This is a genomic window from Nocardiopsis sp. FR4, assembly GCF_009830945.1.
In the GTDB taxonomy this organism is placed as follows: domain Bacteria; phylum Actinomycetota; class Actinomycetes; order Streptosporangiales; family Streptosporangiaceae; genus Nocardiopsis.
The window spans coordinates 1-56,824 of sequence record NZ_VWVV01000010.1; the positions used below are offsets into that span (position 1 = coordinate 1).

Annotated in this window: 48 protein-coding genes and 1 pseudogene; 20 read left to right on the top strand and 29 right to left on the bottom strand. The window is 71.6% G+C overall.

Features of this window, described 5'->3' with window-relative positions; translation table 11 throughout:
• Positions 1 to 319: 319 nt before the first annotated feature.
• On the top strand, positions 320 to 790 hold the full coding sequence (locus FYW95_RS11440; RefSeq protein WP_160050330.1) for a hypothetical protein: 471 nt from the start codon (positions 320 to 322) through the stop codon (positions 788 to 790).
• A gap of 99 nt (positions 791 to 889) precedes the next feature.
• A complete protein-coding gene (locus FYW95_RS11445; RefSeq protein WP_159944159.1) occupies positions 890 to 1,597 on the top strand; it encodes a hypothetical protein in 708 nt (235 codons plus the stop codon).
• A gap of 6 nt (positions 1,598 to 1,603) precedes the next feature.
• Here FYW95_RS11445 and FYW95_RS11450 read toward each other — a convergent pair whose 3' ends face one another.
• The 5 genes from FYW95_RS11450 to FYW95_RS11470 form a co-directional block, all read right to left on the bottom strand.
• Complete coding sequence (locus tag FYW95_RS11450; RefSeq protein ID WP_236567942.1) at positions 1,604 to 2,794, bottom strand: sensor histidine kinase; 1,191 nt, start codon at positions 2,792 to 2,794, stop codon at positions 1,604 to 1,606.
• A 95-nt stretch (positions 2,795 to 2,889) separates the two neighbouring features.
• A complete protein-coding gene (locus tag FYW95_RS11455; RefSeq protein ID WP_159944158.1) occupies positions 2,890 to 3,729 on the bottom strand; it encodes an ABC transporter permease in 840 nt (279 codons plus the stop codon).
• Between the two features lie 28 nt (positions 3,730 to 3,757).
• Positions 3,758 to 4,753, bottom strand: a complete 996-nt coding sequence (locus FYW95_RS11460; RefSeq protein WP_160050331.1) for an ABC transporter ATP-binding protein — start codon at positions 4,751 to 4,753, stop codon at positions 3,758 to 3,760.
• A gap of 92 nt (positions 4,754 to 4,845) precedes the next feature.
• Positions 4,846 to 5,592, bottom strand: coding sequence for a DUF2470 domain-containing protein (locus tag FYW95_RS11465; protein ID WP_236567941.1), 747 nt, complete (start codon positions 5,590 to 5,592; stop codon positions 4,846 to 4,848).
• Between the two features lie 148 nt (positions 5,593 to 5,740).
• Entirely contained in the window at positions 5,741 to 7,951 is a 2,211-nt protein-coding gene (locus tag FYW95_RS11470; protein WP_160050332.1) for a (Fe-S)-binding protein, read from the bottom strand.
• Between the two features lie 630 nt (positions 7,952 to 8,581).
• Between FYW95_RS11470 and FYW95_RS11475 the strand changes: the two genes are divergently transcribed.
• On the top strand, positions 8,582 to 8,971 hold the full coding sequence (locus FYW95_RS11475) for a class I SAM-dependent methyltransferase (protein WP_370462982.1): 390 nt from the start codon (positions 8,582 to 8,584) through the stop codon (positions 8,969 to 8,971).
• Positions 8,972 to 8,997: 26 nt separating this feature from the next.
• Here FYW95_RS11475 and FYW95_RS11480 read toward each other — a convergent pair whose 3' ends face one another.
• From FYW95_RS11480 to FYW95_RS11490, 3 genes are all read right to left on the bottom strand, one after another.
• The gene (locus FYW95_RS11480) at positions 8,998 to 9,552 is read right to left on the bottom strand and encodes a pentapeptide repeat-containing protein (RefSeq protein ID WP_159945549.1); all 555 of its coding nucleotides are present in this window, start codon (positions 9,550 to 9,552) and stop codon (positions 8,998 to 9,000) included.
• A gap of 138 nt (positions 9,553 to 9,690) precedes the next feature.
• Entirely contained in the window at positions 9,691 to 10,233 is a 543-nt protein-coding gene (locus tag FYW95_RS11485) for a class IV adenylate cyclase (RefSeq protein ID WP_159945548.1), read from the bottom strand.
• A gap of 139 nt (positions 10,234 to 10,372) precedes the next feature.
• Positions 10,373 to 11,269 carry a hypothetical protein gene (locus tag FYW95_RS11490; RefSeq protein ID WP_159945547.1) on the bottom strand — a complete coding sequence of 299 codons (897 nt, stop codon included), beginning with the start codon at positions 11,267 to 11,269 and terminating at the stop codon, positions 10,373 to 10,375.
• A 585-nt stretch (positions 11,270 to 11,854) separates the two neighbouring features.
• Here FYW95_RS11490 and FYW95_RS11495 point away from each other — a divergent pair.
• Together FYW95_RS11495 and FYW95_RS11500 are read left to right on the top strand one after the other, a co-directional pair.
• A complete protein-coding gene (locus FYW95_RS11495; protein ID WP_159945546.1) occupies positions 11,855 to 12,310 on the top strand; it encodes a glycine-rich domain-containing protein in 456 nt (151 codons plus the stop codon).
• Between the two features lie 123 nt (positions 12,311 to 12,433).
• Complete coding sequence (locus FYW95_RS11500; RefSeq protein WP_159945545.1) at positions 12,434 to 13,093, top strand: class I SAM-dependent methyltransferase; 660 nt, start codon at positions 12,434 to 12,436, stop codon at positions 13,091 to 13,093.
• A gap of 34 nt (positions 13,094 to 13,127) precedes the next feature.
• Here the strand turns inward: FYW95_RS11500 and FYW95_RS11505 are convergent, their stop codons facing one another.
• From FYW95_RS11505 to FYW95_RS11515, 3 genes are read right to left on the bottom strand one after another with little or no spacing between them, the layout of a single operon-like run.
• Complete coding sequence (locus tag FYW95_RS11505; RefSeq protein WP_159945544.1) at positions 13,128 to 13,349, bottom strand: DUF397 domain-containing protein; 222 nt, start codon at positions 13,347 to 13,349, stop codon at positions 13,128 to 13,130.
• Between the two features lie 56 nt (positions 13,350 to 13,405).
• Positions 13,406 to 13,597 carry a DUF397 domain-containing protein gene (locus tag FYW95_RS11510; RefSeq protein WP_159945543.1) on the bottom strand — a complete coding sequence of 64 codons (192 nt, stop codon included), beginning with the start codon at positions 13,595 to 13,597 and terminating at the stop codon, positions 13,406 to 13,408.
• 27 nt (positions 13,598 to 13,624) lie between these two features.
• Positions 13,625 to 14,467, bottom strand: coding sequence for a helix-turn-helix domain-containing protein (locus FYW95_RS11515; protein WP_159945542.1), 843 nt, complete (start codon positions 14,465 to 14,467; stop codon positions 13,625 to 13,627).
• 342 nt (positions 14,468 to 14,809) lie between these two features.
• Between FYW95_RS11515 and FYW95_RS11520 the strand changes: the two genes are divergently transcribed.
• The 9 genes from FYW95_RS11520 (at position 14,810) to clpB (ending at position 23,880) form a co-directional block, all read left to right on the top strand.
• Positions 14,810 to 15,244 carry an ATP-binding protein gene (locus FYW95_RS11520; RefSeq protein WP_159945541.1) on the top strand — a complete coding sequence of 145 codons (435 nt, stop codon included), beginning with the start codon at positions 14,810 to 14,812 and terminating at the stop codon, positions 15,242 to 15,244.
• A gap of 16 nt (positions 15,245 to 15,260) precedes the next feature.
• Positions 15,261 to 15,512: a hypothetical protein gene (locus FYW95_RS11525; protein WP_159945540.1), complete on the top strand. Its 252-nt coding sequence runs from the start codon at positions 15,261 to 15,263 to the stop codon at positions 15,510 to 15,512.
• Positions 15,513 to 15,868: 356 nt separating this feature from the next.
• On the top strand, positions 15,869 to 16,021 hold the full coding sequence (locus tag FYW95_RS28150) for a hypothetical protein (protein ID WP_159945539.1): 153 nt from the start codon (positions 15,869 to 15,871) through the stop codon (positions 16,019 to 16,021).
• Positions 16,022 to 16,026: 5 nt separating this feature from the next.
• Positions 16,027 to 16,500 carry an ATP-binding protein gene (locus FYW95_RS11535; protein WP_159945538.1) on the top strand — a complete coding sequence of 158 codons (474 nt, stop codon included), beginning with the start codon at positions 16,027 to 16,029 and terminating at the stop codon, positions 16,498 to 16,500.
• Between the two features lie 208 nt (positions 16,501 to 16,708).
• Positions 16,709 to 18,553 (top strand): molecular chaperone DnaK, encoded by a 1,845-nt coding sequence (dnaK, locus tag FYW95_RS11540; RefSeq protein ID WP_159945537.1) that lies wholly within the window; start codon positions 16,709 to 16,711, stop codon positions 18,551 to 18,553.
• A 38-nt stretch (positions 18,554 to 18,591) separates the two neighbouring features.
• Positions 18,592 to 19,368 (top strand): nucleotide exchange factor GrpE, encoded by a 777-nt coding sequence (gene grpE, locus FYW95_RS11545; RefSeq protein WP_159945536.1) that lies wholly within the window; start codon positions 18,592 to 18,594, stop codon positions 19,366 to 19,368.
• A 138-nt stretch (positions 19,369 to 19,506) separates the two neighbouring features.
• A complete protein-coding gene (gene dnaJ / locus FYW95_RS11550) occupies positions 19,507 to 20,661 on the top strand; it encodes a molecular chaperone DnaJ (protein ID WP_160050333.1) in 1,155 nt (384 codons plus the stop codon).
• Positions 20,658 to 21,155 (top strand): heat shock protein transcriptional repressor HspR, encoded by a 498-nt coding sequence (locus tag FYW95_RS11555; RefSeq protein WP_160050334.1) that lies wholly within the window; start codon positions 20,658 to 20,660, stop codon positions 21,153 to 21,155. The genes dnaJ and FYW95_RS11555 overlap by 4 nt, the downstream gene beginning before the upstream one ends.
• Before the next feature lie 112 nt (positions 21,156 to 21,267).
• Positions 21,268 to 23,880: an ATP-dependent chaperone ClpB gene (gene clpB / locus FYW95_RS11560; RefSeq protein WP_160050335.1), complete on the top strand. Its 2,613-nt coding sequence runs from the start codon at positions 21,268 to 21,270 to the stop codon at positions 23,878 to 23,880.
• A gap of 78 nt (positions 23,881 to 23,958) precedes the next feature.
• Here the strand turns inward: clpB and FYW95_RS11565 are convergent, their stop codons facing one another.
• A complete protein-coding gene (locus FYW95_RS11565) occupies positions 23,959 to 24,216 on the bottom strand; it encodes a PIN domain-containing protein (RefSeq protein ID WP_236568126.1) in 258 nt (85 codons plus the stop codon).
• Positions 24,217 to 24,280: 64 nt separating this feature from the next.
• Positions 24,281 to 25,264, bottom strand: coding sequence for an NAD-dependent epimerase/dehydratase family protein (locus FYW95_RS11570; protein WP_159945532.1), 984 nt, complete (start codon positions 25,262 to 25,264; stop codon positions 24,281 to 24,283).
• A 214-nt stretch (positions 25,265 to 25,478) separates the two neighbouring features.
• On the opposite strand from FYW95_RS11570, the gene FYW95_RS28635 reads away from it, so the two are divergent.
• Positions 25,479 to 25,607, top strand: a complete 129-nt coding sequence (locus FYW95_RS28635; protein ID WP_255459352.1) for a hypothetical protein — start codon at positions 25,479 to 25,481, stop codon at positions 25,605 to 25,607.
• A gap of 27 nt (positions 25,608 to 25,634) precedes the next feature.
• Here the strand turns inward: FYW95_RS28635 and FYW95_RS11575 are convergent, their stop codons facing one another.
• Entirely contained in the window at positions 25,635 to 26,897 is a 1,263-nt protein-coding gene (locus FYW95_RS11575) for an RNA polymerase sigma factor (RefSeq protein ID WP_159945531.1), read from the bottom strand.
• A gap of 442 nt (positions 26,898 to 27,339) precedes the next feature.
• Between FYW95_RS11575 and FYW95_RS11580 the strand changes: the two genes are divergently transcribed.
• Entirely contained in the window at positions 27,340 to 29,208 is a 1,869-nt protein-coding gene (locus tag FYW95_RS11580; protein ID WP_201294818.1) for an FHA domain-containing protein, read from the top strand.
• A gap of 54 nt (positions 29,209 to 29,262) precedes the next feature.
• Here the strand turns inward: FYW95_RS11580 and FYW95_RS11585 are convergent, their stop codons facing one another.
• From FYW95_RS11585 to FYW95_RS11650, 14 genes are all read right to left on the bottom strand, one after another.
• Positions 29,263 to 29,697 (bottom strand): YciI family protein, encoded by a 435-nt coding sequence (locus FYW95_RS11585; RefSeq protein WP_159945529.1) that lies wholly within the window; start codon positions 29,695 to 29,697, stop codon positions 29,263 to 29,265.
• A gap of 146 nt (positions 29,698 to 29,843) precedes the next feature.
• Positions 29,844 to 31,127, bottom strand: a complete 1,284-nt coding sequence (locus tag FYW95_RS11590; RefSeq protein ID WP_236568125.1) for an MFS transporter — start codon at positions 31,125 to 31,127, stop codon at positions 29,844 to 29,846.
• Positions 31,124 to 31,657, bottom strand: a complete 534-nt coding sequence (rraA, locus tag FYW95_RS11595) for a ribonuclease E activity regulator RraA (RefSeq protein WP_159945528.1) — start codon at positions 31,655 to 31,657, stop codon at positions 31,124 to 31,126. The genes FYW95_RS11590 and rraA overlap by 4 nt, the downstream gene beginning before the upstream one ends.
• Positions 31,658 to 31,695: 38 nt before the next feature.
• Complete coding sequence (locus FYW95_RS11600; protein ID WP_159945527.1) at positions 31,696 to 32,730, bottom strand: PLP-dependent cysteine synthase family protein; 1,035 nt, start codon at positions 32,728 to 32,730, stop codon at positions 31,696 to 31,698.
• Positions 32,727 to 33,710 carry a GHMP family kinase ATP-binding protein gene (locus FYW95_RS11605; protein ID WP_201294819.1) on the bottom strand — a complete coding sequence of 328 codons (984 nt, stop codon included), beginning with the start codon at positions 33,708 to 33,710 and terminating at the stop codon, positions 32,727 to 32,729. Before FYW95_RS11605 ends, FYW95_RS11600 begins: the two co-directional genes overlap by 4 nt.
• Positions 33,711 to 34,072: 362 nt before the next feature.
• A complete protein-coding gene (locus FYW95_RS11610; RefSeq protein ID WP_159945526.1) occupies positions 34,073 to 34,270 on the bottom strand; it encodes an MbtH family protein in 198 nt (65 codons plus the stop codon).
• Positions 34,267 to 41,424, bottom strand: coding sequence for an amino acid adenylation domain-containing protein (locus tag FYW95_RS11615; RefSeq protein WP_160050337.1), 7,158 nt, complete (start codon positions 41,422 to 41,424; stop codon positions 34,267 to 34,269). Before FYW95_RS11615 ends, FYW95_RS11610 begins: the two co-directional genes overlap by 4 nt.
• 144 nt (positions 41,425 to 41,568) lie before the next feature.
• Positions 41,569 to 42,012, bottom strand: a complete 444-nt coding sequence (locus tag FYW95_RS11620) for a nuclear transport factor 2 family protein (protein WP_159944704.1) — start codon at positions 42,010 to 42,012, stop codon at positions 41,569 to 41,571.
• Positions 42,013 to 42,081: 69 nt separating this feature from the next.
• Positions 42,082 to 43,122: a branched-chain amino acid aminotransferase gene (locus tag FYW95_RS11625; RefSeq protein WP_159944705.1), complete on the bottom strand. Its 1,041-nt coding sequence runs from the start codon at positions 43,120 to 43,122 to the stop codon at positions 42,082 to 42,084.
• Between the two features lie 4 nt (positions 43,123 to 43,126).
• A complete protein-coding gene (locus FYW95_RS11630; protein ID WP_159944706.1) occupies positions 43,127 to 44,419 on the bottom strand; it encodes a methylaspartate mutase in 1,293 nt (430 codons plus the stop codon).
• Positions 44,416 to 44,823 carry a cobalamin B12-binding domain-containing protein gene (locus FYW95_RS11635; protein ID WP_236568013.1) on the bottom strand — a complete coding sequence of 136 codons (408 nt, stop codon included), beginning with the start codon at positions 44,821 to 44,823 and terminating at the stop codon, positions 44,416 to 44,418. Before FYW95_RS11635 ends, FYW95_RS11630 begins: the two co-directional genes overlap by 4 nt.
• 180 nt (positions 44,824 to 45,003) lie before the next feature.
• On the bottom strand, positions 45,004 to 46,239 hold the full coding sequence (locus tag FYW95_RS11640) for an ATP-grasp domain-containing protein (protein ID WP_159944708.1): 1,236 nt from the start codon (positions 46,237 to 46,239) through the stop codon (positions 45,004 to 45,006).
• Positions 46,240 to 46,312: 73 nt separating this feature from the next.
• Positions 46,313 to 47,767 carry an argininosuccinate lyase gene (gene argH, locus FYW95_RS11645; RefSeq protein WP_159944709.1) on the bottom strand — a complete coding sequence of 485 codons (1,455 nt, stop codon included), beginning with the start codon at positions 47,765 to 47,767 and terminating at the stop codon, positions 46,313 to 46,315.
• Entirely contained in the window at positions 47,764 to 49,056 is a 1,293-nt protein-coding gene (locus FYW95_RS11650) for a helix-turn-helix domain-containing protein (protein ID WP_159944710.1), read from the bottom strand. Before FYW95_RS11650 ends, argH begins: the two co-directional genes overlap by 4 nt.
• Positions 49,057 to 49,373: 317 nt before the next feature.
• On the opposite strand from FYW95_RS11650, the gene FYW95_RS11655 reads away from it, so the two are divergent.
• Positions 49,374 to 49,532 carry a hypothetical protein gene (locus tag FYW95_RS11655; RefSeq protein WP_159944711.1) on the top strand — a complete coding sequence of 53 codons (159 nt, stop codon included), beginning with the start codon at positions 49,374 to 49,376 and terminating at the stop codon, positions 49,530 to 49,532.
• A gap of 19 nt (positions 49,533 to 49,551) precedes the next feature.
• Here FYW95_RS11655 and FYW95_RS11660 read toward each other — a convergent pair whose 3' ends face one another.
• A complete protein-coding gene (locus tag FYW95_RS11660) occupies positions 49,552 to 52,410 on the bottom strand; it encodes an AfsR/SARP family transcriptional regulator (RefSeq protein WP_236568014.1) in 2,859 nt (952 codons plus the stop codon).
• A 248-nt stretch (positions 52,411 to 52,658) separates the two neighbouring features.
• Here FYW95_RS11660 and FYW95_RS11665 point away from each other — a divergent pair, with 248 nt between their 5' ends.
• From FYW95_RS11665 to FYW95_RS11675, 3 genes and pseudogenes are all read left to right on the top strand, one after another.
• A complete protein-coding gene (locus FYW95_RS11665) occupies positions 52,659 to 53,054 on the top strand; it encodes a nuclear transport factor 2 family protein (protein ID WP_159944712.1) in 396 nt (131 codons plus the stop codon).
• A 104-nt stretch (positions 53,055 to 53,158) separates the two neighbouring features.
• A pseudogene (locus tag FYW95_RS11670) lies at positions 53,159 to 56,368 on the top strand (AAA family ATPase); the annotation flags it as partial.
• 240 nt (positions 56,369 to 56,608) lie between these two features.
• Entirely contained in the window at positions 56,609 to 56,791 is a 183-nt protein-coding gene (locus FYW95_RS11675; RefSeq protein WP_159944713.1) for a thiazolylpeptide-type bacteriocin, read from the top strand.
• The last annotated feature ends 33 nt before the right edge of the window (positions 56,792 to 56,824 follow it).

Sequence of the window (56,824 nt, forward strand, 5' to 3'; positions counted from 1 at the left end):
CGGGGGGCCCCCCCCCCGGGGCGCGGCCACCCCGGGACGGCCGGACGACGACGCACCAGCCGGAGCCGGTCCGGTGGGCGGGGTCCGCGGCGGTGACCCGAAAGCACCGCACGGGATCGGGGGCGCTCCCGCCGTGGCTAACCCGGGTGACCCCTCCACTGGTCCGCACGGGCCATGTGCGCGCCGGAGGCGTCGGCGTAACCTGGAGTCCCCATGCCGCGTGGGGCCGGTCTCGTCGCGCCCGGACCCCGCAGCAGTCCTGCCCGGCAGGAGCGGCACGCCCTTCCGCGACACCGTTGTCTCCGGGAGGTGAGCGCACGTGGACCGCGACGCGGACCCGCACCAGCTCGACCATCCCCTCCTCCACGACCACGTCGCACTGGACGAGATCGAACTCTACGCCGAGGTGCTCATCGCCGTGGCCGACGCCGACCGGCCGCTCAGCCCCGCCGAGATCGACCGGGTGCTGGGCGTCTCGCCCCGACCGGCCCGGCAGGGCGCCCGCGGCCCCGAGACCGGCCGCCCCCCGGGTCCCGAGCGGCCGCCCGGTCCGCCGGGGCCGACCGGGCCTCCCCCGCGCACCCCGGAGCGCGGCCCCGACCCGCGTCCGCCGGAGCCGCGCGAGGAGGAGCCCGGGACCCGGACGCTGCCCGACACCGGCCCGCTGTCCCCCCAGGCGCGCATCCTGCCGGAGGCGCCGCCGTTGGGCGACGTGCTCCCGGTCCCGCTCAGCGGTCCCTTCGCGGCGTGGCACCAGTGCGTTCCGCCGCTCACCGGCTGGCCGTCCTGATTCGGCCACCCTCTCCTGATCCGCGCGCCCTCTGACGGGGTATCGCCCCAAAGGGGCGCCTTCCGCGCCCCCGTGCGCACCGCCGTCCAGGAGAGGCACATGCAGTCACAGGTTCCGGACCGCCCGAAGCCCCGGGGTGCACACCCGCGACGCCCGCAGGAGCTCGACTCCGCCCCCAGGGTGACCCTGGCCGTCGCGCTCACGGTGACCTTCGTGTTCCTGTTGGTCACCGCGGCCGGTCTGGGCTGGCTCCTGTCCGCCGACGGCCCGGGCTCCGGCGCGTCGGAGGAGGCGAGCGGGGAGGGCGGGAACTCCGCCGCCCCCGAGACCCCGGGCGGGGACTCCCCCGCCTCGGAGGGCACCGTCGAGGACCCGGCGGCGGGGCTGTCCTACCAGCTGCCCGGAGAGGGCTGGCGTCGGCTCGGTGACGACGAGGTTCCCGCCGAGTACTCCTCCTACGCCGTGTACGGGTCCCCGGACGACCCCGAGGCCTTCCTCGTGACCGGCAGCACTGACCTGGGGCCGGTGGAGCCGCTGCCCGTGGCCGGGGCGCGCCTGGCCCTGGACTCGCTGGGCGGCCTGCTGTCCGACCCCGGTTCGCTGCGGGTGGGGCCCTCCGGCGCCACCGAGGTGGATGGGGCGTCCGCCTTCGGCGCGGCCCTGGAGGGCGGGGGTTCCTACGGGCGGTTCCTGCTGGTGGAGACGGGCGACCGCAGGGGCGGTTTCGTCGTGGGGCTCAACACGGGCGGCGGCGAGGAGGTCTCGACCGCCATCGACGGGGCCTTCGACACCGTGGGGCTGCTCTGAGCGGTTTCACAGGGGGATGACGGCCCGGAGCAGGAAGCCGCCGTCCCGGGTGCGGGTCGCCGACAGGTTCCCCCCACCCATGGAGACGCGTTCGGACAGCCCCGCCAGCCCGTTGCCGGAGGACTCCTTTCCGGCGCCGTTCCCGCGCACCCCGTCGTTGGACACCTCCACCACCAGGGTCCGCTGCCCGGAGGCGTCCAGGGTCGGGGTGAAGGCGATCCGGCACTCGCCGGCCTCGCTGTGCCGCAGCACGTTGGTGCCGCCCTCGCGCACCACCCACGCGGCCAGGGCCGCCGGTGCGGGGGCCGGGGCCAGGCCGTCGAGGCCGCTGACGGACACCCTGGTGCCGTTGGCGGCCAGGACCGCCCGGACCGCGTCGACCTCCCCTGCGAGGTCGATCTCACGGTAGCCGCTCACCGCCGACCGCACCTGCTGGAGCGCCTTGCGGGCGAGTTCGTGCACCTCGGTCATCTCCGCGGCGGCGCGCTCGGGCGCGCGCTCGGCCAGCCTGCTCGCCAGTTCGGCCTTGACCGCCAGGGCGGACAGGCTGTGGCCGAGCAGGTCGTGCATGTCCCGGGCGAAGCGCAGGCGCTCCTCGGTGACCGCCAGCTGGGCGCGCGCCGCCTGGCCGCGCACCGCGTCGTTGGTGATGTCCCACAGCCACAGGGAGGCCATGGTTCCGGAGGCCATGAGCAGAGCCCAGGCGACCGAGAGGACCCACATCACGAGGTGGACGGCCACGGGGGCGTCGGTGGGGTCGAGCGGGAGGAGCAGCCAGGGCAGGACCGCCAGTCCCAGCGAGACCGGGATCCCGAGCCGCCGCTTCGCCGTGAAGACGCCGACCGCCCACCACAGGGCGATGAGGAACATGCTGTACAGGGGCGTGTGGAGGGCGGCGGCGCCGGCGACCGTGAGGGCGAGCGAGGCCCAGTAGACCCGCGGGTCCGGATCGCGCCGCCCGTCCAGCCTGCCCTGGATCAGGAGGACGAGCAGCACGGCGAGAGGGATCGCGGCGGCCTGGGCCGCGACGAAGCGCCACGGGGCGGTGTCGGTTGCCACGGCCACCGCGTCGAACACGGGCAGGCCGAGGACCATGAGGAGGACCACCGACATCGATCCGAGGATGACGAGCCGGGCGATCCGCAGCTTGCGGTCGTTCCTGGCCTCCTCCGGGGGCGGGGTCCCGTTCTGCGCCAAGGGGGTCTCCTCGTGGGGGTGCGGCCGGTGTCGGGGCGGACCCAGTGTGCCGTTCCGGGGAGGCCGTCCGTCCTCCGGCCTCCCCGGTAGCCGCCTCAGGGCTGGCGGGGGTCCCACCGGAAGTACCGGCGGACCAGCAGCCCCATGACGGCGGTCCAGGCGAGCACCGCCCCGAGCGAGGGCAGCGCGGCGGCCCACAGGCCCGGGTAGCTCCTCTCCTCGGCCCCCGCGAAACCGGTGAAGACGTCGTGGCCGGTGTAGGCGGCCTGCACCAGCGTGCTGACGGACGTCGACGGGACCAGGGTCATGGCCTGGCGGGCGGCCTCGGGGAGGAACTCCAGGGGGATCACACCGCCCCCGGCGAACAGCAGGATCATCATCGGCACCATCACCGCCATCTGCGCGGCCTCCGCGTTGCGAACCAGGGGCGTGACGAGCAGGCCCATCAGGGAGTACATGACGCCGCTCAGGAGTACGGCCACGAGCAGCATGAGGGGGTCCCGCGGCAGGGCGCCGGAGGCGGCGAAGACCAGGGCGGCGACCAGGGCCGCGAGGGCCAGGGAGAACAGGATCACGATCGCGGTGACCGCGCCGAAGATCACCGCCTGGGGGACGCCGCTGACCCGGAGGCGCTTGAGGACCAGGGACTCGCGCCGGGCCGTGAAGACGTTGGAGGGGTGGCCCATGCCCAGGATGAGGGTGATGGTGCCGATGGAGGCGACCATGGTCATGTCGGCCATGCCGAAGCCGGGCAGGACCTCGTCGTTGGGCATCTGGAGGGTCACGACGGCCAGGAAGACCGGCAGTCCGAGGAACATCCAGGCGGTCTTGTACCGGACGAAGAGGGTGAACTCCGTCCGGGTCAGCCGCAGGAGCTGCTTCAGGGGGCTGATCGCGGGCCTGGTGCCCGCGGGCGCGGTGGTGGTCGTGCTCATGAGGGCTCCTGAGGAGGTGTGGGGGAGGTCAGTCCGAGAGGAGGTCCGAGGCGCCGTCCGCGACCCGGAGGAAGACGTCCTCCAGGGAGGCGCCGCGCACCTGGAGGTGCCGGAGGGTGGTCCCGTGCTCGGCGGCCCAGGCGATCAGGGCGGCGACCGCGTGGTGGGCCCGCTCGGCCACGTCCTCGCCCGTGGCCGTGTAGGTGGCCCACAGGGCGTGGTCGCGCGTCTGGACGCTCAGTTCGGCGCCGGGCAGGTCGGGCAGGTCGCCGGTGGGCACGTCCTCGGGGAGCTGAAAGCCGATCCGGTCGCCCCAGCCCGCCAGGACACCGGTCAGGGTGCCCTCGACCCGCACCTCGCCGCGGTGCATGATCGCCAGCCGGTCGGCGAGCCGCTCGGCCTCCTCCAGGTAGTGCGTGGTGAGCAGGATCGCCACGCCCTGCTCCTTGAGCTCGGTGATGATCCGCCAGGTCTCGTGCCGCGCCTCGGGGTCCATGCCGGTGGTGGGCTCGTCCAGGTACAGCACCTCGGGCCGGGTCAGCAGGGCCAGGGCCAGGTCCAGGCGGCGCTTCTGCCCGCCGGAGAGCTGGCGGACCGCGACCGGCCCCTTGTCGGACAGGCCGACCAGGTCCAGGACCTCGGCCGTGTCGCGGGGGTCGGTGGCCAGGCCGTGGGCGAGGTCCACGGTCTCGTCGACGGTGAGGTCGTCCAGCAGGCCGCTGCCCTGAAGGACGGCGTTGGTGCGCTCGCGGACCCCGGCGGGCTGGCCGTAGGGGTCCAGGCCGAAGACCCGGACGGTGCCCGAGCTGGGGCGGCGGAAGCCCTCCAGGGTCTCGATGGTGGTGGTCTTGCCCGCACCGTTGGTGCCCAGGAGGGCGAAGAGCTCGCCGGGGCGGATGTCGAAGGAGACCCCCCTGACCGCCTCGAAGTCGCCGTAGTGCTGGCGCAGGTCGCGGACCACCACCGCCGGTTCGGCGGTGTCGCGGCGTCCGGTGGGGGCCGGGGTGCTGGCTGTCGTCGTCATGCCCCCAGGCTCCCGTGCGGGGGCGCCCGCCGGCAGAGGGCGTTGTCACCGACCGGTGCTGGGAAACCTCCCGGCGGGCGCACTGACAAATGTCATCCCGGGTGGTGGCCCTGCGGGACGGGGTGGCCCGCCAGCCAGTGCACCTGGAGGGCGACCTCGTAGGGGGTGCGCGCCGGACGGGCGAAGGGAAGCCGCACGTCGTGGTGGCCCCGCTCGGTCTCGACCCGCAGCCGCAGGCCGAGGCGGTCCACGCCCAGCGGACGGGGGCGTCCCTCCGGGGCCTCCGGGACGGCGGCCAGGAGGTCCTCCAACAGGTCCGGGTGGTCCTCGTCGAGGTGGCGCAGCCAGGGGCCCTCCCAGCGGCAGAAGGGGTCGGGGCGGGCGGCGGCGAGTTCGGCCGGGCCGAGCACCCGGGCTCCGTCGGGGTCGGAGTGCACGGCCAGGGCCGTGCGCAGAACCACCATGGTCATGCCGTGGCCGATCCGCAGCAGCCGGTCGTCGGGGTCGGTGTCCACCAGCCGGGCCGCGCGGGCGCGCGCGTCGGCGTGTTCCAGGACCTCCAGGGTGCCGCTCACCCACAGCACCGCCCGGGCGCGGTCGCGCAGGCGCACCGGCGACAGGTCGGCGAACTCCGCCATCACCACGGGGTGCTCGTCCCGGGAGGCGGTCAGGGCGTGGCCGTCGGGCAGCAGCAGGCTCACGGACCCGTCGGCGTGCACGTGGCGCGGGGAGTCCTCCAGGTGCGCGGTCCCCGCTCCGCCGGACGGAGCCGCCACCGTCACGGGACCTCCCCGGGCCAGCGTGGAGCGGGCGCGGTCGGCGGCACAGGGCACGTTCACGGGAACCACCTCAGATCACTTTCGTTTAGGCAAGCCTAACCTAAACCCCTCTTCTCCGGAACCCCCCAGCGACGTGAAGGGGGCCGGGCCCCGACCCCTCGGTCGGTGCCCGGCCCCGGAAGCGCGTCCGCTACCCCCGTGTCCTCCGCTAACCCTGTGCGTCGGCGGTCTCGGCGGTCTCCTTGGGAGTCTCACCGCGGACCGAGCGCAGCAGCAGCTGGGAGACGTCCACGACCTCCAGCGACTCCTTGGCCTCGCCCTGCGACTTCTTCTCGTTGATCGCGTCGCCGAGCATGACCTGGCAGAACGGGCACGCGGTGGAGACGGTGTCGGGGTTGGTGGTCAGCGCCTCGTCCACCCGCTCGGTGTTGATGCGCTTGCCGATCCGCTCCTCCATCCACATGCGGGCACCGCCGGCGCCGCAGCAGAAGCCCCGCTCCTTGTGGCGGTGCATCTCCTGGGTCTTGACCCCGGGCACCTGCGCCATGATGTCGCGCGGCGGCGTGTACACCTTGTTGTGGCGGCCCAGGAAGCAGGGGTCGTGGTAGGTGATGTTCTCGTCCACGGAGCTGACCGGCGTGAGCCTGCCCTCGTCCACGAGCTTGGCCAGCAGCTGGCTGTGGTGGACCACCTCGTAGGTGCCGCCGAGCTGCGGGTACTCGTTGGCCAGGGTGTTGAAGCAGTGCGGGCAGCTGGCCACGATCTTGGTGACCCCGGCCTCGTTGAGCGTCTCCACGTTCTGCTGCGCGAGCATCTGGAAGACGTACTCCATGCCCAGGCGGCGGGCCGGGTCACCGGTGCAGGCCTCCATGCCGCCCAGAACCGCGAACTTGACGCCCGCGATGTCCAGCAGCTCGGCGATGGCCTTGGTGGTCTTCTTGGCGCGGTCCTCCAGGGCGCCGGCGCAGCCGACCCAGAACAGGTACTCGGTGTCCTCGGGCAGCTTGTCGTCGACGACCTGCACCTCGACCGGGTTCTCCTGGGAGGCCAGCTCCTCGATCCAGTCCATGCGCCGGTCCTCGGCCATGCCCCACGGGTTGGCCTTGTTCTCCAGGTTCTTCAGGAGCGTGTTGGCCTCGGACGGGAAGTTGGACTCGACCATCACCTGGTAGCGGCGCATGTCGAGGATGTGGTCGATGTGCTCGATGTCCACCGGGCACTGCTCGACGCAGGCGCCGCAGTTGGTGCAGGCCCACAGCTCGTCGGGGTGGATGACGCCGTTCTCCTCCTCGGTGCCGACCAGCGGCCGGTTGAGGAGGGCCAGGACGTCCACGCCCGCGTGGCTGTCGTCGGGCTTCTCGGCGAGGGTCTCCTCGGTGATCCCCTGGAGCAGGTAGGGGGCCTTCTCGTAGGCGTGCGCCTGGAGGTCGAGGATGACCTTCTTGGGCGAGAGCGGCTTGCCGGTGTTCCAGGCCGGGCACTGGGACTGGCAGCGACCGCACTCGGTGCAGGTGGTGAAGTCCAGCAGGCCCTTCCAGGTGAAGTCCTCCAGCTTGCCCGCGCCGAAGGGGTCCTCGTCGGGGTCGGCCTCCTCGAAGTCGAGGGGCTTGGTGCCGGACTTGTCCATCATCTGCTTGGCGGCGCCCAGCGTCGGGGAGCCGTCGGCGTTGCGCTTGAAGTAGATGTTGACCGGGGCCAGGAAGCGGTGCCAGCCGATGCCCATGGTGAGCACGCGGGCGATGACGACGAAGAACAGGTAGCTGATGATCAGCTTGAACGCGGCCACCAGGGCGATCGCGGGCTCGGCGATCGCGGGGTCGCCGGGCAGGATCGCGCCGAGGCCGCTGGAGATCGGGGTGGCCCACGCGGGGAACGGGAAGTCGCCCATCGCGGACTTGAAGCCGCGGATCACGAAGATCGAGATCAGCAGGCCCCACAGGTAGGCCTCGACGTAGTAGGCGGTCCAGTGCCGGGAGTTGGTGAACCGGGACTGGCGGCCCTTGCGCCTGGGGCCGTTGAGCAGCCGGTAGACGGTCAGGCCGACGATGCCGGCGAGGCTGGCCGCGGCGATGAACTCGATGGCCAGGCCGTAGAGGGTCCAGTCGTAGATCAGCGGCAGCTTGAAGTGCGGGTCGAAGACCTCGCCCTGGGCCTCGATGACCGTGAAGACCAGCAGCGGGAACGAGACCATCACGAACCAGTGGGCCACACCGATCCAGGGCCGCTTGAGCATCCGCCCGTGCCCGATGATCTCGATGAGCGTCATGGTCAGCCGCTGTCCGAACGGCCCCTTGCGCTCCGGCTCCACCGCACGGCCCACACCCACGGTTCGCACGATCTGGCGGATCGCCAGCCCGAACATGGTGAACGCGACCACGGCGAAGACCGAGGTGATGATGCCCAGAGTCAGGTACAGCATCGTCCGTGGCCTCCCATCCTGCTTCGTCGACCGGTGCGCCACACACCGGCGGTCCAAGTCTATGTTACTTGCGGGTAATAGCGCGGCCGCCCCGGAGGCCCGGCCATGGGGCCCTGCCCGAAACACCCTCGCCTCCGCCGCCGCGCGCCCCCGGGCCGCGGAACCCGGTCTGCGCGCCCCCGGCACCGGCCGGGGCTGGTGCGGCGGAACCGCACGGATGCGCCCGAACGAGGTTCGGCCACACTCCACGTCCTATATGTAGCGGACGGCGGTCACGGCACGACGCGACGGGGGTATCGGTGACTTCACCGTTTTCCCCTCCATACCAGGGTGCGGTATGCGCGGGGGTGGAACAACCACAGCACCGAACCTGTGGACGAGCGAGGAAAGAAGCCGTTTCCCCGCGGCCAAGGAAGAGGCCCCACCACGTTGATCTTGTACTTGTACCGAGGTTGGGTGCCCCAGCCTCGCTACAAGTACAAGATCACTTCGCATGAGACCGGCCGTACCAGGCCCTCGCGGTCAGCCCCCAAGCGAAGTCGGAGCGCCCTGCGCGCCCGTACCCTCCTTCAGCTTCAGCGCCTTGGTGCTCACGCGGAAGGTGAGCCACCCGGTAGAGGAGAAGGCGGGATGGCCGAGGTCGCGGTGCCGGGCGTCGCGTACGGCGTGACGGAGTTCCTGACCGGCACGGACCGGAAGTGGGACGCGGTCTACTCGGTGTGGGGCGCGCTGTGGTTCACCGACCCGGAGATACTGCTGCCCCTGGTCCGCGAACGGCTGGAACCCGGCGGCAGGCTGGCGTTCTCCCACGCCCCCGCCGTCCCCGGGACATACGGGGTGCAGGGCGTGTACGGAGGCGGGTTCACCGGACGCCGGGTGTGGGTGTACCGGTGGGCCTACGAACCACGAACGTGGGGGGAGATCCTGACCGGCCACGGATTCCGCAACGTTCGGGTGTGGGAGGAACCAGCCCCGGAGGCCGACCACGTGGGAACACTGATCGGCGTGGCTACTCGTTGAGAGCTGACAACCGCGCCTTTGGGCTCCTACAGCGGCACCTCGGCCACGGTCAGGTCCAGGTCGCGGACCATGACCTCACTGAGCTGACGCAACTGCATCGCGGTCACCTTGGCCCCGCGCAACGAGGCAAGCCCTGACAGTCCGGACAGGTCGCTCTCCCGCAGGTCGGCACCGACCAGGGAGGAGCCCTGGAGATCAACGCCGAAGGCGCAGTCGTCGAAGACGGCCTCCCGCAGGTCGCACCCCTCGAACACGGCCTCCCTGAACGAGCAGCCCACGAACGCCACGTCACTCACGGCCCGGACCTGGACCCAGGTGGCGTAGTCGAACTGGCAGCCCTCGAAGACCACGTCCCGGAGGGACACCCGCACCAGCGACACACCCATCAGCCTCGACGCGCGGAACCGGCACCGGTCGACGGTGACGTCCACCAGGCGGTGCGAGGACAGGTCCACCGACCGGAAATCGGTGTTGGCGACCCTTTCCTCCTCCAACGGGTTCGGGTGCGGCCACGAGGCCACCGGGGCCTCGTCGTCGCTGGGCAGGAGCACCTTAGCGCCCCGGATCCGGGCTGTCTGCACGGAACCCTCCCCGTTCTACTTGCTCCAGTTGTCCCAGGTGGAACGGTTGTCAAAGCACCCGCCACGATTCCATTGCTGCGGGTCCGCTGGTCGCAGCCGATGATGGCGGGAATCGGCGGACACACCACAGCCGCGGGTTCACTCCGTGTCGAAGCGCAGATCAGGAATGGTGGTCAGGTCGATGCCGTAGCGGGCGTAGACCTTGGTGGTGTTCTCCCCGGTCAGGTCCACCTCGGTGTAGCCCAGCAGGGCCGCCACGCGCACCACCTCGGCGTGGCTGTCGGCCTCGATCTCCAGGTAGGCGGGGATGCGCGGCCAGGTGTCGATCTCCACTTGGGCGCCGTCCAGGGTGAAACTGCGGCGGCGGTTCTCCTGGTAGGCCTTGGGCGTATAGCCGAGCTTGCCCAACAGGGCGTTGGCGGTGGCGAAGTCACCCACGGTGGTCTCGGTCTCGCGGGTGCCGCCGATGGCGTCGGAGTCGATCTCCTTGACCGTGAGGGTCACCTGGTTGCCGGTGTCGCGCAGGCGCACCCACCGGGAGGCGTCACCGGGTGCGATGTCGTAGACGTAGCGGCGCTGGAGCACCTCGCCCAGCTCCGTGCCGCCCTTGTCGAGAATGCGCCGGGCCACCTGGTCGACGTCGATGTCCAGGACCTTGGCCTCGTATTCGATCGCGCTCATGGCGTGGGGTTTCCTTCCGCGCTGCGTGCCGTTGTGGGAGAGGAAGCGGAGGTGGAGTGTGGGTTCGCCGCCGGTGAGGTGAAGCTCGGTGAGATCCATGCTCTGGCGCAACTGCCGCAGGGCGCGGCTTCCCCCTGCCTTAGCCCCTGGCCTCAACCGCCTCACGCAACGCTGCGGCTTCCGGATATCCCTCCAGATCCGAAACCAGGAAGCGCAAGCGGATCCGTGTGGTCTCCCGAATCCTTTCGGTCGGTACCGCCTCCAACAGGTGCCAGCCCAATCCAGTCGCACTCTCACCGTCCCGAGACGCCGCATGGGAGCGCGCCAGCACCGCTGTGGCCGCTGCCCACCCTGGAGACCCCACCCGCTTCAACGCCGCCGAGTTTTCCGCATGGCGGGCAGCTCCCGCAGGGTCGCTTCCCAACACCGCTTCGGCCAGATGCAGCTCGAATTCGGCGCGATCGAACCCGAACCGCCCGGACTCCTCGATCGCGGTGTCCATGTGCCGCCGTGCGGAAGTGACAGCCTGGGCGAGCCTGTCCCTGTCCCCGAGTGCCGCAAACGGACGCAGGCGGCACCACGCGGTGATCTGGGCTCGGCGTAGCGGTGTGTCAGCGTAGGCCGCGGCTTGGTCAGCGAGTTCGAGTGCCTCGATCGCCCGGTCCTGTCCCATGGTGACCATGGACTGTGCTCCCAGCGCCCACCCGGAGAGGTGGATGTCGCCCGCCTGCTCACCGAGCCGGGCGGCGGTACCGAGGTGGATAAGAGCCCCAGCCGTGTCGCCTGTGTGGTGGGCGAGGTTGCCGAGCAGAGCGGACAACCACCCGAGCACTCGGCGGATGTCCCTGCTGTCATGAGCCATCAGCAGAGACCGGCATCGGGCCACCTCCGAAGCGAGCACCTTGGGTGGGTAGTCGCTGTACCGCAGGTTGTAGAACTCCAGGGCATGTTCCGCCAGGTCCCTGACTCCCGCGCCGGGGCCGTTCAGGGCGATGCTGTCGGCGACGGCGGAGAGTTCGGGGTGCTCGGCGGGCATGTGATGCTCCTGTCGCGGCTGTGGTATGGGGTGACCGTACCAAGCAGGTGCACAGGCGGGGAGAGGAACACCCAGGCGCTCCGGAGACGCGCCGTACACCCGGGCCAAGGCGTGAACGTAGTCCAGTCCGGGCCGGGTGTGGCCGTGCTCCCAGCGGCACAGCATCGCCGTGGTCAATCCCGGGGGCGCGAGTCCGTCAGCCTGGTACACCTCCCGGACCGCGTCCACGACGTGGGGACGGGACCACCCGTAGGCGAGTCGCCATGCCTCCAGAGAGGTAACCGGCAAGGCACGCGTGATCTCAGCGACGATCGCGGGAACGGGTGCGCCGTGGCGTTGCCGGTCGGCGCGGATACGTGCGGCTTCACGGGCGAGTTGGGCGCGTGTGGCTCGGCTGACCTTCACGTCCATCTCCCAGAGGGGGTTGGGACAGGAGAACGTACCCGGCCGCGAGGGCGCGCAACATTGCCTGATGGGGTCAATAAGTGCTCACCACGCTGGCATTGATGCGCCCACCTGCTGGGACGTCTCCTGGAGTTACACCCCCGTGGGCGGATCCACAGGGGAGAGAGAGGAGAGCAGACCATGACGAGAGTCCTCGACACCCCGGCTGCCCCCACCGCGAACCGGAACCCGCGCGGGTTCGTGGAGCCGCAGGTGTGGGACCGGCAGATCACCCTGCTCACTCGCGACCACCCGTGGGACATGGTGATGGCGAACCGGTGCTTCGGTCAGGCGATCGCCTACCTGATCACCGCGATGGAGAAGTGGGAGCAGGGTCTGGAGATGGGGTGCGGACCGCTGGTGGACATCGCCGTGCACGGGTTCATCCTGGACACGGTGAACTACCGCGCCTTCTGCGCCAAGTGGTTCGACGGGAAGTTCCTGGAGCACGTCCCCGAGGTCACGTTCAAGTACGACGGCACGGTAGAGCGCACCGCCCGGATCATCGAGGCCAACGGCTTCGCGGTGGACTGGCCGCTGTGGGACCGTGACGCGATGCGGTGCAGCCCCTGCCACCCCGGAAGCAACTGTCACTGACCAGTGGCAGGGAGGGTCGGCGCCTACGGGCTGTCGGCCCTTTTCCGTGGTTTGCCTGTGGCTTCCGGGGATCCGAGGTTAGCGTGGGACGGGTCCTGTCCCTCACGTCACAAGGACCACGTCATGGCCAACCCCACCACGGACGTCCCGAGCTACTGGGACCACTACGCGCGGGGCGTCGCCCCGCAGGAAGCGGAACAGGCGTTGGCCACCGCGCTGGAGTGGACCCAGTACCCGGGCCACGGGCCGGGGTTCGAACTCCTGGGAGAGCCCGCATCCACGCTGGAACTGGGCTCCGGACGGGGTGACGCCGTCGCGGCGCTGGCCTTCCAAGGTGTGAAAGCGGTCGGGGTGGACCTCTCCCCGGTGCAGATCGACCAGGCCCGCCAGCGCTGGGGGCACCTGGGGGCTGAGTTCCACCAAGCGGGCGTGACGGAGTTCCTGACCGGCACGGACCGGAAGTGGGACGCGGTCTACTCGGTGTGGGGCGCGCTGTGGTTCACCGACCCGGAGATACTGCTGCCCCTGGTCCGCGAACGGCTGGAACCCGGCGGCAGGCTGGCGTTCTCCCACGCCCCCGCCGTCCCCGGGACATACGGGGTGCAGGGCGTGTACGGAGGCGGGTTCACCGGACGCCGGGTGTGGGTGTACCGGTGGGCCTACGAACCACGAACGTGGGGGGAGATCCTGACCGGCCACGGATTCCGCAACGTTCGGGTGTGGGAGGAACCAGCCCCGGAGGCCGACCACGTGGGAACACTGATCGGCGTGGCCACCCGGTGATGGAAGGCGGCTAAAGCTGCCTCTCCACGCGTGGTTAACCGGCCCGGATGCCCGCGCGGAAGGCAAGCCACTCGGGAGAGGTGAAGGCGAGATGGCCGAGGTGGCGGTGCTGGGTGTCGCGCACCAGGACGTTCCGGCCTTTCGCCACCTCCACACACTCACCACCGTTGGTGCTGTAGCTGCTCTTGTGCCAGTCGGAAACCTCGACGCAGTTGCCCCCGCTACCACCGGAGTAACTGGATTTACGCCACCTCATGTGCTGCTCCCTCAGGCGATCTGGGTACCCCGGCAACTCCGAGGTACCCAGTGCAGCTACGGCTGACGCGCCTTGAGGGTGTTCAGCAGACCAGCCCACTCGTCTCTGGTGAAGGAGAGATAGCCGAGTTCACGGTTTTGGGTGTCACGCACAGCCGCTCCATCAAGCAGGTCTGCGACCTCGACACACTGGGGACCGTCAGGGCTGCTGTAGCTGGACTTGCGCCATCGAGCGACGTTCACGTCCACGGGAGGGCCTCGTTTCCACTCTGCACTTTATGAGATCAGGCCTTCCAGGAAAGCAGCCGAGTCCTGCACGGACAGCGCGCTCCCTTGGGTTCGGCTGAAAACCAGCCTATGGCGGTTGATCTCGTGTTCAGCCTCCAGGTAGAAGCCCTCACCCCGTGACTCCAGGAACACAACACTGTCGGAGCTGTGACCGTCACCGAAGCCAAGGATGGTGAACGGAAGCCCGATAGCAGCGTGAGCACCTGACTTGAAGGGCAGAATCTGGATCTCAACGTTGGGACGCTGGCCAACCTCCAGCAAGTGAAGCACCTGTTCACGCATCACCTGCGGGCCTCCGACCTCGCGTCTCACGGCAGCCTCGTCGATTACAGCGAAGATGAGCGCAGGTTCTTCCCGCTCCAGCACGTTCCGCTGCCGTTTCAGCCTTCCCTCAAGCCGCTGTGCTGCTTGCTCGCGCGTGCTGCCCACTGCGGCGTCAAGCAGAGCGGAAATGTATCGCTCCGTTTGAAGCAAACCAGGGACAAGGCCCACGTTGAACTCCTGGATCATCGTGGCTTCTGCTTCCAAGCCGACGAAGGCTCCAGGGAGAACGTCCTCGTACTGGAGCCACCACGGCTTGTGGGTGCGTGAGTCTCGGGCGATCTGGATGAGCTCCTGCGCGACATCGCTGGGCGCGCTGTAGAGCTGGCACAGCGCCATGATGTCTCCCGCCTTCAGACGCTGGAAGCTGCCAGCCTCAAGCCGTTGGATCTTGGCACGGCTCCATCCCAGGTCTTTCCAGACCTCGTCCTGCGTCAACTTCGCGGCGCTGCGCAGGCGCCTGAGCTGAATGGCCAGATAGCGCCGCCGAACAGGCATTCCAGTTGCCACGGACTTCTCCTCTGCTGTGACTGCTGCCACCTGGCTGACAGTCTCCCAGGTCTGAAACGAACTATTGCGACTTTGATGCAGATACTAGACGACGCTCTTGCTAACTGAGGCGGCCTCATTTAGCTTGAGTTGCGTTGAGCCTACACATCGCTGGTAGGGCAACGTAGGGGTGTTCCCCTGCGGAACTTGCTGCGCCCTCTCATCAGCGCCTCTCTTCGCTCATCCCATGTACTTCTGACACGCGGAGGAATCACGATGGACGGCTTTGGCGTACCGCGACCGAGGCGGGAGACGAACGGGAGTGGGTTGCCGCGCCGGGGCAGGCCCAGTCCCGGGACCGGGGTGCGCAGGGCCTACTTCGGCTCCGAACCCGCCCAGGTGGCGCAGATCCGCAGTTGGTGCCAGCGCGGAGCCCGGGTGCCCGCGAACCGCGCCTTCGCGCTGGTGGTCGTGGTCAGCGAGCTGACCACCAACGCCCTGACCCACTCGGCGTCCGGGCTGGCGGGCGGACACATCCGCGTGGAGATGGAGCAGTTGACCACCCGGCTCGTCCGTATCGCGGTCACCGACGACGGTCCCCGACCCGGCCAACCCATCCATTTCCCCGAGCTGCGCTCGGAGGGCGACGTGTTGGCCGCGTGCGGGCGCGGCCTGCGCTTGGTGGAACTGCTCTCCACCAACTGGGGATGGGAGGGCGAACCCGGCAGGCCGCTCACCGTGTGGGCGCACATCGACCCCTACGCCCCCGTCCCCGAACCCGCCCACGTCCAGGTCTGAAGGAAAGGGATCCGGGGTGGGGTGGAAACGTAGCCACGACGCCGCGCAGTACGAGGCCGCCCGCCTGCTCGATGACTTCCACACCCTCTGGTGGGTGCTCTGGGGCCCCGGCTCCCGGCGCTTCTTCGCCTTCTACCTCGGCCCGCACCACGTCACACCGCTCAGAGCCACCACCCCGCAGCTCCTGCATGACCTGATCGGTGCCACCGAACGCGAACTCGACTCCGACCACCGAAGGCGGGAAGCGCGGCCCCACCCGGGCCAATGACACCCGCCCAAGCAGCAACACCGAAAACAACAGCGCCCCGCGCCGGTGCGTAGGACCACCGGAACGGGGCTCGATCACCACCTGAACCAACCAGGAGGAGACCGTGGAACACCACCCTAACGGCCGACACCGCAAGCCCCACCAGAGCCTGACCGGGCGCCTGTGGGCCCTGACCGCCACCCTGCTCGCCGCAGCACTGGCCTACGTCTTCGTCCCCCCGACCCCGCCCCGGGAACGAGCCGCACTCACCCCGCCGCCCCGAACTCCCGCCCGTTCCCGTACAGCGCCACCCGGCGGCCCAGTGGGAGGACCTGGGCGATCCCGACCAGATCGCGGGCGCACTGGTGCGCCCCTACATGACCACCACGCCGCGACGCCCCGCCGTCCCGATGGTTCCCAGCCCCCGAATTCCTGAGGGAGACCTACTGGCACCGACCGCTCCGGCAGCGGCCGACGACCTCGGCGACCTGGCCGCCGTCATCCGCGTCTACCTGCACCGGGTCGGGTGAGCGCGATGACCACGAACACCACTCTTTCCCCGCCCCGACGCGCGGCCACCTGGTGGGAACACCGCACCTACCCCTCCCACCTGTCCCAGATCGGGCAGGTCCGCGCCGACCTGCGCTGTGACCTGGCCGGATTCGACCCCGACCTGGTCGACACCGTCCTGCTCTGCGCGGCCGAACTGGCCGCCAACGCCGTCAAGTACGCCCCCGGCGGGAAAGAGTTCCTACGCGCCCTGGCCCTGGTCGACCCCCACACCCTGTGGCTCGCCATCGCCGACGAGGGCGGCGGCACCAGTCTTCCGCGTATCCCGGCACAGCGGTCGGACGAGGAGTGGGCGACGGCTGAAGGCCAGCGGGGGCTGATGCTCATCGACGCCCTGGCCCGGGCATGGGGCCACTACCCCCTCGGCCCCTGGCCGGGACTGGGCCTGGGCGTGTGGGCCGCCTTCCCGGTTACCCCGAGGACCCCTGAGGCCCCCTGATCTTCGGGTCAAGGATCCCCCTGACTTGTCCCCGGGTTCCGCCATAGGCCCGCTGAAAGCTGGCCTGGTCGGGAACATCCCGGCCCGACCGACCGTTGTCAGGGCGTAGGAACTAACTTGAGTCTAGTCCGCTCAACTGATTTGACAGCAGCGATCGGGCGAAGCAAACTTACGTCCGAAAGACTCAACCCTGACGGAGGAAGCAACCATGGCACGTGCGGTCGGAATCGACCTCGGTACGACGAACTCGTGTGTCGCGGTCCTGGAGGGCGGCGAGCCCACGGTCATCGCCAACGCCGAGGGCTCCCGCACCACCCCGTCCGTCGTCGCCTTCGCCAAGAACGGCGAGGTGCTGGTCGGCGAGGTGGCCAAGCGGCAGGCCGTCACCAACGTCGACCGCACCATCCGCTCGGTCAAGCGCCACATCGGCACCGACTGGACGGTGAAGATCGACGACAAGACCTTCAACCCCCAGCAGATCAGCGCCTTCGTGCTCCAGAAGCTCAAGCGCGACGCCGAGGCCTACCTGGGCGAGGACGTCACCGACGCGGTCATCACCGTTCCGGCGTACTTCAGCGACTCGCAGCGCCAGGCCACCAAGGAGGCCGGGACGATCGCGGGCCTGAACGTCCTGCGCATCATCAACGAGCCGACCTCGGCCGCGCTCGCCTACCACCTGGAGAAGGAGGACGAGGCCACCATCCTCGTCTACGACCTCGGTGGCGGTACCTTCGACGTCTCCCTCCTGGAGGTCGGCGACGGCGTCGTGGAGGTCAAGGCGACCAACGGCGACAACCACCTGGGCGGCGACGACTGGGACCAGGCCATCGTCGACTGGCTGGTCGAGCGCTTCAAGAACTCCAACGGCGTGGACCTGTCCAAGGACAAGATGGCCCTCCAGCGCCTGCGCGAGGCCGCGGAGAAGACCAAGATCGAGCTGTCCAGCTCCAGCGAGTCGGCGATCAACCTGCCCTACATCACGGCCTCGGCCGAGGGCCCGCTGCACATGGACGAGAAGCTCACCCGCGCCGAGTTCCAGCGCCTGACCGCCGACCTGGTCGAGCGGACCAAGACCCCGTTCCAGCAGGTCATCAAGGACGCGGGTATCCAGCTCAGCGACATCGACCACGTGGTCCTGGTGGGCGGCTCCACCCGTATGCCCGCCATCGTGGAGCTGGTCAAGGAGATGACCGGCGGCAAGGAGCCCAACAAGGGCGTCAACCCGGACGAGGTCGTGGCCATCGGCGCCTCGCTCCAGGCCGGTGTGCTCAAGGGCGAGGTCAAGGACGTCCTGCTGCTGGACGTCACCCCGCTGTCGCTGGGCATCGAGACCAAGGGCGGCGTGTTCACCAAGCTCATCGAGCGCAACACGACCATCCCGACCAAGCGCTCGGAGATCTTCACGACGGCCGACGACAACCAGCCGTCCGTGCAGATCCAGGTGTACCAGGGTGAGCGCGACATCGCCCAGTACAACAAGAAGCTGGGCGTCTTCGACCTGACCGGTCTGCCCCCGGCCCCGCGCGGCGTCCCGCAGATCGAGGTCACCTTCGACATCGACGCCAACGGCATCGTCAGCGTCACCGCGAAGGACCTGGGCACCGGCAAGGAGCAGTCCGTCACCATCTCCGGCGGCTCGGCGATGTCCAAGGAGGACATCGACAAGATGGTCCGCGAGGCCGAGCAGTACGCGGAGGAGGACCGCAAGCGCCGCGAGGAGGCCGAGGTCCGCAACAACGCCGAGTCCCTCGTCTACCAGACCGAGAAGGTCATCAAGGACAACGAGGACAAGATCCCGGCGGACGTGCGCTCCGAGACCGAGTCGGCCGTGGCCGAGCTCAAGACGGCGCTGGAGGGCTCCGACGTGGAGGCCATCCGCTCCGCCAGCGAGAAGGTCGCGCTCGCCAGCCAGAAGATCGGTTCGGCGATCTACAGCCAGGGCCAGCAGGGCGGCGCCGAGGGCGACGCGGGCCAGAGCGCCTCTGCCGACGACGCCGACGTCGTGGACGCCGAGATCGTCGACGAGGACAACGGCAAGGGCAACCAGTCCTGACCCGAGGTCGAGCCGAGGAAGGAGGGGGTGCGTCGCATATGGCGCCGTCGGAGAACAGCAGCAGCAGCGGCGACGGTGAGGAGCGCCGGGGACCGGTGATCCGCGACAACCGTCGGATCGACCCGGAGACGGGCCAGGTCAGGGACCCCGAGTCCGAGGGCGACGCCACCGAGGAGATCCCCGAGGTCGCCGAGGAGGACGTCGTCGAGACGGACCTGGAGGACGAGGTCCCCGAGGTCCCGGACACGCCGGAGTCGGTGGTGACGGAGGCGATCAACGCCGACGAGCGGGTCGTCGAGCTCACCAACGACATCAAGCGGGTGCAGGCGGAGTACGCCAACTACCGCAAGCGTGTCGACCGCGACCGCGTGGCCGTCCGCGAGATGGCCACCGCCCAGGTCGTCAGCGAACTGCTGCCGATCCTGGACGACGTCGGACGCGCCCGGGAGCACGACGAGCTCACCGGCGGGTTCAAGGCGGTGGGCGAGGCCCTGGAGGCCCTGGTCGCCAAGCTGGGCCTGGAGCGCTACGCGGAGAAGGGCGAGGAGTTCGACCCCACCCTCCACGAGGCGCTCACCCTGGTCCCGGTTCCGGGCATCTCCGCCCAGACCGTGATCGAGGTGTTCCAGCCCGGCTACCGCATGGGTGAGCGCATCCTGCGGCCGGCCCGCGTGGTCGTCGGGGAACCCGTCGAGGGCGGCGAGGAGCCCGACTCCGGAACCGCCGCCGACGGGGGCGGGGCGGACACCGGCGGCGAGGGGTCCTCCGAGCCGACCGGTGGCGCCGACGCCAACGGCGGGGAGAACGACAAGTAACGGGTCCGCCCGTGATCCTCCGGCCGCGGCCCCGCACCACGCGGGGGCGCGGCCGGAGACGGACCCCGGGCCGGCGCGGCCCGGGGTCACGTGGAAGCATCGGACGCAACCGGCACCAGCGGGAGAAGGCACCAGTCGATGAGCACCAAGGACTACCTGGAGAAGGACTACTACAAGGTCCTCGGAGTCTCAAAGACCGCCTCGAAGGACGAGATCAAGCAGTCCTACCGCAAGCTGGCCCGGGAGAACCACCCCGACGCGAACACGAGTGACCCGGGCGCGGCGGAGCGGTTCAAGGAGATCTCCGAGGCGTACAACGTCCTGTCGGACGACAAGCGCCGCAAGGAGTACGACGAGGCCCGGTCGCTCTTCGGCGGTGCCTACCGGCCCGGCGGCGGTGCCGGCCCCGGCGGCTTCGACATGGGCGACCTGTTCGGCCAGGGCGCCGGCGCGCCCGGCGGCGAGCGGCTGAGCGATCTGTTCGGGGGGCTGTTCGGCGGGCGCGGACGCGGCGGCGGGGGCACCCGCAGCAGGCGCGGCGCCGACGTGGAGACCGAGACGACACTGACCTTCCGCGAGGCGGCCGAGGGGGTCACCCGCTCCTTCCAGCTGGCGACCGAGGCGGCCTGCCCCACCTGTAGGGGCACCGGCGCCAGAACGGGGACCGCCCCGCGGATGTGCCCGAAGTGCTCCGGCACCGGGCACGAGAACACCAACCTGGGCGGCTTCTCGCTGTCCGAGCCGTGCAGCGAGTGCAAGGGCCGCGGCCTGGTCGTGGACGACCCCTGCCCCACCTGCAACGGCAGCGGGCGCGGCAAGAGCGCCCGCACCGTCCAGACCCGCATCCCGGGCGGCGTGTCCGACGGGCAGCGGATCCGGATCAAGGGCAAGGGCGCGCCCGGGGAGAACGGCGGCCCGGCGGGCGACCTCTACGTGGTCGTCCGCGTGAAGGAGCACCCGGTGTTCGGCAGGAGCGGAGACAACGTGACGATCACCGTCCCGGTGACCTTCCCCGAGGCCGCGCTGGGCGCCGAGGTGCGCATCCCGACCCTCAACGGCTTCCCGGTGACCGTGAAGGTCCCGCCGGGTACGCAGAACGGCCACAAGCTCCGGGTGCGCGGCAAGGGGGCGACCCGCAGGGACGGTACCAAGGGGGACATGCTCGTCACGATCGAGGTGGCGGTGCCGAAGACGCTCAGCGGGGAGGCACGGGAGGCCCTGGAGAAGTTCCGCGCCGCGACCTCCGACTACGACCCGCGTGAGGGACTCGAGGCGCGGGCGAAGGGTGTGTGAACGACGTGAACGACTCCTTCGGCGCTGACGCTCCGGTCTACGTGATCTCGGTGGCCGCGGAGCTGGCGGGGATGCACCCCCAGACCCTGCGGCAGTACGACCGGTTGGGCATCGTCTCGCCCGGGCGCGCGTCCGGGCGGGGGCGCCGCTACTCCATGCGCGACGTGCAGACGCTGCGCGAGGTACAGCGGTTGTCGCAGGAGGAGGGCATCAACCTGGCCGGGATCAAGCGGATCCTGGAGCTGGAGCACGAGGTGGAGCAGCTGCGCGAGCAGGTGTTCCACCTGGCCAACGAGTTGGAGGCGGCGCGGCGGGCCGTGTCCAGGCGGGGTCGGCCCGCGCCCCCGGACGGCGGTGCGCAGGCGCGCGGCGAGCTGGTGCGCCGCACCCGCGTGACGATCTTCAACACCGCTGAGCAGAGGAACGACGACGATTCCCGGGACGGGGGCCCCGGGAAGGGCGGCTCCGGCCGTACCGGGGACGGACAGGGCTGACCGGCCCGGCCCGGTACGGATGGGCCGACGGGCTCCGCCACAGTGAGACGGGGCGCGGTCGACCGTCGTACATCACCCCCCGTGACACGACATGTGAAAGGAGTCACCGCGCATGAACTACAAGCTCACCCAGAAGAGCCAGGAGGCCCTGTCGGTGGCCATCCGCCGGGCCACCACGGACGGGAGCCCGCAGACGGAGCCCGTGCACCTGCTCGCGGCGCTGCTGGACCAGGCCGAGGGCGTCACCCGGCCGCTGCTCAAGGAGGTCGGGGCCAACCCCGACACGCTCAAGGACAAGGTCGAGGCGGCCGTCGGCGCGCTGCCCAAGGCGGCCGGGTCCACGGTCAGCTCGCCGAGCTCCTCGCGCCAGCTGATCGTCTCGATCAACACCGCGGCGCAGCGCGCCCAGCAGATGGAGGACGAGTACGTCTCCACCGAGCACCTGCTGGTGGGCCTGGCAGCGGACGGCGGTGAGGCGGCCCGGCTGCTCACCGAGGCCGGGGCGACCCCGGACGCGCTCCTGGAGGCGTTCGAGCGGGTGCGCGGTTCGGGGCGGGTCACCTCCGAGAACCCCGAGGACACCTACCGCGCGCTGGAGAAGTTCGGCGTCGACCTCACCGAGCGGGCCCGCGAGGGCAAGGTGGACCCCGTGATCGGCCGCGACAGCGAGATCCGGCGGGTCATCCAGGTGCTCAGCCGCCGCACCAAGAACAACCCGGTGCTCATCGGCGAGCCGGGCGTGGGCAAGACCGCGGTCGTGGAGGGCCTGGCCCAGCGGATCGTGGCGGGGGACGTGCCGCAGTCGCTGCTGGGCAAGCGCCTGGTGAGCCTGGACCTGTCCGCGATGGTGGCGGGCGCCAAGTACCGGGGCGAGTTCGAGGAGCGGCTCAAGGCGGTCCTGCAGGAGATCAAGGAGTCCGAGGGCCAGGTCATCACGTTCATCGACGAGCTGCACACCATGGTGGGCGCCGGTGCGGCCGAGGGCGCGATGGACGCGGGCAACATGCTCAAGCCCATGCTGGCCCGCGGTGAGCTGCGCATGGTGGGCGCGACCACGCTGGACGAGTACCGCGAGCGGATCGAGAAGGACGCCGCCCTGGAGCGTCGCTTCCAGCAGGTGATGGTGGGCGAGCCCTCGGCCGCGGACACGATCGCGATCCTGCGCGGGCTCAAGGGCCGCTACGAGGCGCACCACAAGGTGCAGATCGCCGACTCGGCGCTGGTGGCCGCGGCGACCCTGTCCGACCGCTACATCACCGCGCGCTTCCTGCCGGACAAGGCGATCGACCTCATCGACGAGGCGGCCTCGCGGCTGCGCATGGAGATCGACTCCAGCCCGGTGGAGATCGACGAGCTCCAGCGCACCGTCGACCGCCTGAAGATGGAGGAGATGGCGCTGGCCCAGGAGTCGGACCCGGCCAGCGTCCAGCGGCTGGAGCGCCTGCGCGCCGACCTGGCCGACCGCCAGGAGCAGCTCAACGCGCTCGTGGCCCGGTGGGAGCAGGAGAAGGCCGGGCTCAACCGGGTGGGTGAGCTCAAGGGGCAGTTGGACGACCTGCGCACGCGGGCGGAGCTGGCCCAGCGCGAGGGCGACTTCGCCGAGGCCTCCCGGCTGATGTACGGGGACATCCCGCAGCTGGAGAAGCAGATCGAGGAGGCGTCCAAGGCCGAGGAGAGCGCCGCCAGCGGGGGCGCCGACACCATGGTCAAGGACGAGGTGGGCGCCGACGAGATCGCCGACGTGGTCTCCTCGTGGACCGGTATCCCGGTGGGGCGGCTGATGGAGGGCGAGACCTCCAAGCTGCTGCGTATGGAGGAGGAGCTGGGCAGGCGGCTCATCGGGCAGAAGGACGCCGTGGCGGCGGTCTCGGACGCGGTGCGCCGGGCCCGGGCGGGCATCTCCGACCCGGACCGGCCCGCGGGCTCGTTCCTGTTCCTGGGCCCCACGGGCGTGGGCAAGACCGAGCTGGCCAAGGCGCTGGCGGAGTTCCTGTTCGACGACGAGCGCGCGATCGTGCGCATCGACATGAGCGAGTACTCCGAGAAGCACTCGGTGTCGCGGCTGGTGGGCGCGCCCCCCGGGTACGTGGGCTACGAGGAGGGCGGCCAGCTGACCGAGGCGGTGCGCCGCCGCCCGTACACGGTGGTGCTGCTGGACGAGGTGGAGAAGGCGCACCTGGAGGTGTTCGACACCCTGCTCCAGGTGCTGGACGACGGTCGGCTGACCGACGGCCAGGGCCGCCAGGTGGACTTCCGTAACACCATCCTCATCCTCACCTCCAACCTGGGATCGACCTTCCTGGTGGACCCGACGCTGGAGGAATCGGTGCGCCGCGACCGCGTGATGGACGTGGTGCGCGCGACGTTCAAGCCGGAGTTCCTCAACCGCCTGGACGACGTGATCATGTTCGACGCGCTGTCCACCGAGGACCTCACCCGGATCGTGGACCTGCAGGTCGACAGGCTGGCCCGGAGGCTGGCGGACCGGCGGCTGGAGCTGGACGTGACCCCGGGCGCCCGCGAGTGGCTGGCGCTGACGGGCTACGACCCCAACTACGGCGCCCGGCCGCTGCGCCGCCTGGTGCAGTCGGCGATCGGCGACCCGCTGGCGCGCGAACTGCTGTCGGGCCAGCTCGCCGAGGGCGACACCGTGGTGGTGGACGTGGAGGAGGGCAGGGACCGGCTCCGGGTCGAGGCCCGCAAGACCGGGGTGCCCTCGGTCTGACCGGGACCGCCGGGACACGTGTGGGGCCGCTCCGCGAGGGGCGGCCCCTCGCCGTGGGAAGGTGCGGTCTCCGCCCTCTCAGACGGCGACAACCCGCACCGCGCTGTCGAGCCCGGCGAAGTCGTCGGCGTTGCGCGTGTAGAGGGGCAGCCCGTGCACTGAGGCCACAGCCGCGATCATCAGGTCCATGCGCCGCGGCTTGGGGCTGCGGTTCGCCGCGAGGGTGAGGGCGAGGAGCGTTCCATAGCGGGCGGCCGCCGCACCGTCGAAGGGCAGTGGGGCGAAGTCGACCGCCGCGAACTGGAGTTTCTCGGTGCGCTGGGTGATGGTCTTCATGGCACAAGTGCAGCTCTTCGTGTCTCACCGTGCTACGCCTCTGCTCCGGGAACGCGGACGCGGGTCAGGTTCCGAGCAGGCGGGCCTCGACCTCGGGGTCCAGGCCGAGCCGGGGGCGGTCCGGGCGCTGGGGCGCGCCCTCGGGCAGGGTGCCGAGCCACGACCAGGTGTCCGCGACGGTCTCGGCCGCCGGGCGGCAGCGCAGGCCCGTGGCGAGCGTCCGGGACACGTCGCCCTGGTGCAGGGTGTCGTAGAGCTCGCCGGGCGGCACCCAGACGGGCAGGTCGGTCCACGGCTGGATCCCCGCGTCGAGGACGGCCTGGGGCTCGGTCCAGCGCAGCTCGGCGCCGGAGCCGGTGACCTCCGCGCACGCCTCCAGGAGTTGCCCGGTGGTGGTGTGCCCGGGCGGGCTCACCAGGTTGTAGGGGCCGCCCAGGCTCCGCTCGGCCGCGTCGAGGGTCCAGGCTGCCAGGTCGCGGGCGTCCACGTACTGCAGCGGCAGGTCGCGCGGGCCGGGGGCCAGGACGGGCCCGCCGCGGGCGATCCGCCCCAGCCACCAGGGCAGGCGGCCGACGTTCTCGTACGGGCCGAGGATGAGACCGGCCCGGACGAACAGCGCGCGGTCGCCGAAGACCGCCTCGGCGGCGAGTTCGCCGCCGCGCTTGGCCCGCGCGTAGTCGGTTCCGTCGTCCTCGGGCGAGGAGTCCACGACCGGCCCGTCCTCGTCCAGGCCCGCCCTGGCCGGGAAGGCGTAGACGGACCGGCTGGAGACGTAGGCGTAGTGCCCGACGCGGTCGGCGAGCAGGCGCGCGGCCGCGGTCACGGCTGCCGGGGCGCCCGACCAGGTGTCGACGACCGCGTCCCAGCGGCCCGTCTCCAGGGCGGCGAGCCCGCCCGGCCCGGTGCGGTCCCCGTGCAGGGCCGAGGCCCCGGGCGGGGCCGCGTGCCTGCCCCGGTGGAAGACGGTGACCTCCCACCCCCTGGCGAGCGCGTCCTCCACGACGGCCCGTCCCACGAACTCGGTGCCACCCAGAACCAGAAGTCTCATGCGGGGCAGTCTGGCCGCTCCCCCGGGCGACGCGCCAGGGCTTCCTGCCACGGGCAGAAACGGGGGACCCGGCCCTTCAGCACGTTTCGATGGTGGAGACCGTCAACAGAGCCCTCCGTGAGGTGGCCGCCCGCAGACGGTCCCACCAGTTCCTGGACCTCGTCGAGGAACTGGACCTGGACCTGGACGAACAGACCATGCGGAAGGTCCGGCGTTGCCCCTCTGCCTCGCGGACAAGTCCGCCTACGGGATGGTGCGGCGCTGCCAGCGGGCACGCGACGCGCCGCACTCCCTGATCGCCGCCAGCGGCTCGATGTGGGTCGTCCCGGCCGGAACACGGTGACCTCCGCGGCGTACGCGGGGCGGTGCGTCAACCGTCGCACCCGCGGGCGCGGGCGAGCAGGAGCGCGCGCTCGCGCTCGTTGCGGGTGAGTCCGGCCGCCCGCTCGAACTCCTCGCGGGCCTCCGCCGCGCGTTCCAGCCGCGCGAGCAGGTCGCCGCGCACGGCGGGCAGCAGGTGGTAGTCCGCCATCCCCGGCTGGTCGCGGAGTGCGTCGACGATCTCCAGGGCCTCGCCGGGGCCGGAGGCCATCGAGACCGCCACGGCCCGGTTCAGTTCCACCACCGGTGACCCGGTGATCCGGGCCAGCGCCAGGTACAGCCCGGCGATGCCCGCCCAGTCGGTGTCCTCGGCGGTGTGCGCCTGGGCGTGCTTGGCAGCGATGGCCGCCTGCAGGGTGTAGGGGCCCCGGGGCCGGCCGGGGTCGGCGGACAGCGCCCGGACCAGGGCCTCAAGTCCCCGGGTGACGAGCATGCGGTCCCAGCGGGAGCGGTCCTGTTCGGTGAGGGGGACGGGTTCGCCGTCGGGACCGACCCGGGCCCGGAACCGGGAGGCCTGCAGTTCCATCAGCGCCAGGAGTCCGCGCACCTCGGGTTCCCCGGGCAGCAGCCCGGCGAGCACCCGGCCCAGGCGCATGGCCTCCTCGCACAGTTCCGGGCGCATCCAGTCGGGGCCGGAGGTGGCCGTGTAGCCCTCGTTGAACACGAGGTAGACGACCTCCAGGACGGAGGCCAGACGGGCGTCGCGGTCCCGGCCGACGGGTACCTCGAAGGGCACCCTCCTCCTGGCCAGGGTGCGCTTGGCCCGGACGATGCGCTGGGCGACGGTCGGCTCGGGCACCAGGAAGGCCCGGGCGATCTCGTCGGTGGAGAGCCCGCCGAGCAGGCGCAGGGTGAGGGCCACGCGGGCCTCGGTGGACAGCACCGGGTGGCAGCACACGAACATCAGCCGGAGCAGGTCGTCGCCGTAGTCCTCCTCCAGGACGGCGTCGAACGCGGACTGCCCGTCGTGCGCGGACATCTCGCGCCCGAGGTCGGCCATGCGCTGCCGGAAGCGCTCGTCGCGGCGCCAGCGGTCGAGCAGGCGGCGTTTGGCCACCGTGGTCAGCCAGGCCCCGGGCCGGTCGGGCACGCCCTCGTCCGGCCACTTCTCCAGGGCGCTGACCAGGGCGTCCTGGGCGAACTCCTCGGCCAGGCCGACGTCGCCGACCATGCGCGCGAGTGTGGCGACGAGCTGGGCCGACTCGATGCGCCAGACCGCCTCGACCGCGCGGGTGGTGTCGGTGGAACTCACGGGGTCATCAGAGCACCGCGGGGCGGATCACCGCAAGCTGCCCGAGGAAAGACCAGAATCCGATTCGGCGAAGCCGTGCAATTCCCCACCTGCGAAATCAGCCCCGGAGAGGGCAGGGAGAAGGCCGTAACCCTGGTTACGGACTAGGGCACAGAACGGTTCATTTCGTGAGGCATCGATTCCGCAGAGAATCGCCGGAGTTCCTCGGGTGACACGAGTCCACAGGTGGGGCGCGGATTCCTCCGATCATCGACTGGAAGTAACCGTACCTGCGGGGTCACACCGGCACGGCGCACGGCGACCGGGACTTCCGGTGGTGCGCCGAGGGCGCGGATTCCGTAGAGTTCAGATCCGAATGCCCGAAAGCCGCGTCCCACAGGGGGAGCGGCCTTCCCCAGGCAGCCGAAAACCGTGTTCTCCCCCTCACAGAAAGAAGCGGCCTGTGTCATTCGAAATCGTCGGGCGCGAAGGGCCCTTCGCCGGGCAGAGGTTCCCCGTCGGCGACGCGCCGGTCACGTTCGGCCGCCACAGGGACAACAGCGTGGTGGTCGCCAGCAGGGCCGCCTCGCGCTTCCACGCCGAGATCGTCCGCGACGGCGGCGGCTACGTCCTGCGCGACCGGGAGAGCAGCAACGGAACGGTGGTCAACGGGGAGGAGGTGGCCTCGTACCGCCTCCGTCCCGGCGACCTCATCACGATCGGCGAGGAGGTCTTCCGCTGGGAGCCCTCCGGCACCCCGGCGGCGCCCGACGAACCCCCGGTGACGCAGATGTTCGTCCGGTCCGCGGTGCCCTCGGGCCCGGTCCTGAACGTCCTCGTCTCGGGCGGCGGCCCCGTGGGCCTGGCCTTCGCCCTGCTGCTCGAACACCTCATCGGCTCCCAGGTGTCCGTCACCGTCTACGACGCGCGCTGGACCCGGGAGGGATCCCGCGTGGTGTGGAAGGACGAGAAGCAGGGCAACGTCCGGCGCCAGCAGGTCGTGACCGTCCAGAGCCGCCAGTACCTCAACCTCACCGAGCCGATGCAGGAGCGGTTGTTCCAGCCCGGTGCCTACACCGAGATGTGGCCCTCGGGCCCCGACTCGATCCGCGGCCAGGGCCCGCGCAACATCCGCATCTCGCGGATCGAGGACGTCCTGCTGGAGATGGCCAACGAGCGGCCGGGCCGCATCCGGCTCGTGCCCGAGCGCTTCGACCCGGTCGAGAACGCGGAGGAGCTGGCCCGCAGCCACGTGCTCGCCGTGTGCGAGGGGTCCCGGTCGCGCACCCGCGAGCACTTCACCGACAAGTTCGGCCAGGCCGACAAGACGATCTACTCGCTGGACGGCGAGCACCTCCAGGACGTCGTGCTGGGCCTGCGCGTGCGGTCCGACCTGTCGGACCCCATGACCGTCCTGCTGACCGTGGCCCAGAACCGCTTCCTGCTGAACTCGCTGCGCGGCGAGGGCTTCCTCAACATGCGCCTGACCGACGCCGAGGCCCGGGAGGTCATCGGCATCGACCCCGTGCGGCAGGTGTTCGAGGAGTGCATCGCCTCGCGCCCGTGCGTGATGGCGCGGGACGAGTACGGCGACTTCACCTGCTCGACCCACAGCACCCTGTTCCTGCCCGCGCTGGTCAAGGGTTCAGCCCTGTGGAAGCGGGTCCGGCAGGGGCTGGAGTTCTTCGGGGTGGCCGAGGGCAACCTCAGCGCCGTCACCGCCTTCCGACTGAACATGGTGCAGCGGCCTCGGTTCACCGCCCAGCTGCGCCCGGCCACGGCGACCGGTCCGGGCACCTACGGGTTCCTGCTCGGGGACGCCGCCAACGCGATCCACTTCTGGCCCGGACGCGGGCTCAACAGCGGCCTGGCCTCGGCCATCTCGCTGGCCCGTTCGCTCAGCAGCGCGTGGAACGGTAGGCCCTTCCGCGACGCGGACTTCATCCGCCACGAGGCGGCGATGTCGATGCTGCAGTACCGGCACAAGAGCCGTGCGTGGAACGCGATGGTGACCGCCGGCGAGGACGGGGCGACGGTCGCGATCAAGGAGCTGATCGCCCGGAGCGTGGAGGAGGAGGGCGGCGACCGGGAGGCCGACCTGGAGACGCTGATGGAGCGACTGACCGCGATCCGCGAGCGCCTGTCCTCGCGGATCTCCGGAATGCCCGACGACGCGGCCCTGCGCGAGCACCTGCGGACCCTGACCGACGAGACGCTGCGGTCCCTGGTCGCGGGCGGCCCGTGGGACACGCTGACGGTCGGCGGCGAGGAGGTCGACATCGACATCTTCTACCGGGACGAGGTCACCGCCGAACCCGCCGCGAAGGTCTGACCCCGGGGCCGCCTGGGGCGTGGCGGCCCGCCTGGGGCGGGCCGCCCGCCGCGATCAGCCGTTGCCGATCCCCTCGGCGCGCCACCGGGCCTCCTGCTCCCGGACGTGCTCGGGCACCGCGTCGCCGAACTCCTCGGTCTCGGCGATCCGCCGCAGCTGGAGGTTGAGCACGGCGCCGCTGCCCTCCGGCGGGTGCGGGCAGCGCCGGGCCCACTCCAGGGCCTCCTCCCGCGAGGAGACCTGGATCACCCAGTACCCGGCGATGACCTCCTTGGCCTCGGCGAAGGGGCCGTCGGTGACGGTGACCCTGCCGTCGCTGAAGGTGACCCGGGCCCCCTCCGAGCCGGGTGCCAGACCCTCCCCGGCCAGCAGCACCCCGGCCTTCACCATCGCCTCGTTGTACCTGTTCATGGCCTCGAAGACCTCCGGCCCGGGCAACTGCCCGGCCTCGGTCTGCTCGTCGGACATGATCATCATCAGGTAGCGCATGGCGTCCGCCCTCCGTGTGGCGCGGGGTCCCTTCCCCCGCTCTCGCCCACACGACGAACGGGCCGGGCCCGGATCGACACACGGGTGGGAACGCCTTCGCCTTTTCTTCCGCCCGGCCCCGGGACCGGGCCTCCGGTCCAGCCCCGTCAGGCGGCCGCGGCGGCCTCCGCCTCGTCGGCGCGAGCGGTCAGCCCGCGCAGTCCACGAAGCGCCAGGGCCAGGGCGAGGAGCACCGCGGCGCCCGCCGCGACCGGCACGTAGGACAGCTCCACCCGGCCCAGGAGACCGCCGAGGAGGGCGCCCACCGGAGCGAGGCCGAAACCGAGCACCTGGATCACCGACATCACCCGGCCCAGGTGGGTTCCGGGGACGATCAGCTGGGCCGAGCCGAGCATCACGACGTTGGAGACCGTCATGGCGGCGCCCAGCAGCATCCAGGCCAGGGCCGCCAGGTAGGCGTTGGGCACCAGTCCGAAGGCCACGCAGCACAGGCCCATGAGGCCGAAGGAGACCACCTCGGTGCGGAACCTCCCCAGCCTCACCGTGACCGCGCCGACCACGGCTGAGCCGAGGAGGGCGCCAGCGGCCGAGGAGGCGAGGAACACGCCGTAGAGCGCCTCGGGCACGGAGAAGTGCTCTTGGACCAGGAGGACCAGGACTCCGGCCTGGGCCATGAACGCCATGTTGACGACGACGCCGAACAGGACGGTCGGGCGCAGGGCACGGTCGGCGAGGACGAAGGCCAGTCCGGCGCGCATCTCCGCCAGGACAGCGCGCACCGCGCCGCGGGGGGCGCCCTCCGGAGCCGCCGCCGTCCGCTCTTCCGCGCCCGCGGGGCGGCGCACCGCCAGCGGGAGGCCGAGCAGCACCAGCGCGCCCAGGACGTAGGCGCCCGCGTTCACCGCCAGGGGCAGGGCGGCGGCCACCACGAACAGGAAGCCCGCCAGGGGCGCTCCGCCGAAGTCCTCGGTGACGGTCTTGCCGCCCACCAGGCGCCCGTTGGCCCGCTCCAGGCCTCCGGCCGGGACCAGGTCGGGCAGCATGGCCCGCCCCGACAGGTCGTAGAACACCTCGCACAGCATCACGACGAACATCACCGCGTACAGCGCCCAGACCGTCGCGTACCCGGCGGCCACCAGGACCGCCAGGACCGCGATAGCACCGCCCCGTACGGCGTTGGCCGCGACCATGAGCCTGACCCGGTCCAGGCGGTCCACGACGACCCCGGCGAACAGGCCGAAGAGCAGCCAGGGCAGGAAGCGGGCCACCATCAGCCCCGACACCAGGACCGGATCGTTGGTCAGCATCGCCGCCGCCATCGGCAGCGCCGTCAGCATGATCCCGTCGGCGAGGTTGCTCAGGAGGCTGCCGGCCCAGAACCTGCGGAAGTCACGGTTCAGGGCGGGCGGCGCCTCGTTGGAAGTGGTCACGACTGCTCCTTGGGGGGGTCGGAGGGGAGGAGGGGGAGTGTGTCCGGGGGGCCCGTCACGACGCCGTCCCCGTCGGCGAACAGCGGGTTCCCGGGAAGGAACACGACTCCTCCGCACGCGACGGGGACGCCGGCGCTGCCGGCGCCCGTGCGGGAGGGCCTGCGCGGGTTGGTGCCCAACGCGCACACGCCGATGTCGACGCGGGCCAGTCCGAGGACGTCGCGGACGGCGCCGTTGACCACGATCCCGGCCCACCCGTTGTCGGCCGCGAGGCGGGCGACGTTGTCCCCCACGAGCGCCGTACGCAGGGATCCGCCTCCGTCCACGACCAGGACACGGCCCCGGCCGGGTTCGGCGACCGCGGCCCTGACCAGCCCGTTGTCCTCGTGGCAGCGGACGGTGGCGACGGCCCCGTGGAAGGACACCCGTCCGCCGTAGTGCCGGAACTGGGCCTGGCAGCTCGCCAGCGCTCCGTACTCGTCCATGAGGTCCGCCGTGGCGAACGGGGGGAGGACGGTCGTGCTCCTCATGATCGTGTCTCCGTTGTCTCTGGGATCGGCCGGGCGGATCAGGGCGTCAGTGCGCGCTCGGGGGCGGGGCGCCGGTTCCACTCCATCCGCGTCCAGTGCGGGTGCAGGTTCCGGGGCTCGTGCACGAGGAGGGGCTCACGCGGCAGGTCGGGCGCCCAGTGGCCCCGCTCCCGCAGCCACCGCTCGCAGTAGACGGTGTCCTGGTACCGGTAGCCGTCGTCGGGGAAGACGGCCACGGTGGTCTCCTCCGGGTTCCGCCGGGCGTACCAGTCGGCGGCCAGGTAGGCGGCGCCGCTGGTGGGACCGACGAACATGCCGAGGTCCGAGAAGAGGCGGCGGGTGGTGCCGAAGGCGGCGGCGGCGCTCACCCAGTGGACCTCATCGTAGGACTCGTGGACGACGTTGCCGGGGTGGATGCTGCTACCGAGTCCCCGCAGCGGTCGGGGACCGTTGTCCAGCCCGAAGATGACACTGCCAGGAGTGTCCACCCCGACCAGGTCCGTGTCCATCCCGAACAGCCGCAGGGCACTGGAGAGGCCGCCGCTGGAGCCCCCCGAGCCGACCGGTCCGACCAGGCGGTCCACACGGCCCACGGCGCCGGCGACGAGTTCGGCCACCGGGAGGTAGGACCCGGGGTTGCCGGGGTTGTCGTACTGTCCGGGCACGAACACGCCCGGCTGCTCGCGGCGCAGCTCCTCCAGCCGGGCGAGCCGGGCGCCCTGGATGCCGCCGGGGGCGTCGAAGTCGTCGACGATCTCGACCCGGGTGCCCAACAGTTCGAGCCGTGTGCGCAGCGCGGGGTCGATCGCGGGGTCGCCGACGATGGTGAGGGGGTGGCCCCACCGGCGGCAGACCATGGCCAGGCCGAGGGCGAAGGTTCCGGAGGAGGTCTCCAGGACCGGGGTGCCGGGTCCCAGGAGGCCGTTGGACCGCGCCTGCTCGATGATGTGCTTGGCCGGCAGGATCTTCATCAGGCTGAACACGACCGCGTAGAGGTTGGGGCGCAGACGTACCACGCGGGGCATCGCCATCGCCTCGACCATCGAGTCGAAGGCGGTGGTCGGCTGGTTCATGGGGAGTCCTTCTTCCGTCCGTCGGCGGAGAACCGCCAGGTGTCCTTGACGCCGAGGTCGCGGAGTCCGCGCTCCGCCCGGCCCCGGGCCCTGTCGACGTCGGGGTCGCGGCCGTCGAAGAGCAGGCCCGCGATGTCCCCGCTGTGCGCCACCTGGAGTCCGAGCGCACCGCACCGCGCGGCCAGGGCCTCCAGGTCCGCGAAGCCGGGCACCGGCAGGTGGCGCTGGTTGATCCTTCCGCTGGCCGAGGCGACCTCCGCGATCCCGGCCGGATCGCCCGCGGCCACGGCCTCGCGCAGGCGCGCCCGCAGGTCGGCGAACTCGGCGACCTCGGCCCTGTCGTAGACGGCGGGCCGCATGTCCAGGGTCGAGACCCCCGCGCCGTCGCGGCTGGTCCCGAAGCCGAGCGCCGCCAGGGGCGGCAGCGGGGCGGCGAACTCCTCGATGAGGACACCGTCGCGCTGCGCGAACAGGACCGACCGCTCACCGAACATCAACGAGTCCGACGCCTGTTCGGCCCGGACCGCCAGCCTGGCCGTCACGGCGCTGTCCGGGCTCTGCCCGCAGGCGTCCTGGACGGCCAGGATGGTCGCGATGACGTCGGTGGTGGAGGATCCGAAGCCCCGGGAGAGGGGGACGTCGGACTCCAGGTAGAGGTTTCCGCCGGTGTGGGACCTGCCCAGCGCGGACAGGGTCTCGGCGGCCGCCCGGAAGGCCTTGGCCCGGTCGGGAGGGGTCACCGTGAGCACGGGCGTCCGGGAGGGTTCGAAGACCACGTAGGAGCGGTAGAGGTCGCAGGGCATCGTCACCAGGCCGCGGAGGAGCCTGCCCTGGTGCTCGAACACCCCCTGGAGGATCTCGCCGTGGTGGGCCCGGGACGAACCGAAGCCCATACCGGCCGTACGCGACGCCGACCGCAAGGCCCGGAACGCCTTGGGGGAGGCGGTGCCGCTGGTTGTCTCGTCTTCCGATATCCGCATTCCACTACCCATTTCGTGGCGCACTCACCGACGCTCGGTCACGCTCGGTTCCCGTCGTCCGGGGGAGGCCGCGCCGAAGGCGTCACCGGCTCCGGACGGCTCGCCCGGCTCCGGACGGGAAGAAGACTACGAAGGGTTCCGGCCCGCCCCAGGCAGGGCGCCGCGGCAGCCGACCGGCAGTATCGCCGGGCACACGGGAGCCCCGGACGCGGAGGTTCCTCTCCGTGTCCGGGGCTCCGGGGCGTGCTCCTCGGGCGGCTCGTGTCCGCGCCGTCTCCGTTCACCGGCCCCGCTCGTGTCGGGGCCGGGTCGCCGTCAGCGGGTGCGCTCGTGGCGGACCCGCTCGCCGTCGTCCGGACCGGTCAGCCGACCGGGCTCAGGGGACGGATGTCGGTCCAGTTCTCCTCGATGTAGGACAGGCAGGCCTGGCGGGTGTCCTCCTCCTTGGCCACGGTCCAGCCCGCCGGGGCGTCCGCGAAGGACGGCCACAGCGAGTGCTGGCCCTCGGTGTTGACCAGGACGCGGAAACGGCCCTCGTTGTCCTCGAAGGGGTTGGTCATGTCAGCATCTCCTTCACCGCACCGCGTTCGGCGGTGCTCCTGGCGGCGTTCATCCGCGCGGTCAGAACGCCGCCGACCTGTTCGATCGGCGCCGGTTCGGCCATCTGCGCGTGTGTGGCCCCGACACGGTGTACATCGATGTCACCTCCCACGTACTCCCTCCAGGCACCGGTGTCGGGTGCTCCGTCGATCCGTCCCAGCTCCGCACGGAAGAAGACGACGTCTCCTTCGAAGACACGCGGGACGAAGTTCTGTGCGATCTCCATGTGGTTGACCGCCGCGGTGGCCAGGGCGGTCACCTCGGCCTCCTCGAAACCGGCCATGACCGGATCCCGGCGGCGCAGTTCGCGCACGGCGCGGTCGAGGTCGAGGGGCTCCTCCCGCCGCGGGCCGGATCCGGGGTCCTCCGGGGGCCGACCCAGCAGCATGCCCAGGAACTGCTCGTGGCCGGGCGCCGGAGCGCCCTTGGTCCCGTGCGCGGGGTAGGAGTCCATCAGGGCGAGCAGCTCCACCTCCTCGCCCTCCCCCTGGAGGCTGGTGGCCATGGCGTGGGCGACCAGCCCCCCGAAGGAGTAGCCCAGGAGCCGGTAGGGCCCCGCGGGCTGTACCTCCCTGATGAGGCGGAGGTAGTCCTCGGCGACCTCCTCCACGCTCGCGGGCAGGGTGTCCGGCTCGGTCAGCACCCGGCTCTGCAACCCGTAGACGGGCTGCCGTCCGCCGAGCCAGCGGGTCAGGCCGGCGAAGCACCAGCTCATCCCCGCGGCGGGGTGGACGCAGAAGAGCGGGCGCTCGTCGCCCTCCCGTTGGAGGGGCAGCAGGACGTCCAGGGCGCCGGTGCGGTCCTCGCCGCCCAGGAGTCCGGCGACCGTGGGGGTCTGGAACAGGTCCCGCACCCCCAGGTCGAGTCCGGTGGCCTCGTTGATCCTGGTGACCAGGCGCGTGGCCAGCAGCGAGTGCCCGCCCAGGTCGAAGAAGGAGTCGTCGACACCGACCCGCTCCAGCCCCAGGACCTCGGCGAAGATCCGGCACGCGACCTCCTCTCGGGGAGTGCGGGGGCCGCGCCCCCGGGCGAACGCCCCGTAGTCGGGGACGGGCAGGGCGCGGCGGTCCAGCTTTCCGTTACCGGTGAGCGGCAGTCGGTCCAGCGTGACGAACAGCGAGGGGACCATGTAGTCCGGCAGGTCCTCGCCCATGCTCTGGCGCAGCGCCTCGCGGTCCAGGTCACGGCCCGCTTCGAGGACCACGTAGGCGACGAGCCGCTTGTCGCCCGGGCGGTCCTCCCGGACCACGACCGCGCACTGGGACACCCCCGGCCAGGCGCCGAGGGCGGCCTCGACCTCGGCGGGTTCGATACGGAACCCCCGGATCTTGATCTGGCCGTCGACGCGGCCGATGAAGCGGATCCGCCCCTGGCGCGTCCAGCGCACCAGGTCGCCGGTGCGGTACATGCGCCGCCCCGGCCCGCCCAGCGGATCGGCGACGAAGCGCTCGGCGGTCAGGTCCGGCCGACCCACGTACCCCCGGGCCACGTGGTCGCCTCCCACGTACAGCTCGCCGGTGGCCCCGGGCGGCACGGGACGCAGCCGATCGTCCAGGACGTACATGGTGGTGTTGTCCATGGGCGTCCCCAGGGTGAGCTCACCGAGGGTGCGCCGGGAGGTGTCGAAGGTCTGGTAACTGGACCAGACGGTGGTCTCGGTGGGCCCGTAGCCGTGCACCACCACGGTGTCGGGGCAGTGGTCCAGGACCCGTTGGACCGCGGCGGGGGAGGCCACGTCCCCGCTGGTCCACACCTCGCGCAGCAGGGACAGGCTCTCCACGCACTCGTCGGCCATGACGTTGAACAGGCCGGTCGTGAAGTAGGCCGCCGTCACACCGTGGTCGCGGATGGTGTCGGCCAGGACCCGCGCGTCCCCGTCCGTGCGCGGTGCCAGCACCAGGGTCGATCCGCGCAGGAGCGGCACCCACATCTCGTAGGTGGAGGCGTCGAACCCGTAGGCGGAGTGCACCATGACGCGCCGGTGGTTCTCACCGTCCCAGCAGTGGTCGAGGACCAGTTCGACGACGTTGTGGTGGCTGACCGCCACCCCCTTCGGGCGGCCGGTGGAACCCGACGTGAACATGACGTACAGGAGGGCCTGGCCGTCGACGCGCACCCCTGGGGCGTGTACGGGCCCGTCCTCGGCGAGGTCATCGGCCACGGTGACCGACGTGCCCAGTTCCGCCTCCGCCGTGACGACCGCGTGGTCCCGCCCCGCACTGTCGGTGACCAGGACCCGCGCCCCGGTCTCGGACATGATGGTCCTGACCCGGGAGGGCGGGAAGGAGGCCGCCAGGGGCACGTAGGCGGCCCCGCACTTGACGATCGCCAGGGTGGCGACCATCTGCTGGACGGAGCGGTCCATGAGCACCGCCACCGCGGACTCGGGTTCCGCCCCCAGGGCGGCCAGGCGGTGGGCGAGCCGGTTGGCCCGCGCGTCCAGCTCGGCGTAGGTGAGGCTCTCGTCCCCGCTGACCAGCGCGACGGCGTCGGGAGTCTCAGCGGCCCTGTCCTCGAACAACTCGTGGACCAGTGCGCGGGGACGTCCGGGGACGGCGGTACCGTTGTACTCCTCCACCGCGTGCCGGTACTCGTCGGGGGTCAGCAGCGGCAGGTCGCGCACACCGCGCCGGGGGTCGGCGGAGGCGGTGTCGAGCAGACGGCACAGCCGGGCGGCCAGCAGTTCGGCGCTCTCGGGGTCGAACAGGTCGGTGGCGTACTCCAGTCCTCCCTGGATTCCGGCCGGGGCGCCGTCCGGTCCGCGGCGCTCCCGCAGGACGAAGGTGAGGTCGAACTTGGCCATGCCGGTCCGGAAGGGCTCCTCGGCCACGCACAGCCCGGGCAGCTCCAGGGAGACCTCGGCGTTGTTCTGGAGAACCAGCATCACCTGGAAGAGGGGGTGGTGGGCGGTGGAACGGGCGGGGTTGACCGCCTCGACCAGGCGGTCGAAGGGCAGGTCCTGGTGGGCGAAGGCCGCCAGGTCGCTCTCCCTGACCCGGGACAGGAGCTCACCGAAGCCCGGGTCGCCGGAGGTGTCGGTGCGCAGGACCAGCGTGTTGACGAAGAAACCGACCAGGTCCTCCAACCCCTCGTCGTCGCGCCCGGCCACCGGGGTACCGATCGGGACGTCCGACCCGGCACCCATCCGGTCCAACAGGACCGCCAGAGCGGCCTGGAGCACCATGAACAAGGTGACGTCGTGCTCCGCGGCGACCCGGACCAGGCGCTGGTGCACGTCAGCGGGGACCTCGAAGGACAGCACGTCTCCCGTGTAGGAGGCGACGGCGGGCCGCGAGCAGTCGGCGGGCAGGTCCAGCACCTCGGGCACCCCGCTCAGCGCGTCCCTCCAGAAGTCCGTCTGGACCTCCAGAGGGCTGTCGGTTCCCCCGGATCCGCTCAGCAGACCGTGCTGCCAGAGGGCGTAGTCGGCGTACTGGACCTCCAGCGGCTCCCAGTCCGGAGCCCTGCCGCCCACCCTGTCCCGGTAGGCCCGGCCCAGATCCCGCAGCAGCGGGGCCATCGACCAGCCGTCCCCCGCGATGTGGTGCACCACCAGCACCAACACATGCTCCTCGGGCCCCTCCCGCAACAGCCACGCCCGCACCGGCACCTCACGCTCCAGATCGAACGCGTACCGGACAGCGGTGTCGAACGCCTCGTCCCACGCGTCCGCCTCGGGGTTGAGCCTCGTCAGGGCGGGGCGGGCGTGCTCGGGGTCCAGGACGTGCTGGTACGGCTCGCCCTCGTGGGAGGGGAACACCGTGCGCAGCGCCTCGTGCCGCTCCACCACGTCCCCCAGCGCCGCCTCCAGCGCCGCAGCGTCCAACCCGCCCGACAGCCTCAGCACCACCGGGATGTTGTAGGTCGCACTCGGCCCCTCAAGACGGTCCAGGAACCACAGCCTGCGCTGAGCGAAGGACAACGGCACCCGCCCCGGACGCTCCATCCGCCGGGGCACCGGACGATCCGCGACAACGGTGACATCCGCGGACTCGGACAGGAACGCGGCGAGCGCGGCCACCGTGGAGTGGGAGAAGACCTCCCGTAGGGTCACCTCCGTACCGAACACCGCCCGGATCCGGCTGATCAAACGCGCCGCGAGCAGGGAGTGGCCGCCCAGGTCGAAGAAGGAGTCGTCGATCGTCACCGACCCCAGCCCCAGGAGTTCGGCGAACAATCCGCAGAGCGCATCCTCGCGGGCGTCGCGCGGCGCCCGGCCCGACGACAGCTCACCGAAGTCCGGCTCGGGCAGCGCACGCCGGTCCACCTTGCCGTTGGGCGTCAGCGGCAGCCGGTCCAGCACCACCACCGCCGACGGCACCATGTACTCGGGCAGGACCGCGGCCAGGGCGGAGCGCAGCTCCACGCCAGCGGTCTCACCGGTGTCCTCGGCGGCACCCGCTCTGGCGTCCTCGGTGAGCACGGCGTACCCCACCAGGCGCTTCTCGCCCGGCCGGTCCTCCCGCACCACCACAACACACTGGGAAACCCCCCGCTGAGCGGCCAGATGACTCTCCACCTCACCCGGCTCAACACGGAAACCCCGGATCTTGACCTGGGCATCAACCCGACCGACCACCACCAGCTCACCGCCACCGGTCCACCGGCCCAGATCACCCGTCCGGTACATCCGCCCACCCGACCCACCGAACGGATCAGGCAGGAACCGCTCAGCCGTCACCCCCGGCTGACCCAGATAACCCCCGGCCACACCAACCCCGGCCGCATACACCTCACCCACCACACCCACCGGCACCGGCCGCAACCGACCGTCCAACACATAGGTGCGCTTGTTCACCAGCGGCCCACCCACCGGAACCCGACCCTCAGGCACCTCACCAACCGTCACAGCGTTGGTGAAGATCACCGACTCCACCGGACCGTACCCGTGCACCAGACGAACGTGCGGGAAGGCCTCACGGAACCGGCGCAGATGCTCCACCGACGGCGCCTCACCACCCGTCATCACCTGCCGCACCCCGGCGAACGCCCCCGGATACTCGTCCACCATCAGGTTGAACAACCCCGCCGACAACCACAGCGTCGTCACACCGTGCTCACGGGCCAACGACTCGATCAGCTCAGGCTCCGGCCTCTGCCCCGGCTGGAGGACGCAGGAGGCACCGGACAGCAGAGCACCCCAGAACTCCAGCACGAACACGTCCCACGACAACAACGCGCACTGCAACCACACCTGGTCCGACCCGAAGTCCACGAAGTCCTGGCCCCAGAACGTGCCCACCACCGCACGATGCGACGTCAGCACACCCTTCGGACGCCCCGACGACCCCGACGTGAACATCACACACACCCCGTCATCGGGATCCGCTCCGACGTCGGGAGCCTGGTCGGGACACCCGGCGATCGCCCCGGAATCGGCGTCCACCAGAACGGCGGGGACCGCCGTTCCCATCCTTCCGGCGAGCCCGTCCCGACTGACCAGGTACCTCGCGTCCGCGTCCTCGACCAGGGTGCACAGCCGGTCGTCCGGGAAGTCCGGATCCAGCAGCAGGTAGGGGGTCCCGGCCTTGGCCGCGGCCAGCACCGCCACCGCCAACTCCACACCCCGCTCCAACAGCACACCCACCACGTCACCCCGACCGGCACCACGGGCCAGAAGGTGGTGCGCGAGCCGGTTCGCACGCGCGTCCAGCTCCCCGTAGGTGACACGCTCCCCCCCGAACACCACCGCCACCGCATCCGGCGCCCGGCGCACGTGCCCCTCGAACACCCCCGCCACCGTCAACTCAGGCAGCACCACACCCGTGTCGTTGAACTCCGTGATCTGGCGGGCGCGGTCAGCCGGGTCGTGGGCGTCCGCGGCGCCCACGGCCTGGTCGGGGTCCTCGCACAGCGCCGCGAGCAGGATCTCGAAACTCCGCCGGTGCCGTTCCAGCTCCTCCGCGGACAGGACCTCGGGGTTGGCGTCGAAGTCGATGTACAGGGCGCCCCCGCGGCTCCGCTGCAGAATGTCGATCCGCAGTTCCTCGATGGGCCCCTGGAAGACGTTGTGCGGCGTGGCGGGCACCCCGGCGAAGGCCAGGTCGTAGTCGAACGCCATGATGTTGACGAGGGGCCCGCACTCGTGCCGGGCGTCTGAGGTCTGGCCGAGGAGCCGCAGCGCGGAGGCCACGGGATAGCGCTGGTGCGGAAGGCAGGAGCGCAGCTCGTCCGCGACCGTCCGCGCGAGTTCGGCGAAGGGGGTGGCCGCCTCCGCGGGGCAGCGCAGCGCCACGACGTTGGACTGCATGGCGGGGACCCGCCTGCTCAGCGCGGTGGTCCGCGCAGCCACGGGGATGGCGAGCAGGACGTCCTCCTCGCCCGACCAGTGGCGCGTGTACACCGCGGCCACCGCCATCAGCACCTGCTTCCACCCGGTACCGATACGCTCGGCGGCCGCCTCGATCCGCGCGACCCCCTCCTCGTCGATGACGGCGGTCGAGCGCAGGTGGCGGTGCTGCGGGGGTGCCAGCCCGTCGGTGAGCGAGGTGTAGGAGGGGGCTCCCTCCAGGCGGCTCTCCCAGTAGCGGTGATCGGCCTCGCCCTCGGGGCCGTTCCCGTACTCCTCGTTCTCCTTCAGCAGCTCGCGGAGGGAGCCGAAGGGCTCGCCGGGGTCCGTACCCGCGGCCAGCGCGGTGTGGACGCGGGCGATCCTGCGGGCGAGCAGCATGAAGCTGTAGCCGTCGACGATGAGGTGGTGCGCCCTCTGGTACCAGAGGTAGTGCTCGTCCGCGATCCGGAACAGGGCGAAGGCGCACAGTTCGTCCGCGAGCGGGTCGAGCGCCCGGCCCACGTCCTCGCGCATCCACGCCAGGGCCTCGGCCCGGGGGGCGTTCCCGCCCCGCAGGTCGAACACGCGCAGCGGGCGCCGGGCACCTGGATCGGGGTACTGCCTGGGGCCGTCGTCCGTCTCGACGAAGCGCAGACGCAGCGTCTCCGCCTCGGCGACGACCGTGTCCACGGCCCGGCCCAGCACCTCCGCGTCGACCGGGCCGTTGATCTCGTAGTACTCGGCGTTGGTGAACATCGGCGTGGTCGGATCGGACTGCTGCGCGAACCAGATACCGCTCTGGGATTCGCTGAGCGACCAGAAATCGTCATTGGTGGGGGACATCGCACATTTCCTCGTCGTCCAGGTGATCAAAGGGATCCCTCGGTTACGGCACGAGGAAAAGCTAGTTCCGGGACAATTGTTTTCCCGGCATGCGGGCGGGGCAGCTCACCGGCAGTTGTCCGCCGCCCCGCCGCCGGCCGGGAATCACACCATGGGTGCGAAGAAATAGGTGTCGCGGCGCCGGAAGCGGCCGTCGGGGGCGGCGCGGAAGAAGTCCGCGTAGCGCAGGTCTACGGTCCTCCCGTCCTTGAGCACCCCCCTGAAGCTGCCCTGGACCGCGACCCCGCCGTCCCCGTCCGCCACGATGGCGTCGGGGGTGTGGACGCCCTCGCGGATCACCCGGATCCCGCGGTAGAAGCGCTCCAGGGCCGGGCTGCCGACGATGGGGGGATAGCCCGGGCGGTCGTAGACGACGTCCTCACTGAAGAGTTCGAGGAGGCCGGCGATGTCCCCGGAGTCCACCCGGGCGTACACCTGGCGGACCCGTTCGCGCAGGTCGGGAGCGGTCTCCCGGAGCTCGGGCCCCGCGTCCCGGTGCTCGGAGGAATCTGCGGTACGGGGGACGCTGAGGTCGTGGGCGACGGTCATGGGGGTTCTCCTTCGGGGATTCGGATCGTGTGCGCGGGTGGTGTCTGCGGACGCGGCTCGGGGGCCGGGTCAGCCGAGGGCGACCGGACGCATCCAGCCGCGGGTGTCGGGGGTTCGCCCCCGTTGAAGGTCCAGGAGTGCCGAGCGCAGGGCGCGCGTGACGGGGCCCGGAGCGCCGTCCCCGACCACCCAGTCGCCTCCCCGGTCGCGAACCCGGGCGATGGGGGTGACCACCGCGGCGGTGCCGCAGGAGAACGCCTCGGTCATCTCGCCCGACTCGCACTCCTTGCGCCACTGCTCCAGTGAGACCCGCTCCACCACCGGGGGGTGTCCGAGGTCGGCGGCGAGTTCGAGGAGGCTGGCCCGGGTGACGGAGGGCAGGACGGTCCCGGTGAGTTCGGGGGTGACCACCCGCGCGTCGCCGGGGCCGCCCCGGACGAAGAACAGGCTCATGGCGCCGGCCTCCTCCACCCAGCGGCGCTCCACCGAGTCGAGCCAGACCACCTGTTGGCAGCCGTGCTCCGCGGCCTGGTTCTGGGCGAGGTAGGTGGGGGCGTAGTTGCCCGCGCACTTGACGTCCCCGGTCCCTCCGGGCATGGCGCGGCTCTGGTCGTGGCAGACCCAGACCGAGATGGCGTCGGCGTCGCCGAAGAGGCCGCCGGTGACGAAGGCGATGAGCAGGAACGTGTACTCGCGGGCCGGGCGGAGCATGAGGTCGGGCTCGCTGGCGAACATGAGGGGACGCAGGTAGAGGCTGTGCGAGCCGTCGTCGCCGAGGACGTGGCCGTCCCGGGCCACGAGGTCGTCCACCGCCCTGAGGAAGAGCTCGTCGGGGAGTTCGGGCATCGCCAGGCGGCGGGCCGAGGCCCGGAAGCGGCGGGCGTTCTCCTCGGGCCGGAAGAGCGCGAGCGCGCCGTCCTCGCCGCGGAAGGCCTTGAGCCCCTCGAAGACGACCTGCCCGTAGTGCAGTCCCACCATGGCCGGGTGCATGGGGATCTCCCCCATCGGGGTCAGTCGCGGTTCGCCCCACCCGTCCTGCTCGGTCCACGTGGACAGGACCATGTGCGCGGTGAAGGCGTTTCCGTAGGCGGTGGTCGGCGTCGTGGTCATGGGCTCACCCGTTTCTTCCTGGTGCGGGACGTCGTCCCGCCCGGCTGTCGTGTCGGCGCTCCATGTAGGAGAGGGTGGAGAGCAGGCTGGAGGAGGTCACCGCGTCGGCCCGGGAGCGGCGGGCCACGGGCGGCAGGGGGAGCGCCCCGGTGTCCGCCCAGCGCAGGTATCCGGCGTCGTCGATGAAGGAGCGCGTCCGTCCGGCGTTGTCGGGGTGCAGGCAGAAGGGGACGTCGAGGTGCCCCCGGGAGAAGGCCCGCAGCAGTGCGGTGCCGACGTCGTCGGAGTGCTCCAGCACCGCCTCGACCAGGGCACGGGCCTCGGTGTAGGTCTCGCTGTCCGGATCCGCTCCCGCGACGGGACGGGTTCCCTCAGCGGCGCGGGCCGCGTCCTCCAGGGCCCGTACGTTCTCCTCGATCGTGGGGATCCGGTGCGCCTCCGCCTCGGTCTTGACGATGAGGCGTTCGGCGCCCGCCTCCACCGCGGTCCGCGCGGCCTGCCGGAGCAGCGAACGCGCTCCCTCGGCCGTCCGGGGGTAGAGCCCCATGTAGGCGTAGAGGACGACGTGCCACTCGGCGCCCCGCAGGAACTCCGAGGCCAGGCGCCGCAGCGCCCGGACGGCCTCCCGGTCCTGCTCGGGGCTCGTCTGCTGGGCGTAGCTGAGGGAGACGCCGAGGACCCCGTGCTGGGCGAAGAAGAGGCCTTCGAGGAGGCTGATGGCCACCAGCATGGCGGGAGGGCACAGCTGGCCGAGCATGCAGCCGCCGAAGGTCTCCAGGTGGGGCGACCGCCCGGTTCCGTCGGCCCCGGAGAGGATCTCGGTGCCCTCCCGCCAGTTGGCCACCGACTCGCTCAGCGGGGTGCGCCCGTAGGGGAGGCAGTAGGAGACCGGCCCGCCCTCGCTCGCCGTCAGTCCCACATCCAACAGGGCGCGGAAGATGTCCTGGGGAACGGCGGAACCGTGCCTGACCTGCACGGGGAAGTCCTCCCCCTCCAGGCGGTCCAGGACGGCCCGGGTCTGGTCGGCGGAGCGTGCGACGATCGGGTAGCCGTTGAGGTCGGTTCCGTGGGCGACGGCCCCCCGCGCGGCTCTGTGGTCGCCCACCCGGGTGTAGCTGTCCAGGGTGATCGTGCCGACCGCGGTGGCGTCCGCGGCGCGGGTGGCGGCCAGCCCCGCGCGCATGCGTCCTGGATCGCCGAACCCCATGCGCGGCTGGACGACCAGTTCTCCCCGGTCGCGGGAGGCGGCCACGAAGGCCCCGAAGCGGTCGCCCCGAAGGCCGGGAGCGGTGCTCATGACGCCGCCCTGAGCCCGAAGCGGGACAGGTGGGAGGTGAAGGCCTCCGTGTCACCGTCGGCGAAGACCGCGTCGAAACCCGCGTCGAGCAGATCCCGCACCCGGTCGGGCGCGAGGGTGCCGTTGACGCCGAGTTTGCCGCCGATCACCGCCGGGACGCGCGCGAGTCCGGGCTGGGCCCGCAGTTCCCTGACCGCGCGGAGGCCGTCGTCGTACCCGTGTCCGTTGACACTGCTCACCACGACGAGCCCGGGCGTCCGGGCCAGGCACTCCTCGACGAGGAGCCGGTCCGGAACGCACGGGCCGATGTTGGCGACCCGGTGCCCCGCCTCCTCCAGGAGCAACTGGAGGAAGACGAGGTTCCACGTATGTGAGTCGGAGGATGTACCGGAAAGTACGGTCACGGGTCCGGAGTCCACCGGAGACGCGCCTTTGGGGATGGACCTCATGGGATACCGCCAGGCAATTCGCAGGTGACGTTTGTCGTCGGGCGTGAGAAACGTATCCCGTGAACGCTTCGGAGGACCGGAAGAAAAAGCGGAAGAAACGGCGGCACCTAGCGGCGTGCTCCGCGGGCCCACGCCCTAGTCGGCGGGGACCGTGACCTCCTCCTCCGGGGTGATGAGGACCCCCAGCAGTCCGAGCGCCCGTTCGGCCCGCCTCCCGGCCTCCGCCGGGGTCGGGGCGGCCGCGACGACGTGGCCGATGCGGTCGCGGAAGGTGTGTGTGACCGTCAGGCGCCGCCCCTCCGGGACGGTGACGTCCGCCCGTGCCACCCCGGGCGACCGGCGGGCCTCCTCCGTGGTCGCGAGTGTGACGGTGCCGGAGCGGGCGGCGAACAGGAAACGGATGGCCGCGCTGTCCGACCGCGTGGGGGCGAGGTCCGGGGGCTCCCCGAGCACGCGGGCGACAGTGGCCGCGATCAGGTCCACTCCGGTGGCGGCCTCGACCAGGGCGGGGATCATCCCCCCGGCCAGGCGGGGGTTGACCTCGACGATCCTGGGTCCGGAGGCGGTCACGCGCAGCTCGACGTGGGCAGGTCCCCACCCCAGGCCCAGGGCCTCCAGTGCCGCCAGGGCGACGCCGGCCACGGCCGACTCCAGGTCGGCGGGCAGCGGTGCGGGGTGGTCGTGACCGGTCTCCAGGAAGCGGGGCGGCTCGCCCAGGTGTTTGGCGGTGACCCCCACGACCCGGTCGTCGAAGGTCTCGACGGAGAACTCCGGCCCTTCCATGTACTCCTCGACCAGGGCGCGATCCGCCCGTCCGGACCCCTCACCGAGCAGGGCGCCCAGTGCCTCGGCGACCTCACCGGGGCCACGGCAGGCGCGCACGCCGTCGGAACCGGAGCCGAGGACCGGTTTGACCACGACGGTGCGGCCCAGGCCGGAGGCGAGGGAGACGCCCTGGTCGACGCTCCGCACCTCGTGGAAGGCGGGAACGGGGACGCCCGCCCGGGCCAGGGTCCGGCGCTGGGCGGCCTTGTCCCGGCAGCGGGCCACCGCGGCGGCGTCGGGGGACGGCAGTCCCAGGCCGCGCGCGACCGACGCCGCCGTGGACGCGAAGTACTCGGAGCTGGACGTCACTCCCGCCACCGGGCCTTCGAGCCCGCGGCAGACGCGCAGCACGGTGCCGGGGTCGCTGGTGTCGGCGACCACCGCGGGGACGCCGTCCTCGGAGACGTAGGGGTAGCGTTCGGGGTCCCTGGAGACGAGGAGGGGTCGCAGTCCTCGGTCTCGGGCCCGCGCGCAGAAGAGACGGCCGGAGCCGGTGGTGTTGCTCTCCACGAAGACCAGGTGGGGCGGGGTGTGTCGGCGGACCATGGGGGATACTCCTCGGGATCGTGGTGTCTGGGCCGGCGCCCGCGGGGGCGGCGCCGGGGCGCGGCGGGGGCGGTCAGGCCGCCACGGGGGCGGCGAGTTCGCGGACCGCCCGGTCCAGCCGGGTGCGCGCGTCGTCCGCCCGCGCGGCGGTCCGGGCGCGTTCGTCCGCGCGGCGGCGCAGATCCTCGCGGGCCCTGACGAAGGTGTCGGCGAAGGCCCCGGGGCCTCCCCCGGCACGGGTGGCGCGCGCGGCGGCGGCGGGGGAGGCGAGGTGGCCGGGAACGGCGTGACGCTCCCCGTCGACGGCCACCTCCTCCAGCCGGGTGTGCCCCGCTTCCAGGGCCCGGCGCACCGACGCGCCCACGGCGTGGTGCGCGGTGCGGAACGCCACCCCCTCCCTGACCAGGTGGTTGGCGACCGCCGTCGCCGTGGTGAAGCCCTCGACCGCACGCGCGCGCATGCGCTCCGGGACGGGCCTGGCTCCGCTCACCAGAACCTGGGCCAGGCGTACCGCGTCGGCCACGGCGTCGAGCCCGGGCTGGCAGGCGCCCACCGCCTCGGTGCCCACCTCGATGCAGTTGGTGAAGGGCGTGGACTTGACCATCGAGGCGGCCGACGTCCACGCGCCGATGGCCCCTCCCGCCTTGGCCTTGAGGTGTTCGAGGACGAAGGCGTTGCGTTTCTGCGGCATCGCCGAGCTGCCCCCAACCAGGTGGTCGGGCATGTGCACGAGGTCGAACTCCGCGGTGCTCCACAGCTGGAGGTCGGTGCCGAGCCTGCTCAGCGTGACACCCAGCCCGGCGACCGCCGCCAGGAGGCCCAGGTGCGTGTCCCGGCTGGCCACGGCGTCGACGGCGTGCCGGGCGGGTTGCCGGAACCCCAGCAGGTCGGCGGTGGTCCCTGGGTCGATGGGAAGGTCGGTTCCGGCGACGGCCCCCGCCCCCAGGGGGCAGCGGTCCAGCCCGCGGCTCGCGTGGAGCACGGCGTCGACGTCCCGCCCCAGGGCCTCGGCCACCCCCAGCAGGTAGTGGCCGTAGGTGAGGGGCATGGCGGCCTGGAAGTGCGTGTAGACGGGCATCACCGTGTGCTGGTGGGCCCTGGCCCGGCTGAGCAGCACCGCGTTGAGGCGGACGGCCTCCTCCAGGAAGCCCAGGGACCAGCCGCGGAGGCGCATGGCCGAGGTGGTCGCGTTGAGGTCGTTGCGCGAGCGGCCGGTGTGCAGGGCGCCCCCGACCCCGGGTCCCAGGACACGGCTGAGGTGCTCCTCGTAGGCCAGGTAGAGACCGCGCGGCCGGGGCATGCCTCGCAGCGCGGAGAAGCCGTCGGCGCGCAGATCGGTGATCGTCCCGGTGAGCGCGGCCGCCCGTTCCCTGTCGATCAGCCCCTGCCGTACCAGCATGACCAGGTGGGCGAGGTCGACCTCGCTGATGAGGGAGAGTTCGGCGCCGACGTCGGCGGGGCCGCTCTCGAAGAGCATCCTGCGGGTACCGGGGCGCAGTCCCCGGGGCAGGCGTCCTGTGTCACTCATGAGGCGAACTCCATGTGCTCGGTGGGGGAGGTCGTGGACGCGCACAGCACGCTGACCAGGCGGAAGGCCCGGAAGCGGGAGTCGGTGGCCTCGCGGTCCCGGTGGACGAGGCCCCGGGTGATGAGCGAGGCCAGGGCGCGGCCGCAGTCGGTGAGGGACAGACCCGTGGCCTGGGCGATTCCGGCGGCGGTCTCCCCGAGGGGGGACTCGCACAGCAGACGCAGGATCGCGGTCTGTTCGGGCGGGTTCTGCCGCAGCGCGAGGGAGAACCCGTCGCCGATGTCGGCACCCGTCCCGGAGAGCGGGGCCAGCAGGGGGAGCGGGTCCTCCCCCAGGCAGGACAGGAGGGTGGCCGTGTCGTACACGGCGGACCAGGTGGAGACAGCCGCGAGCGCGCCGGGGAGGTGGTCGACCAGGCCGCAGATCCGGGCGAGCACGCCGTCGTCCGCCCCGTTCGGTGCGGCCAGGGGGGCGGTCTCGTCCATGCTGGCGCGCAGGATCTCGACGGCGTCCCCGGTCGGCGGGGGGTCCAGGAGGAAGACCCGCTCGTCCGCGAGCCCGTGGGAGCCGCGGGACGTGGCGAGGATGCGCAGGTTGGGGCATACGGACAGCAGGTCCGCTACCGGCTGCGGGGACAGGGGGCCCGGGCGCGGGTCGTCCAGGACCAGCAGGACGGGCTCGTCGCCCACGGAGTCCGCCAGGGCGTCCAGGGGCCCGGTGTCCTCTCCGGTGCCGTAGAGGGCGTCGACGACGGGCCCGGGCAGGTCGACGGCGCTCCGGTCGGGTTCGTGGGCGAGGAAACCGTGGGAGGAGGCGGTGGTCCACAGGACGGGCAGGTCGAGTTCGCGGTGCAGGCGCACCGCTGCCTCGACCGCCAAACGGCTCTTGCCCGTCCCCGGAGCGCCGACGAGGGCGGTGATCCTGTGCGCGGTGGCGGACAGGCCCTCGGTGAGGGAACGCAGTTCGCCGTGTCGGCCGATGAGCGGCGTGCGGGGGACGGGTGGCGCGGTGGCCGATCCGGACCGCCCCGCCCTGAGCCGGGACCGGCCCGGTCTCCTGCCGGCCGCGTCCTCCAGACAGACGCGGTCGCGGTCGTTGAGGTGGAGCCCGTCGGCGAGCAGGCGTACGGTGTCCCTGCGCGGCTGGCGTGCGCGGCCGTGCTCCAGGTCCCGGATCGCGCGAACGCTGATGGTGGAGAAGTCGGCCAGCTCCTGCTGGGTCAGCTCAGCTCTGAGGCGGTACCTGAGGAGTAGGTGGCCGAAGGACTGCGGTTCTTCCTGGGATTCCATGTTCCACGACGACCTTTCACGGCGCTCTCTCGGACGGAGCACCACCATCGGGGACACGGCTATCCCAGGCGTATTGCCCGGGCTACCGGCACCGGGGGCACCCCGCCGGGCTCCCCCCGGGCGGAGCGGGAGCGCCCTGAACAGGTGCGCGGGGAGGCGGTGGCCGCCGGCGCGGCCGGGGGCGGGCCCGGCCTCCGGCGGAACCGCTATCCCGGGCCCGACCGGATCGCGATAGTACGGCGATAAAGCCGGGACAGGAGCGATTTCTACGGTGTGGACGCACCTCGACGAGAGGCCCACCACAACAGGAGGTTCCCATGCGGGTCCGCACCGTGATCCTGACCGTCGCCGCCGCCTTCACCCTCGCCTCCCTGGCGTCCTCCCCCGCCCTGGCCGACGACGGGGACGGCAGCAAGCCGCCCCTCCCCTGCGAGGCGCCCCTCGTGTGCACCGACAGCGGCAACTGGCCCAAGTAGCCGGGTGCGCGGTTCCGGATCAGGCTCCCCGGCGTCCGTGCCCGGCGAAGGCCGGATCGGTGCGGACCACCAGCGCGTCGAGGGCGAACCGGACCTGGTCGACGCCGTCCCGGTCGCCCAACCGCTCCCACAGCTCCATCGCCCGCTCCATCGACGCACGTGCCGGGCCCGGCTCCCCCAGCTCCGCCTGGGCCCGGCCGAGGCCGAACCTGAGCAGCGCCTCACCGACCGGGTCACCCGGATGGGCGATGCGTTCCAAGGCGCCGTGGAACCGCCCGCGCGCGCTCGCGTACTCGGCCCGCGCCATGTCGCGCCTGGCCATCTGGTACAGCACCTGGGCCTGGGCCCGGGGATCACCCGACTCCTCCGTGCACCGCAGCGCACGCTCCAGGAACACCGTCCCCTCACCGTGCTCGCCCACCTCGACGCCCATGCGCCCCAGGAGGATCAGCGGACGCCACATGGCACTGGATTCCCCCGTCCCCGCGAAATCTTCCAGAGCGGTCTCGCACAGCTCGCGTGCGGACTCCGCGTCACCGCGTCCGTAGGCCGCGTCGGCCATCCAGGCCCGGCACAGTCCCTGGCCGAACCGTTCGCCGACCTCGGTGAACCCGGCGAACGACGCGGCCAGCGCCGCCTCGGCCTCCTCGGCCCTGCGGTCGTTGCTCATCAGCAGGGAGGTCGCGAAGTCCATGGCCGCCGTTCCGCGCCGGTTGCCCGCGTCCCGGACAGCCCTGGAGGCCACTCCCAGGACCTCTCCGAACTCGTCGAAATAGCCCCGTCTCTCCGCGTACACGCAGAACTGCGAGGTCAGCTCCCAGCACTCCTCGTCCAGCCCGGCACGCGCGGCCTGGGTGATGGCGGCCAGCAGGTTGGCCCGCTCGCGGTCGATCCACTGATGGGGGTTGGCCAGCAGCCGGTCGGTGTAGGCCCCCGGAGGACGCCAGCGCGCACCATCGCCCCGGACCCGGAGCAGGTTGGTGCCGAGTATCCGCTTGTTGGCTTCGTCCAGCAGGTACAGCCACCCCCCGACCAGCCGCCGGACCTCGTCCCGGTTGTGGAGTCCGTCCGCACGGGCCTTCTCCCGGGCGTATTCGCGCACTAAATCGTGGAAGCGGTACACCGGTTCGCCCGCGGGGTCGATCCCGGTGGCGTCGAGCATGTGCGCGTCGACCAACGGCTCGGACAGGTCGGCGGGGAAGGGCCGGTCGTCGCCCAGCAGGGCTCCGGCCGCCCACGCCGGGACGGTCGGTCCCTCCACCGCCCCCAGCAGGCCGAAGACGCGCGCGGCGTCCCCGTCCAGACCGTCGTAGGTCAGCGACAGGCTGGCCCGGACCGTCATGTCGCCGTGCGCCAGCTCGTCGAGCCGGTGGCGCTCGTCGGACAGCCGTGTCACCATCGCCGCCAGCGTCCAGTGCGGCCGGGCCGCCAGACGGGCCGCCACGATCCGCAGGGCCAGGGGGAGGCGCCCCACCGCACGGACCAGGACGCGCGCCGCCTCGGGTTCGCGCTCCACGCGGTCGGCGCCGACCACCCGGGACAGCAGCGCCACGGCGGCCGCGTCGTCGAGGATGCCGAGGTCGATGCGGCGGGCTCCGGGCAGGCCGGTCAACCGCGCCCGAGAGGTGATCAGGACACCGCACCCGCTCCCCGCGGGGATCAGCGGCGCCACCTGGGCCTCCGTCGCGGCGTCGTCGAGGACCAGGAGGATCCGCCGCGACGCCATCAGGCCCCGGTACATCGCCGCCCGTTCGTCCAGGTCGTCGGGGACGGCCTGCCCGGGCACCCCGAACGCGCGCAGGAACCGACCCAGCACGCTCAACGGGGCCAGCGGTGCCTCCTGTGTTCCGCGCAGGTCGCAGTAGAGCTGTCCGTCGGGGAAGTGCTCGTCGGCCAGAAGGTGCGCGGTGTGCACGGCGGTGGCGCTCTTGCCGACGCCGGGGCGTCCCAGCAGCACCGCTATACCGACCTTCTCGGTGTCGGTGAGCAGGGTGTCGGTGATGGCGGCCACGGAGTCGGGACGGCCCACGAAGTCCGCCGCGGACGTGGGCAGCTGGAAGAGCGCCGTGGTGTGCGCGGGCGCCGCGGCCGGAGCCGGGGCCGACCGCTCCGGACGGTCGTGCTCGGCCGCGGCCGTTCCGGGCAGGGGGGTGTCCCTCCCCGGGAGGTCCAGCGACGGGTCGGCGTTGAGGATGCCGGTCTCCAGGGAGCGCAGCTCCGCTCCCGGCTCCAGGCCCAGTTCGTCGATGAACAGATCGCGTCCGGCCCGGTAGACCCGGAGCGCCTCGGCCTGGCGGCCCGACCGGTACAGGGCGAGCATGAGCTGCGCCCGCAACCGTTCGCGCAGCGGGTACCGCTCCACGAGGGAGGGGATCTCCCCGACCAGCCGGGCGTGGCGGCCCAGCGCCAGGTCGATGTCCAGGTAGGACTCGATCGCGTCCACCCGGTCCTCGTCCAGCCGGACGGCCTTGCTCCGGAGCACGTCGGCGTCGACTCCCGAGAGCGCCGACCCCCTCCAGAGCCCGACCCCCTCACGCAGTCGGGAGGAGGCGTCCTCCGCACGACCCTCCCGCACCAGGATCTCGGCGTCGCGCACCGCCGCGTGGAAGAGGTGGAGGTCGACGGCCTCGGGGTCGACCCGGAGCACGTAGCCGGGCGGCCGGGTGTCGATGACCGCACCTGTGGGGCCCAGGAGACGGCGCAACCGGGACACGCAGATCTGCACCTGGGTCCGCGCGGTCTCGGGGGGCTCGTGTGCCCAGACCGCGTCCACCAGGTAGTCGGTGGACACCACCCGGTTGAGCTGCAGCAGCAACGCGGCCAGAACGACCTGCTGGCGGCCCGGCGGCACGCGGACCGGCCCCTGGTCGACGTGCACCTCGACCGGCCCCAGCAGCCGAAAATGAACAGCTCCATTCTCGCACTCAGTGCCATGGCGCGTACTTATCGTGACACCCCATTTTCATTACAAAGACAGGAGGGCTCACCCCACAGGCGACTTATATCACAGGCAATGGGCGAATGGAGTTCACAAATGGGCTTCTTTTAATGGGTGATAGCGGCGCGATAGCCGCCGGATTCCCCCCTGCCCCACCCTGGGCTCCCAGAACACAGGAGGATTCCACCATGTTTTCCCAGACCGGAGGGGCATACCTCACGCCCAGTGAGGCCGTCGCCACGATCGGGGCGGAGCACGTCCGCCTCTCGTACCACTACCTCGACCGCGCGGACATGGACGGGTACGCGTCCCTGCTGGACCCCGAGACACGTTTCCGGTACCCCGGCCAGCCGGTCTCCCGGGGCCCGGCCCAGGTCTCGGCCCTGATGGAGCGGTCCTCCTACACACTGGGGCGGCATTCCATATTCAAGATGGTCTCAGGGGGTGACACGGTCGCGGCGATAGGCCGGTTCACATGCGAAGGCGAGCAGCCGGGAAACAATAGAGAAACAGAATTCGTGGACGTCTTCACCCTGTCCGAGCACGGTCTGTTATTGTCGTGCCGCAGATTCCACGGGACCTAGGGGCGGGGGACCCGGGCCACGATCACCGGTGGCGGTTCCGCTCCCGGGGCCGCCCGGTGCGGTTCCGGGTCCTCACCCCGGCTGGAGGAGTGCATGGGTGCCTTTCTGGACGCCGCACGGTGGCGTTCCTGGAGCGCGACGACGCCTTCGACGGCTACCACGCCGAGGTGGAACGCCTGGTCGCGGACGCCGAGGGCATAGGGGCGGTCAGCGCCGCGGCGGCGATCGGCGAGCGGGTCGCCGAGCGGGCCGAGGGCCTGCAGGCGGTCACCGAGGTCGTGGGTTCGCTGGACATCGGGGACGCCCGGGTGCGCACCCGGGTCCTGGAGCGGATCAGCGAGGTGCTGGCCGGGGTCAACCGGGCCCGCGCCACGCTGGAGACCCGGCGCCGGGAACTGCTGGCCCGGGAGGGCCGGACGGAGTTCGCGGCCGAGTTCGCCCTGCTCGGGCAGGCGATCACGGGGGCGCTGGCCGCCGCCGACACCCCGGAGCGGTGCGACGAGCAGCTGGGGCGGATCATGCTCCAGCTGGAGAACCTGGAGTCGCGCTTCGCCGAGTTCGACGACTTCCTCTCGGAGCTGGCGGACAAGCGCGAGGACGTCTACGAGGCCTTCTCCACCCGCAAGCAGGGGCTGGTGGGCGAGCGGGCGCGGCGGGCCGACCGCCTGGCCTCCTCGGCCGCGCGCGTGCTGGAGGGCGTGCACCGGCGGGTCGCCGCGCTCGGCGCCCTGGAGGACGTCAACACCTACTTCGCCTCGGACGCGATGGTGGTGCGGCTGCGCCGGACCGTCGAGGAGATGCGCGAGCTCGGCGACACCGTCCGGGCCGAGGAGCTGGAGGGCCAGATCCTGGCCGCCCGGCAGGAGGCGGGGCGGGCCCTGCGGGACCGCGCCGACCTGTTCGAGGGCGGCGAGGGCGGCGAGACGATCCGCCTGGGCAGGCACCGGTTCGCGGTCAACACGCAGCCGATCGACCTGACCCTGACCCCGCACGGCGGTCGGATGTCGGTGGCCGTCACCGGCACCGACTTCCGGGCCCCGGTCACCGACGAGGGGTTCGAGGGCACCCGCCGCCTGTGGGACCGGGTGCTGGTGTCGGAGAGCCCGCGGGTGTACCGGGCCGAGTACCTGGCGGCGTCGGTGCTGGCCGCGGCCGAGGAGGGCGCGGAGGGGCTGACCCCGGAGCGCCTGCGCGAGGCGGAGGTGGGCGCCGAGGACGGGTCCTCCCTGCTGGCGCTCGTGCGCGGGGTCGCCGAGTCCCGCTACGACGAGGGCTACGAGCGGGGCGTGCACGACCACGACGCCGCGCGGATCCTGTCGGCGCTGCTGCGGCTGCGCACCGGTGCCGGGCTGCTGCGCTACCCGGGCGGGACGCGGGCGGCGGCCCAGCTGTTCTGGGCCTTCGGCACCACCAAGGAGCAGCGCTCGGCGTGGAGCACCCGGGCGGGCTCGCTGGCGCGGGCCCGTGAGGTGTTCGGGGTGCGCGGCTCCTCGGCTGTGGACGGGCTGCGCGCGGAGCTGGCCGCCGGGGTGGACGGGTTCCTCATCGGGACCGGTCTACACCAGGACGCCGACCTGGACCTGGTCGGCGAGTACCTGTTCGAGGAGATCGCCGAGCGGAGGCCCGGCGGGCGGGGCTTCGTGTCCGGTTCGGGGGCGCGCGCGCTGCTGGACCGGTTCCACCGCGCCCTGGGCAGTGCCCGGGAGACCACGCGCAAGGCCTTCGAGGAGGACCTGCGCGCCCTGGACGGGGACCTTCCGGCGCGCCACCAGCTGGTGGCGGCCTGGTTGGAGGCGTTCGCGACCACCCTGGAGGACGTGGACCCGGGGGACCTGCCCGAGGCCGCGGCGATCGAGCTGACCGGAGGCGCCCTGGACCGGTACGAGTCCTCGGCGGCGGTGAGCGCGAGGGTGGAGGGGCTGCTGGGATCGCACCCGCGCGTGCGCGAACGGTCGCTGGAGCTGCGCCTGGACGAGTTCCTGGCGCGCACCCGCCGGTTCCGGCTGGAGGACGTGCCCGCCTACCGGGACTTCCAGCGGCGGCGCAACGCGCTGGTGGCCGCCGAGCGCGAGCGCCTGCGGCTGGAGGAGTACCGGCCCAAGGTGATGAGCGGCTTCGTGCGCAACCGGCTGCTGGACGAGGCCTACCTGCCGCTGATCGGCGACAACCTGGCCAAGCAGCTGAGCGCGGCCGGGGACGGCAAGCGCACCGACCAGAGCGGGCTGCTGCTCATCTCCCCGCCCGGGTACGGCAAGACCACGCTCATGGAGTACGTGGCCAGCCGCCTGGGGCTGGTGTTCGTGAAGGTCAACGGGCCAGCGCTGGGGCACGCGGTGACCTCTCTGGACCCCGCCGAGGCGCCGGACGCCACCTCCCGGCAGGAGGTCGAGAAGATCTCCTTCGCCCTGGAGGCGGGGAGCAACACGATGCTGTACCTGGACGACATCCAGCACACGAACCCCGAGCTGCTCCAGAAGTTCATCTCCCTGTGCGACGGCCAGCGCCGCATGGAGGGCGTGTGGAACGGGCGCACCCGGACCTACGACCTGCGGGGCAAGCGGTTCGCGGTGTGCATGGCCGGAAACCCCTACACCGAGCGGGGCAAGCGGTTCCGGATCCCGGACATGCTGGCCAACCGGGCCGACGTGTACAACCTGGGTGACGTGCTCTCGGGGAAGGAGGAGCTGTTCGCGCTGAGCTACGTCGAGAACGCGCTCACCTCGAACCCGACCCTGGCGCCGCTGTCCACCCGGGACCGGGAGGACGTGTACCTGTTCGTGCGCATGGCCCGGGGGGACGACTCGGCGGGCACGGACCGGCTCGCCCACCCCTACTCGGCGGCCGAGGTGGAGCGGATCGTGTCGGTGCTGCGCAAGCTGCTGCGGGTGCAGGAGGTGGTGCTGGCCAACAACCAGGCCTACATCGCCTCGGCCGCGCAGTCGGAGGACGCGCGCACCGAGCCGCCGTTCCAGCTGCAGGGCTCGTACCGGAACATGAACCGGATGGCGGAGAGAATCGTGCCGGTCATGAACGACGCCGAGGTGGAGGCCGTGATCGACGACCACTACCTGGGCGAGGCGCAGACCCTGGCCTCGGGCGCGGAGGCGAACCTGCTCAAGCTCGCGGAGCTGCGCGGGGTGATGACCCCCGAGCAGGAGGCCCGCTGGGCGGAGGTCCGGGCGGCCTTCCGCCGGAGCCGTGCGCTGGGCGGCGCCGAGGACGACCCGGTGACCGGGGCCATCGGCGCGATGGGGCTGCTCGCCGACCGCGTGGGCGAGATCAGCGGCGCGATCGAGCGGACCCGGGAGGGGTGAGGCCGCGTCCCCGGTCCGCCCGGTGGGCCGCCGTCCTGCGGAGCGGCGGCCCACCGCCGCTCCGCGGTCCCGCGTGCCGCCCCGGGCCCCGTTCCCGAAGGCGTCCGTGTAACGCGGGGCGTAACTGGCGGCCACAGCTGAGAAAAGTATCAATACAACCTCTATCGACCTCGTTCGGCGCATGTTATTTTCTTCCCGCCCGGGGGAACCAGCATGAAACCAACGAGCGAAGAGGCACACATGCCCCATTCGATGGCACCCGACATCGACCTGCCGGAGCTGGATTTCGACGACATGGAGGTCATGAGCGTCCGCGAGGCCGTGGCGGTACCGGAAACCGGTGCCACAAGCGGATCCAGCAGCTGCACCTCCACGTCCTGCTGCGGCTCCAGCAGCTGCTGCTCGGGCGGCTCCTGCGGCTGAGGCAGACCCTGCTTCATCCCCCTGAAAACCTCA

What these genes read in the sequence shown, in the direction of transcription:
- FYW95_RS11445 (WP_159944159.1), top strand. Translation starts at nt 890, where the DNA reads ATGCAGTCACAGGTTCCGGACCGCCCGAAGCCCCGGGGTGCACACCCG.
- FYW95_RS11455 (WP_159944158.1), bottom strand. Translation starts at nt 3,729, where the DNA reads ATGAGCACGACCACCACCGCGCCCGCGGGCACCAGGCCCGCGATCAGC.
- FYW95_RS11460 (WP_160050331.1), bottom strand. Translation starts at nt 4,753, where the DNA reads ATGACGACGACAGCCAGCACCCCGGCCCCCACCGGACGCCGCGACACC.
- FYW95_RS11470 (WP_160050332.1), bottom strand. Translation starts at nt 7,951, where the DNA reads ATGCTGTACCTGACTCTGGGCATCATCACCTCGGTCTTCGCCGTGGTC.
- FYW95_RS11475 (WP_370462982.1), top strand. Translation starts at nt 8,582, where the DNA reads ATGGCCGAGGTCGCGGTGCCGGGCGTCGCGTACGGCGTGACGGAGTTC.
- FYW95_RS11485 (WP_159945548.1), bottom strand. Translation starts at nt 10,233, where the DNA reads ATGAGCGCGATCGAATACGAGGCCAAGGTCCTGGACATCGACGTCGAC.
- FYW95_RS11490 (WP_159945547.1), bottom strand. Translation starts at nt 11,269, where the DNA reads ATGCCCGCCGAGCACCCCGAACTCTCCGCCGTCGCCGACAGCATCGCC.
- FYW95_RS11495 (WP_159945546.1), top strand. Translation starts at nt 11,855, where the DNA reads ATGACGAGAGTCCTCGACACCCCGGCTGCCCCCACCGCGAACCGGAAC.
- FYW95_RS11500 (WP_159945545.1), top strand. Translation starts at nt 12,434, where the DNA reads ATGGCCAACCCCACCACGGACGTCCCGAGCTACTGGGACCACTACGCG.
- FYW95_RS11505 (WP_159945544.1), bottom strand. Translation starts at nt 13,349, where the DNA reads ATGAGGTGGCGTAAATCCAGTTACTCCGGTGGTAGCGGGGGCAACTGC.
- FYW95_RS28150 (WP_159945539.1), top strand. Translation starts at nt 15,869, where the DNA reads ATGACCACCACGCCGCGACGCCCCGCCGTCCCGATGGTTCCCAGCCCC.
- FYW95_RS11535 (WP_159945538.1), top strand. Translation starts at nt 16,027, where the DNA reads ATGACCACGAACACCACTCTTTCCCCGCCCCGACGCGCGGCCACCTGG.
- dnaK (WP_159945537.1), top strand. Translation starts at nt 16,709, where the DNA reads ATGGCACGTGCGGTCGGAATCGACCTCGGTACGACGAACTCGTGTGTC.
- grpE (WP_159945536.1), top strand. Translation starts at nt 18,592, where the DNA reads ATGGCGCCGTCGGAGAACAGCAGCAGCAGCGGCGACGGTGAGGAGCGC.
- dnaJ (WP_160050333.1), top strand. Translation starts at nt 19,507, where the DNA reads ATGAGCACCAAGGACTACCTGGAGAAGGACTACTACAAGGTCCTCGGA.
- clpB (WP_160050335.1), top strand. Translation starts at nt 21,268, where the DNA reads ATGAACTACAAGCTCACCCAGAAGAGCCAGGAGGCCCTGTCGGTGGCC.
- FYW95_RS11565 (WP_236568126.1), bottom strand. Translation starts at nt 24,216, where the DNA reads ATGAAGACCATCACCCAGCGCACCGAGAAACTCCAGTTCGCGGCGGTC.
- FYW95_RS11570 (WP_159945532.1), bottom strand. Translation starts at nt 25,264, where the DNA reads ATGAGACTTCTGGTTCTGGGTGGCACCGAGTTCGTGGGACGGGCCGTC.
- FYW95_RS11585 (WP_159945529.1), bottom strand. Translation starts at nt 29,697, where the DNA reads ATGCGCTACCTGATGATGATCATGTCCGACGAGCAGACCGAGGCCGGG.
- rraA (WP_159945528.1), bottom strand. Translation starts at nt 31,657, where the DNA reads ATGAGGAGCACGACCGTCCTCCCCCCGTTCGCCACGGCGGACCTCATG.
- FYW95_RS11600 (WP_159945527.1), bottom strand. Translation starts at nt 32,730, where the DNA reads ATGAACCAGCCGACCACCGCCTTCGACTCGATGGTCGAGGCGATGGCG.
- FYW95_RS11605 (WP_201294819.1), bottom strand. Translation starts at nt 33,710, where the DNA reads ATGCGGATATCGGAAGACGAGACAACCAGCGGCACCGCCTCCCCCAAG.
- FYW95_RS11610 (WP_159945526.1), bottom strand. Translation starts at nt 34,270, where the DNA reads ATGACCAACCCCTTCGAGGACAACGAGGGCCGTTTCCGCGTCCTGGTC.
- FYW95_RS11615 (WP_160050337.1), bottom strand. Translation starts at nt 41,424, where the DNA reads ATGTCCCCCACCAATGACGATTTCTGGTCGCTCAGCGAATCCCAGAGC.
- FYW95_RS11620 (WP_159944704.1), bottom strand. Translation starts at nt 42,012, where the DNA reads ATGACCGTCGCCCACGACCTCAGCGTCCCCCGTACCGCAGATTCCTCC.
- FYW95_RS11625 (WP_159944705.1), bottom strand. Translation starts at nt 43,122, where the DNA reads ATGACCACGACGCCGACCACCGCCTACGGAAACGCCTTCACCGCGCAC.
- FYW95_RS11630 (WP_159944706.1), bottom strand. Translation starts at nt 44,419, where the DNA reads ATGAGCACCGCTCCCGGCCTTCGGGGCGACCGCTTCGGGGCCTTCGTG.
- FYW95_RS11640 (WP_159944708.1), bottom strand. Translation starts at nt 46,239, where the DNA reads ATGGTCCGCCGACACACCCCGCCCCACCTGGTCTTCGTGGAGAGCAAC.
- argH (WP_159944709.1), bottom strand. Translation starts at nt 47,767, where the DNA reads ATGAGTGACACAGGACGCCTGCCCCGGGGACTGCGCCCCGGTACCCGC.
- FYW95_RS11650 (WP_159944710.1), bottom strand. Translation starts at nt 49,056, where the DNA reads ATGGAATCCCAGGAAGAACCGCAGTCCTTCGGCCACCTACTCCTCAGG.
- FYW95_RS11655 (WP_159944711.1), top strand. Translation starts at nt 49,374, where the DNA reads ATGCGGGTCCGCACCGTGATCCTGACCGTCGCCGCCGCCTTCACCCTC.
- FYW95_RS11665 (WP_159944712.1), top strand. Translation starts at nt 52,659, where the DNA reads ATGTTTTCCCAGACCGGAGGGGCATACCTCACGCCCAGTGAGGCCGTC.
- FYW95_RS11675 (WP_159944713.1), top strand. Translation starts at nt 56,609, where the DNA reads ATGCCCCATTCGATGGCACCCGACATCGACCTGCCGGAGCTGGATTTC.